The 57,671-nt window shown below is 40.6% G+C and carries 41 protein-coding genes and 1 pseudogene (2 of these 42 running past the window's edge); 25 read left to right on the top strand and 17 right to left on the bottom strand.

What is annotated here, in order from left to right; translation table 11 throughout:
* Positions 1-2,495: the 3' portion of an excinuclease ABC subunit UvrA gene (uvrA, locus tag AC27JL_RS04730; protein WP_487194952.1), read on the top strand. 88 nt of this gene lie to the left of the window's left edge; only the last 2,495 of its 2,583 coding nucleotides appear in the window; the start codon falls outside the window, past its left edge; it ends in the stop codon at positions 2,493-2,495.
* 52 nt (positions 2,496-2,547) lie between these two features.
* On the opposite strand, the gene AC27JL_RS04725 is transcribed toward uvrA, so the two are convergent.
* Complete coding sequence (locus AC27JL_RS04725; protein ID WP_006792663.1) at positions 2,548-3,165, bottom strand: LysE family translocator; 618 nt, start codon at positions 3,163-3,165, stop codon at positions 2,548-2,550.
* A 71-nt stretch (positions 3,166-3,236) separates the two neighbouring features.
* Positions 3,237-5,699 (bottom strand): alpha/beta hydrolase family protein, encoded by a 2,463-nt coding sequence (locus AC27JL_RS04720; RefSeq protein ID WP_487194951.1) that lies wholly within the window; start codon positions 5,697-5,699, stop codon positions 3,237-3,239.
* Positions 5,700-5,863: 164 nt separating this feature from the next.
* Here AC27JL_RS04720 and AC27JL_RS04715 point away from each other — a divergent pair, with 164 nt between their 5' ends.
* The 7 genes from AC27JL_RS04715 to AC27JL_RS04685 all read left to right on the top strand — a co-directional run bounded on the left by AC27JL_RS04715 (position 5,864) and on the right by AC27JL_RS04685 (position 16,290).
* Positions 5,864-6,868 (top strand): LacI family DNA-binding transcriptional regulator, encoded by a 1,005-nt coding sequence (locus AC27JL_RS04715; RefSeq protein WP_487194950.1) that lies wholly within the window; start codon positions 5,864-5,866, stop codon positions 6,866-6,868.
* A complete protein-coding gene (locus tag AC27JL_RS04710) occupies positions 6,865-8,094 on the top strand; it encodes a glycosyltransferase (protein WP_487194949.1) in 1,230 nt (409 codons plus the stop codon). Before AC27JL_RS04715 ends, AC27JL_RS04710 begins: the two co-directional genes overlap by 4 nt.
* Before the next feature lie 107 nt (positions 8,095-8,201).
* Positions 8,202-9,428 (top strand): threonine/serine exporter family protein, encoded by a 1,227-nt coding sequence (locus AC27JL_RS04705; protein WP_008129681.1) that lies wholly within the window; start codon positions 8,202-8,204, stop codon positions 9,426-9,428.
* A gap of 145 nt (positions 9,429-9,573) precedes the next feature.
* Positions 9,574-11,622 (top strand): S9 family peptidase, encoded by a 2,049-nt coding sequence (locus AC27JL_RS04700; protein WP_487194948.1) that lies wholly within the window; start codon positions 9,574-9,576, stop codon positions 11,620-11,622.
* A gap of 138 nt (positions 11,623-11,760) precedes the next feature.
* On the top strand, positions 11,761-13,413 hold the full coding sequence (locus tag AC27JL_RS04695) for an RluA family pseudouridine synthase (RefSeq protein ID WP_487194947.1): 1,653 nt from the start codon (positions 11,761-11,763) through the stop codon (positions 13,411-13,413).
* A gap of 283 nt (positions 13,414-13,696) precedes the next feature.
* Positions 13,697-15,616 carry a tetratricopeptide repeat-containing diguanylate cyclase gene (locus tag AC27JL_RS04690; RefSeq protein WP_487194946.1) on the top strand — a complete coding sequence of 640 codons (1,920 nt, stop codon included), beginning with the start codon at positions 13,697-13,699 and terminating at the stop codon, positions 15,614-15,616.
* A 248-nt stretch (positions 15,617-15,864) separates the two neighbouring features.
* Positions 15,865-16,290: a hemerythrin domain-containing protein gene (locus AC27JL_RS04685; RefSeq protein WP_006792655.1), complete on the top strand. Its 426-nt coding sequence runs from the start codon at positions 15,865-15,867 to the stop codon at positions 16,288-16,290.
* Positions 16,291-16,375: 85 nt separating this feature from the next.
* On the opposite strand, the gene AC27JL_RS04680 is transcribed toward AC27JL_RS04685, so the two are convergent.
* Entirely contained in the window at positions 16,376-16,789 is a 414-nt protein-coding gene (locus AC27JL_RS04680; RefSeq protein ID WP_010556821.1) for a hypothetical protein, read from the bottom strand.
* Positions 16,790-17,035: 246 nt separating this feature from the next.
* Between AC27JL_RS04680 and AC27JL_RS04675 the strand changes: the two genes are divergently transcribed.
* The 10 genes from AC27JL_RS04675 (at position 17,036) to AC27JL_RS04630 (ending at position 33,669) form a co-directional block, all read left to right on the top strand.
* Positions 17,036-19,390 (top strand): TonB-dependent receptor, encoded by a 2,355-nt coding sequence (locus tag AC27JL_RS04675; protein ID WP_487194945.1) that lies wholly within the window; start codon positions 17,036-17,038, stop codon positions 19,388-19,390.
* Positions 19,391-19,581: 191 nt separating this feature from the next.
* Entirely contained in the window at positions 19,582-21,735 is a 2,154-nt protein-coding gene (locus AC27JL_RS04670) for an FAD-dependent oxidoreductase (RefSeq protein ID WP_487194944.1), read from the top strand.
* Between the two features lies 1 nt (position 21,736).
* Positions 21,737-22,543, top strand: a complete 807-nt coding sequence (locus AC27JL_RS04665) for a DUF547 domain-containing protein (RefSeq protein ID WP_277054734.1) — start codon at positions 21,737-21,739, stop codon at positions 22,541-22,543.
* Positions 22,530-23,807 carry an ABC transporter substrate-binding protein gene (locus AC27JL_RS04660; protein WP_487194943.1) on the top strand — a complete coding sequence of 426 codons (1,278 nt, stop codon included), beginning with the start codon at positions 22,530-22,532 and terminating at the stop codon, positions 23,805-23,807. The genes AC27JL_RS04665 and AC27JL_RS04660 overlap by 14 nt, the downstream gene beginning before the upstream one ends.
* Positions 23,804-25,558, top strand: a complete 1,755-nt coding sequence (locus AC27JL_RS04655; RefSeq protein ID WP_487194942.1) for an ABC transporter permease — start codon at positions 23,804-23,806, stop codon at positions 25,556-25,558. Before AC27JL_RS04660 ends, AC27JL_RS04655 begins: the two co-directional genes overlap by 4 nt.
* A gap of 22 nt (positions 25,559-25,580) precedes the next feature.
* Positions 25,581-26,219, top strand: a complete 639-nt coding sequence (locus tag AC27JL_RS04650; RefSeq protein ID WP_256847984.1) for an ATP-binding cassette domain-containing protein — start codon at positions 25,581-25,583, stop codon at positions 26,217-26,219.
* Between the two features lie 27 nt (positions 26,220-26,246).
* Positions 26,247-26,891 (top strand): CDP-alcohol phosphatidyltransferase family protein, encoded by a 645-nt coding sequence (locus AC27JL_RS04645; RefSeq protein ID WP_058429890.1) that lies wholly within the window; start codon positions 26,247-26,249, stop codon positions 26,889-26,891.
* Complete coding sequence (locus tag AC27JL_RS04640) at positions 26,884-27,675, top strand: sterol desaturase family protein (protein WP_487194941.1); 792 nt, start codon at positions 26,884-26,886, stop codon at positions 27,673-27,675. The genes AC27JL_RS04645 and AC27JL_RS04640 overlap by 8 nt, the downstream gene beginning before the upstream one ends.
* A gap of 262 nt (positions 27,676-27,937) precedes the next feature.
* Positions 27,938-30,601 carry a glycoside hydrolase family 16 protein gene (locus AC27JL_RS04635; protein WP_006792645.1) on the top strand — a complete coding sequence of 888 codons (2,664 nt, stop codon included), beginning with the start codon at positions 27,938-27,940 and terminating at the stop codon, positions 30,599-30,601.
* 74 nt (positions 30,602-30,675) lie between these two features.
* Positions 30,676-33,669 carry a TonB-dependent receptor gene (locus AC27JL_RS04630; protein ID WP_487194940.1) on the top strand — a complete coding sequence of 998 codons (2,994 nt, stop codon included), beginning with the start codon at positions 30,676-30,678 and terminating at the stop codon, positions 33,667-33,669.
* 54 nt (positions 33,670-33,723) lie between these two features.
* Here the strand turns inward: AC27JL_RS04630 and AC27JL_RS04625 are convergent.
* A pseudogene (locus AC27JL_RS04625) lies at positions 33,724-34,184 on the bottom strand (S41 family peptidase); the annotation flags it as partial.
* 53 nt (positions 34,185-34,237) lie between these two features.
* Positions 34,238-34,537, bottom strand: a complete 300-nt coding sequence (locus tag AC27JL_RS04620; RefSeq protein WP_487194939.1) for a hypothetical protein — start codon at positions 34,535-34,537, stop codon at positions 34,238-34,240.
* Positions 34,538-34,740: 203 nt separating this feature from the next.
* On the opposite strand from AC27JL_RS04620, the gene AC27JL_RS04615 reads away from it, so the two are divergent.
* A complete protein-coding gene (locus tag AC27JL_RS04615) occupies positions 34,741-36,402 on the top strand; it encodes an asparagine synthase-related protein (RefSeq protein ID WP_487194938.1) in 1,662 nt (553 codons plus the stop codon).
* A 54-nt stretch (positions 36,403-36,456) separates the two neighbouring features.
* Here the strand turns inward: AC27JL_RS04615 and AC27JL_RS04610 are convergent, their stop codons facing one another.
* Both AC27JL_RS04610 and AC27JL_RS04605 read right to left on the bottom strand, forming a co-directional pair.
* On the bottom strand, positions 36,457-36,873 hold the full coding sequence (locus AC27JL_RS04610) for a nuclear transport factor 2 family protein (protein WP_487194937.1): 417 nt from the start codon (positions 36,871-36,873) through the stop codon (positions 36,457-36,459).
* Between the two features lie 192 nt (positions 36,874-37,065).
* Positions 37,066-37,971 carry a tetratricopeptide repeat protein gene (locus AC27JL_RS04605; protein ID WP_487194936.1) on the bottom strand — a complete coding sequence of 302 codons (906 nt, stop codon included), beginning with the start codon at positions 37,969-37,971 and terminating at the stop codon, positions 37,066-37,068.
* A 392-nt stretch (positions 37,972-38,363) separates the two neighbouring features.
* On the opposite strand from AC27JL_RS04605, the gene AC27JL_RS04600 reads away from it, so the two are divergent.
* A complete protein-coding gene (locus AC27JL_RS04600) occupies positions 38,364-39,395 on the top strand; it encodes a LacI family DNA-binding transcriptional regulator (RefSeq protein ID WP_008127790.1) in 1,032 nt (343 codons plus the stop codon).
* Positions 39,396-39,447: 52 nt separating this feature from the next.
* Here the strand turns inward: AC27JL_RS04600 and gtfA are convergent, their stop codons facing one another.
* Positions 39,448-40,917 (bottom strand): sucrose phosphorylase, encoded by a 1,470-nt coding sequence (gtfA, locus tag AC27JL_RS04595; protein ID WP_487194935.1) that lies wholly within the window; start codon positions 40,915-40,917, stop codon positions 39,448-39,450.
* A gap of 176 nt (positions 40,918-41,093) precedes the next feature.
* Between gtfA and AC27JL_RS04590 the strand changes: the two genes are divergently transcribed.
* The 3 genes from AC27JL_RS04590 (at position 41,094) to AC27JL_RS04580 (ending at position 45,962) form a co-directional block, all read left to right on the top strand.
* Positions 41,094-42,323: an MFS transporter gene (locus AC27JL_RS04590; RefSeq protein ID WP_305397991.1), complete on the top strand. Its 1,230-nt coding sequence runs from the start codon at positions 41,094-41,096 to the stop codon at positions 42,321-42,323.
* Between the two features lie 167 nt (positions 42,324-42,490).
* Complete coding sequence (locus AC27JL_RS04585) at positions 42,491-44,887, top strand: TonB-dependent siderophore receptor (protein WP_008127784.1); 2,397 nt, start codon at positions 42,491-42,493, stop codon at positions 44,885-44,887.
* A 127-nt stretch (positions 44,888-45,014) separates the two neighbouring features.
* Positions 45,015-45,962: a carbohydrate kinase family protein gene (locus tag AC27JL_RS04580; RefSeq protein ID WP_487194934.1), complete on the top strand. Its 948-nt coding sequence runs from the start codon at positions 45,015-45,017 to the stop codon at positions 45,960-45,962.
* Positions 45,963-46,057: 95 nt separating this feature from the next.
* On the opposite strand, the gene AC27JL_RS04575 is transcribed toward AC27JL_RS04580, so the two are convergent.
* From AC27JL_RS04575 to AC27JL_RS04560, 4 genes are all read right to left on the bottom strand, one after another.
* Complete coding sequence (locus AC27JL_RS04575; RefSeq protein WP_006792633.1) at positions 46,058-46,462, bottom strand: hypothetical protein; 405 nt, start codon at positions 46,460-46,462, stop codon at positions 46,058-46,060.
* 170 nt (positions 46,463-46,632) lie between these two features.
* On the bottom strand, positions 46,633-47,013 hold the full coding sequence (locus tag AC27JL_RS04570) for a SpoIIAA family protein (protein ID WP_487194933.1): 381 nt from the start codon (positions 47,011-47,013) through the stop codon (positions 46,633-46,635).
* Between the two features lie 103 nt (positions 47,014-47,116).
* Positions 47,117-47,809, bottom strand: a complete 693-nt coding sequence (locus tag AC27JL_RS04565; RefSeq protein ID WP_487194932.1) for a cupin domain-containing protein — start codon at positions 47,807-47,809, stop codon at positions 47,117-47,119.
* A 77-nt stretch (positions 47,810-47,886) separates the two neighbouring features.
* Positions 47,887-48,510 (bottom strand): glutathione S-transferase family protein, encoded by a 624-nt coding sequence (locus AC27JL_RS04560; RefSeq protein ID WP_487194931.1) that lies wholly within the window; start codon positions 48,508-48,510, stop codon positions 47,887-47,889.
* Positions 48,511-48,714: 204 nt separating this feature from the next.
* Here AC27JL_RS04560 and AC27JL_RS04555 point away from each other — a divergent pair, with 204 nt between their 5' ends.
* Entirely contained in the window at positions 48,715-49,242 is a 528-nt protein-coding gene (locus tag AC27JL_RS04555; protein WP_008128564.1) for a TetR/AcrR family transcriptional regulator, read from the top strand.
* A 67-nt stretch (positions 49,243-49,309) separates the two neighbouring features.
* On the opposite strand, the gene AC27JL_RS04550 is transcribed toward AC27JL_RS04555, so the two are convergent.
* The 5 genes from AC27JL_RS04550 to AC27JL_RS04530 form a co-directional block, all read right to left on the bottom strand.
* Positions 49,310-50,776, bottom strand: a complete 1,467-nt coding sequence (locus AC27JL_RS04550) for a carbon starvation CstA family protein (RefSeq protein ID WP_010556845.1) — start codon at positions 50,774-50,776, stop codon at positions 49,310-49,312.
* A gap of 301 nt (positions 50,777-51,077) precedes the next feature.
* Positions 51,078-51,995, bottom strand: coding sequence for a carbohydrate kinase family protein (locus tag AC27JL_RS04545; RefSeq protein ID WP_487194930.1), 918 nt, complete (start codon positions 51,993-51,995; stop codon positions 51,078-51,080).
* A gap of 2 nt (positions 51,996-51,997) precedes the next feature.
* A complete protein-coding gene (locus AC27JL_RS04540) occupies positions 51,998-53,518 on the bottom strand; it encodes a mannitol dehydrogenase family protein (protein ID WP_487194929.1) in 1,521 nt (506 codons plus the stop codon).
* A gap of 40 nt (positions 53,519-53,558) precedes the next feature.
* Positions 53,559-55,280: a purine-cytosine permease family protein gene (locus AC27JL_RS04535; protein WP_487194928.1), complete on the bottom strand. Its 1,722-nt coding sequence runs from the start codon at positions 55,278-55,280 to the stop codon at positions 53,559-53,561.
* A 134-nt stretch (positions 55,281-55,414) separates the two neighbouring features.
* Positions 55,415-56,083, bottom strand: a complete 669-nt coding sequence (locus AC27JL_RS04530; RefSeq protein WP_058429908.1) for an HAD family hydrolase — start codon at positions 56,081-56,083, stop codon at positions 55,415-55,417.
* A gap of 364 nt (positions 56,084-56,447) precedes the next feature.
* Here AC27JL_RS04530 and AC27JL_RS04525 point away from each other — a divergent pair, with 364 nt between their 5' ends.
* On the top strand, positions 56,448-57,671 hold the 5' portion of the coding sequence (locus AC27JL_RS04525) for a catalase (protein WP_487194927.1). Its footprint extends 309 nt past the window's final position; only the first 1,224 of its 1,533 coding nucleotides appear in the window; it begins with the start codon at positions 56,448-56,450; its stop codon lies beyond the right edge, outside the window.

Genomic DNA, 57,671 nt, shown 5'->3' with positions numbered 1-57,671 from the left:
CACGTGTTCATAACTTAAAAAATGTGGATGTAAACCTGCCCCGTAATTCGCTTGTGGTGTTTACTGGTATATCGGGCTCGGGTAAATCATCGCTCGCCTTTGGAACATTATTTGCTGAATCGCAACATCGTTACCTTGATTCGGTATCGCCTTATGCACGAAGGTTAATCGATCAGGTTGACGAACCCGATGTAGATTCAATTGAAGGGCTGCCACCAGCAGTAGCAATGCAACAACAGCGCGGCGCACCTTCTGTTCGTTCATCGGTTGGCAGCGTAACCACTATTTCTAACGCACTGCGAATGCTTTACTCACGCGCTGGCGAATACCCTAAAGGGCAGAGCATTTTGTATGCCGATGCGTTTTCTCCAAATACCCCCGAAGGTGCATGCCCACAGTGTTCGGGCATTGGCCGCACTTTTGAGGTAACCGAACAACTACTTGTGCCCGACAATACAAAAACGATACGCGAAGGCGCAATAGAAGCTTGGCCACCAGCATGGCAAGGTAAAAACTTAAGTCGCATACTGGTATCACTTGGTTACGACATCGACATACCATGGTATGAGTTACCGCAAAAAGCGCGCGATTGGATTTTATTTTCAGACGACACCCCCACTGTACCTGTTTATCCAGACTACACTATTTTAGAGGTTAAAAACGCCATTAAAAATGGCGAAAAACCTCGCTATAAAGGTACTTTTACCAGTGCTAAGCGCTTTGTTCTTAAATCTTTTGCTACAACACAAAGCCCTCGTATTAAAAAACGAGTGTCGCAGTTTATGCAAATATCCCCATGCCCAAGCTGTAAAGGTAAAAAGCTTAAAAAAGAGTCGTTATCGGTTAAAGTCGCAGGGCTTGATATAGGCGAAATTTCGCAGCTAACACTCAATGAGCTGGCAGATAAGCTAAGGTTTGCCGCTAATACCCCTGCTAAAAGTAACGCTACAAACCCAGAAAAAGCCATCGTCGCTAAGCGTATTACAAGCGATATTATTAAGCGTATAGAATCACTGACTAAACTTGGCCTAGGATATTTATCGCTTGAGCGTACCACCCCATCGTTATCACCAGGGGAGTTACAACGTTTGCGGCTAGCAACGCAACTTCGCTCAAAATTATTTGGTGTTGTGTATGTGTTAGATGAACCTTCGGCAGGTTTACACCCTGCCGATACACAAGCACTTTTAAGCGCATTAGATGAACTAATAGCCGCTGGTAACTCAGTATTTGTGGTTGAGCACGACGTAAGTGTTATTCGACATGCCAATTGGGTAGTCGATGTTGGACCAAATGCAGGCTCCCGTGGCGGTAATATTGTTTATAGCGGCCCTGTTGAAGGCTTAAAGCAAATTAGTAGCTCACACACTAGTCAATATTTATTTAAAAATAACCAAACCCAGCAGGCACCCATACAAAACAAGCAACGCCAACCTAAAGCGTGGCTAGCGCTTAAAAATGTTGAACGTAATAACTTACAAAAGCTTAATGTAGAATTTCCGCTTGGGGTTATTACAAGTGTTACGGGAGTATCTGGCTCTGGTAAATCGAGCTTAGTAAGCCAAGCACTTGTTGACTTGGTTTACGATGCACTTGGGCAAAAATCGCAGCCACAAATGCCAACCGACGAAGCAGAGTTACTCGAGCAAGAGCTCAACGTAGCAACCGACGGGCAAATAACTCAGGGCATTGAACACATAAAGCGCCTAATAACGGTTGATCAAAAAGCCATTGGCCGTACGCCTCGCTCAAACCTTGCCACTTACACGGGCTTATTCGATCAAGTACGTAAGCTATTTGCAAACACCACTGAGGCAAAAGAGCGAAAATACGATGCCGGTCGCTTTTCGTTTAATGTTAAAAAAGGCCGCTGCGAAAACTGCGAAGGCGTAGGCTTTGTAAGCGTAGAGCTGTTATTTTTACCCAGCGTGTATTCGCCTTGCCCTGTGTGTAATGGCAAACGCTATAACCAAAAAACACTCGACATTACCTATAAAGAGAAAACCATTGCCGATGTACTTAATTTAACCGTTGAGTCAGCGCATACATTTTTTACCGATGAACCCGCTATTTTGCGCGCGCTCAATGCGCTTTTACAAGTGGGCCTTGGCTATTTACGTTTAGGACAACCTGCTACTGAACTTTCGGGCGGCGAAGCACAACGTATTAAACTTGCCACTGAACTACAACGAACACAGCGAGGCGATACGCTTTATATTTTAGATGAACCAACCACAGGCCTACACCCAAAAGATGTAGCCATGCTAATGGCGCAGTTAAATGGCTTAGTTGATGCTGGCAACACCGTCATTATGGTTGAGCACGATATGCAAGTAGCCAGTAACAGTGATTGGGTTATTGATATTGGCCCAGGAGCTGGCGACGAAGGCGGGGTAATAGTTGCGCAAGGAAAACCTGAAAGGGTCGCTGAGTCACAAAAAAGTAAAACGGCACCATTTTTAAAAGCGCAGTTAAATCACGCAGGTTCTAATTAAAAATTAATAGTCGTTATGCACAAAATAATGAAGAGCCACGGGCTCTTTATTATTAATCTAAGGCTAACCAAACACCTACAAGCATCATTAAACTGCCTGCAATTCGGTTCATCCATTTAATATTATCGCCTCGGGCTAAAAACAAGCGTAGGCTTTTACCACCTGTTGCATACGCTAACATACTTACGAATTCGGTTATCATAATTACGCTAAGTAAAATAAATAACTGTGGCGCAACAGCCTGATCAACACTAATAAACGGCGGCAATAGTGAGATCATAAACGCCCATCCTTTTGGGTTAGCAACAGCGGTAATAAATCCTTGAGTAAAAAGCGACTGCCTACTTACATCACTTGGGCTATGTGTATTAACCGACATTTTACCTTTGGCGCGCCACATATTTATACCTATGTAAATTAAGTAGGCACCACCGACCCACTTTAAAATAGCGAACGCATCAGGGTAATTTAGCATGACACTTGCAACCCCAAGTACCGCCGCAATAGCTACACTTGCAACCCCTAAAAGCTCACCTATCATCATCCACAGGGTGCGGCGCACACCGATGCTCATACCTAATGTCATGGCAAGCGTCATGCACATACCCGGTGTGATAGATACAAAAAAGAAGGTAGGAATAAAAACTGCCAGTGCTGCTACATCAATCATTAATTTACTCTCGTATTCATAACAAAAACGCGGCTATAAGTAGCCGCGCTGTTGCTTACCTATGTGTATTGTTATTGCTGGGTATTAACAGCAGGCTCGCTAACGACCTCTACTGGCTGTGGTGTATCATTTAACAAATACTTATCTAACCACTGCTCTTGCTCCCACAATACATGTAATAAGCTTTTACGTGCGCGGTAGCCATGAGCTTCGTAAGGCAGCATAACTAAACGGGCATCTTTTCCTAAGCCTTTAAGCGCGGCATACATTCGCTCACTTTGCATTGGAAAAGTGCCTGAATTAGGATCCTCTTTACCGTGTATCATGAGCATTGGCTCATTGATTTTTTCGGCGTGAAAAAACGGCGACATATTAGCGTATACACTTTGCGCCTGCCAAAAATCACGTTCTTCCCCCTGAAAACCAAACGGTGTTAACGTACGGTTATATGCGCCACTGCGAGCAATACCTGTTTTAAATAAATCACTATGCGCCAATAAGTTAGCCACCATAAATGCACCGTATGAATGCCCTGCTATGGCTATTTTGTCTTTATCAGCAATCCCCTTTTCAACCAGTACATCTACTGCTGCTTTGGCGCTAGAAACCAGCTGTTTTCTGAAGTGATCATTTGGCTCACTACCATCAACACCTACAATCGGCATTTTAGGATCGTCAAATACGGCAATACCTTTGGCAAGGTACGGCATTGGACCCCAGTAACCTATATACGTAAACTCGTAAGGCGACTCGCGAACTTGCGACGCTACGGCTTTGTCTTTGTATTCAAGCGGGTAAGCCCACATAAGCACAGGCAAAGTGCCTTGTGTTTTGTCGTACCCTGGTGGTAAATATAACGTGCCAGAAAGCTCAACACCGTCGTCGCGCGTATAACGCACTTGTTCTTTTGTTACACCTTTAAAAGCAGGGTATGGGTGTTCAAATTGCGTTAGTTGGGTTAACGAATCGTCATCTAAATCACGAATAAAAAAGTTAGGCTGCTCAGTTTTAGACTCACGAACAGTAATAAAGCGCTCGCCTTCGTCATCAAGCAGCGCCCTTACACGCTCGTAATAAGGCGCTTGTGATTGCCATAAACGCTTGCTACTGTTTGTTTTTACATCGTACCTGTCTAAAAACGGGATGTTACCTTGTTCTGACGCGCCATTGCCACGCAGGTAAATATAACGCCCACCAACCACTTTAATTACATTAGCGCCTAAATCGTTACGCTCGTAAATAGCATTACCTGGGTCTTTATAAGCATCGTTATAACTGCGCTCTGAAAACAGCACACGGTTACTATCGGCATTACGTGGCTGAATAACATACGTACGCAATTGACGGTCGCTAAAGCGCCAATCGCTCAGCATAGCAATGTCGTTATTAGCCCACTCCATACCCGCATAACGACGTTCGACTTTTGCAAATAACTTTGGCTCGCGTTTAAACGGCGCACGTAGGCTATAAATGTAATCATGGTGCGGTACGTCAGTTTTCATGTCGCCGCCATCTTGCGCTTCTGCCCAAATAACTTCAGCACCCTGATCTGCTCGCCATTCAAAATTACGTCTTCCTGTACGTACACTGTCGTAACCTTGTGGAATATTATCGGCCAAAGGTTGCTTAGCAAGCTCGGCTAATGCAAAACCGCGCATACCCCATATTTGCCACGTTGTCGCAAAGCGGCTGTAAGGCACTTGATACGAAAACGGCTCGTTAATTCCCGCCACCAAAATATTAGTTGAGTCAGGCGACACCGAAAACGATTTAAAAAGTGCTGGACTGCCAATAGCTTGGGCTTTTCCATCAAGGGTAATGTAAGCCAACTGGCCTTGGCCAAAAAACTTAAATTGAGCTTCATCAAATGGGCTCGTTAATAAATTTTGATACGTGCGTGCAGGGGCTTTTTCACCAGTACTTTGCTGAATAACTGGCACAACATTTTGGCTGTTGTTTTCTAGTCGTGGTTTACCCACATTTACAGCTAGGTTTGCAATAATGGCTGTGCTGTCTGGTAACCATTGGTATGGCGATGCCGTTAAAACTGAATTTAACGCAGCACTTGAAAGCATTTTTGCTTGTTTACTTTCAACACTATAAAGCCATAAATTTGCTTCGTTTGTTTGTTCAACAATAAACGCTAAGTATTTGCTATTAGAAGACCACTTAGGCGAGCGAATAATACCATTTGGTAAGTTATTAATATTAATAACAGTGCCACTTTGCACATGTTTAAGTTCTACAGCACTAAAATTTGCGCGCACCCGTGTGCGTGAAAAATTAGCCGGGTTTAGTTTAATCCCCGCAAGCTTTAACTCTTCAATTGCAAGCTCATCAAGCGATACAACACGCCTGCGTTCAAATAGCGCAAGCCACTGGCCATCACTTGATAAGTAACTTGTGGGCGCCAATTTAGCATCTACCACTGCCGCTAAATCAGGCGAAGGAGTTTGGTAGCCCTGCTCTGCATGACTAAATGGTAGTAATACAACACAACAAATAAAGGCAACTAACAGCCTAAAAGCGTTCATGTTTTTATCCTTTTGTTATTTTTTACACAATTAAGTGTATATAAACACGTTTTGCTTTGTTCATAAAGCATTAAGGTGGCTCAACACATGGCAAAAGATGACTTAACAGCCCAGTTTAAGCTACACTAACGCGTTTTTAATTTATCACTGCGACAAACACAACTATGCATAACAAAGCTAAATCTGTCACAATTTTTGATGTTGCCGACCTTGCAGGTGTGTCTAAGTCAACGGTGTCTTTGGTGCTGACTCAAAGTAAAAAAGTCAGTGATAAAAGCAAACAAAAAGTATTAAAAGCAATTGATGAGTTAGGCTACGTTTATAATCGCGATGCCGCAGCTATGCGCTCAAAGCGCTCTAATTTAATCGCTGTGGTTATAAATGATTTAACTGACCCTGTTATGGCACAGTTGGCCACCGAGCTTGAGCTAATATTAAACAATGAAGGTTTTCAGGCCGTTATTGTTAGCAGTAACAATAACGTTGAGCAGCAAACACAGGCAATTAATAAACTAAAAGAATACAACGCCGCCGGATTTATAATTTGCCCTGTGACTAATACATGCACCCAATGGTTAGACACATTAAGTTCTCAGCATAGCGTTGTTACGTTAATGCAAGAGCTTGCATTTAGTAATGCACCTTGTGTGTTACCCGACTACAAAAAAGCAAGCCATATAGTTAGCATGCATTTACTTTCTCAAGGGGTTACAAACATTGCGTTTATAGGCAGCAATTTACAATTAAGCAGCTGCTTAACACTTCAACACGGCTTTAATACCGCATGTGCACAACACAGTATATCGCCACTAAACGCAATCGAATGTGGTGAAAATTCCGTTCTTAGTGCCAAAAATGCTTTTGCACAGGCTTATAAAAGCACCCCTGCTATTAACGCCATTGTGTGTGCGAATGACATTATCGCCCACGGCGTGCTAGCAAGCATTAACACATTAAACTTAGCAGCTAATCAACGCATTAAAGTAGTAAGCTGTCAGCAAGTTAAAAATAGCGCCTTACTTGACGATACATTAACGAGTGTTGCAATCAGCACGCATGAAATCGCGAAACGTTGCCTTTTAGTACTACAAGAACTATTACAAAATACAGCCCCACCGGTTAAAACACTGGTAAATGTTAACTTACAAATTAAAGAGTCTAGCCAATGAAAAAAGTGCTGGTAATTGGCTACGTATGGCCAGAGCCCAACTCATCCGCTGCGGGTACGCACATGATGTCATTATTGAACGCATTTACAGCACAAAACTGGCAAGTGGAGTTTGCTACTCCCGCTCAACGCACAGAGCATATGGTAAACCTTGACGACTTTGGTATAACAAGCCAAAGCATTGCCCTTAATTGCGAAAGCTTTGACGAATACGTTAAAGCCTATAACCCAGATATTGTAATGTTTGACCGGTTTATGATGGAAGAACAATTTGGTTGGCGCGTTGATAAGCATTGCCCCAATGCCATTAAGATTCTCGATACCGAAGATTTACAGTGCCTGCGAAACGCACGCCATGAAGCGCACAAAGGCGAGCGTGAATTTACAACCAGCGATTTACATTCAGACATAGCTAAACGCGAAATAGCGGCTATTTTGCGTTGCGACCTAAGCCTAATTATTTCAAGCTACGAAATGGAATTACTCAATAGCGTATTTAAGGTCGAACCAAGCTTATTACACCATTTACCGTTTATGGTCGATTTAATCTCGCTGCCCGAAACCACAAAAAGCTTTGATGAACGTCAGCACTTTATGACGATAGGTAATTTTAGGCATGCGCCAAACTGGGACGCAGTACTTTACTTGCAAAAAATATGGCCGTTAATTCGTAAACAACTACCAAAAGCTGAGCTACATATTTATGGCTCTTACCCGCCACCTAAAGCCACAGCACTTAATAACCCTAAAACGGGTTTTTTAATAAAAGGCTGGGCCGATAACGCCTATGATGTAATGCAAAGTGCGCGCGTATGTTTAGCTCCTCTGAGGTTTGGCGCTGGTATTAAAGGTAAATTACTTGAAGCCATGATAATGCAAACACCCAGCGTTACCACCAGTATTGGTGTAGAGGGCATGCACAACGATTTACCTTGGTCTGGTAAAGTGGCTAATAATACCGAAGACTTTGCAAACGCAGCCGTTGAGCTTTATACCAATAAAACCGATTATGAACATGCCCAGCAAGCTGGCAATACGCTACTTAACACCGTATACGACAAAGTAAAATTAAGCGCGGCGCTCATTAATAAAATAGATGCAATAAGCAGCGATCTAAGCGCGCATCGTGAAAAAAACTTTACCGGACAAATGCTCAAACATCATACAATGCGAAGCACACAATACATGGCGCAATGGATAGCGGAGAAAAATAAAAAATTAGATTAAAAATGACTAGACACACACCAATTAGTCTTTAAAATCGCGCCCATTACATATGGGCGTTTTAGCCTATACTTTTAGCTAATTTATTTACACACTGGCCTAAATAAGATTTGAAAACTGCAACCTTTACAGAAAAACGCAAATTTATCGTTAAGTTGGGTAAAATGCTTCATAAATACGGTACGCCTGCCTACCGCCTAGAAGCACACTTAATGGAAGTCGCCACATACTTAGGCCTCAAATCGTCGTTTGTTATGTCGCCCACCTCGGTCACCTTTGTTATTTGGACCGACGGCCATGAAGATGAGTATACGCATGTGGCACGAGTTGACCCAGGCGATCATGATTTAGGATCACTTGCCGATACCGACGACCTTGTAAATAAAATGCTTAATGAAGAATTGTCTCTTCAAGAAGTAGACCAACAGCTAGATATAATTTTTGATGCCCCTAACCCTTACAATAAATTAACGACAGGTATTGCATTTGCAACCTCGGGCGGCGCATTTGCAATGCTTATGGGCACCAGTTGGACCGATGTAATTTGGTCTGCGTTACTCACCCTTGTGGTGTATATGTTTGTATTGTGGTCTATGCGCTCTAAACGTGTAGCGCATATGCTTGAACCACTTGTTGCTATTGTTTCAGCAATTATGGCCTGTGCTGTAAGCGTTTATATAACACCCGAAGTAAACATACGCTTAGTGGTGCTTTCTGCCATTATTGTATTTATACCGGGCCTTGCGCTTGCACTTGGATTGGCAGAGCTTGCAGCTCGCCACTTGGTCTCGGGTACAGCAAGAGTAATGGACTCATTTATGTTGCTGTTTAAACTCTATTTTGGTGGCTTTATAGGTATAGGCATTGGCTTTGCACTTTTTGGCCAAGCAGACTTTGTTCAACCGGAGCCTTTACCCAGCTGGACACCTTGGCTTGCTATATTTTTACTGTGTAGCAGCCTAATAGTTATATTTAGAACCAAACTAAAACATGCGGGTTGGTCTATTGCATCAGGCTTTATAGCCTATGGCACAAGTATTGGGTCAGCAATGTATTTAGATTACACATTGGGTACTTTTGTTGGCGCGTTATCGGTGGGTATTTTTAGTAATTTATTTAACCGTGTTGCTAATGCGCCGGCTTCAATTGTGGCAATGCAGGGCTTGATTGTATTAGTCCCAGGTAGCAAAACCTACATTGGCTTAAATTCACTTATTGAAGGCCAAGACTTTATATATGCAGAGCATATAGGCCAGCAAACATTTTTAATATTTATGTCGCTTGTAGCCGGGCTTATATTTGCAAACGTTGCCCTACCGCCTAAAAAAAGTTTATAAAAAGCAGCGCGGTACATTCCGCGCTATTCATTATTTATTTTATCACCTTCATTTAACGCCCTCTTTTGAGCATTAATCGCATTTTTTAGTTTATTAACCTTAGCTTGTTATACTAATCTGGATTTTAAAAATAAAGGATATAACAATGCTTAAGACAAGCTTAGCGCTAGCAATCGGGCTTTCAAGCAGCCTTGCATTTGCGCAATCAGCAATCACAGTTGAAGACATTCCAAAAGTAAAATCGGTAATACAAACAAGTATTAGCCCAGATGGTGAAAGCGTTGCATTTACACGCTCGTTACCACGCAAACTTTACGTTGACGAAAATGGCAGCAATTACAGCGAACTTTACGTTGTAGACGATGAAGGTGTTGAACGCCCATTTATTACCGGCTCGGTTAATATTAAAAGCCTACAATGGTCAAACGACAGCAAAACAATTTACTTTTTAGCAAAGCTTAAAGACGATAAATTTACTTCGCTTTACCAAATTCCTGTTGATGGCGGACAAGCACAAGCAGTTATGTCGTTAAAAGGGACTTCTATTTCAAGTTATCAACTAAGCCCAGACAATAAACAGCTTGCGTTATTAGCGATGCCCGCTGCCGACAAATCAGATAAAGAATTAAAAAAACTTGGTTTTAAAGCAGAAGTATACGAACTAGATTTAAAAAACAAACAACTCTTTGTTGTTGATTTGGCCAAAGAAGATAAACCATTATCGCCAACAGCCATAAACATTGATAGCTATGTAAGCGATGTTAACTGGTCAGCCGACAGTGAAAAGCTACTCGTTAAAACTCAACCTACAGCACTTATTGACGATCGCTATACTAAATCAATGTGGCACCTTTACGATATTGCTAACGAAAAAGTAACTTTATCGTTTAAAACACAGGGTAAATTGGGCGATGCCGAGCTGTCGCATGATGGTAAGTACGTCGCTATTTTAGGCGCAGAAGATCAGCACGACCCAGCAACTGGCCGCTTATTTATTGCTGACACTGAAACCGCAAAAATCACTGAGTGGCTACCTAACTTTATGGGCCACGTAGTTGATTTTGAATGGTCGCATAAGCGTAACACGCTTAACTTTATTGCCAATGTAGGTACGCAAAGCTTTGTTGCCAGTATCAAAGCAGGCTCTAATAAATACAAAAAGTTAGTTGATGAAGGCCAATTTATTGCAACGCAGTTAAGTGTTTCTGACTCAGATAAAACATTGGCACTTCGTGGTAACAGTGCTAAGCATCCTAACGAAGTGTTTATTGTGCGTAGTAAAAAAGCAAAGCGTTTAACAGACTCAAACAGCTGGCTGAACGATAAACGTTTTGCTAAACAAGAAACGATTAAACTTAAAGCGCGTGATGGCGTTGAACTAGACGGCGTACTTGTATACCCGCTCGATTACAAAAAAGGAACACGCTACCCACTTATAATGTCAGTACATGGCGGCCCAGAAAGTCACGACAAAGATGGGTGGATCACCAATTACTCTCGCCCTGGCCAAATGGGTGCTGCACGTGGGTACGCGGTATTTTATCCAAACTATCGTGGTTCTACAGGTAAAGGCGTTGATTACTCAAAACTAGGGCAAAACGATTACGCTGGTAAAGAGTTTGACGACCTAGTGGACTTTAAAAACCATTTAGTCGACATGGGTCTAGTTGACAGCAAACGCGTTGGTATCACAGGTGGTTCTTACGGCGGTTATGCCTCTGCTTGGGGTGCAACAAAACTAACTGAACATTTTGCAGCAAGTGTTATGTTTGTAGGTGTCACTAACCAACTTTCTAAGTTTGGTACCACTGATATTTCAAACGAAATGCACTTAGTGCATGCCCGTTCATACCCGTGGGATAAATGGCAATGGTATTTAGAGCGCAGCCCAATTTACTGGGCTGGTCAGTCAGAAACACCGTTGCTTATTATGCACGGTAAAGACGATCCACGCGTGCACCCTGCACAGTCAATGGAGCTTTACCGCTACATGAAAGTACAAGGTAAAGATGTACGCCTTGTTTATTACCCGGGTGAAGGCCACGGCAACCGTAAAGTGGCAGCACAATACGACTACAGCTTACGTTTAATGCGTTGGATGGATAACTATTTAATAGAGGGTAAAAAAGACATGCCTGATTACGAAATAGACCACGCAGCAAAACTTAAAGCAGTAAAAGATGCCAATAAATAATTTGTGGTAAGTTAAAATATCAAGGCCGGCATTGTTGCTGGCCTTTTTTTATTATTTTAGAACCAATATCCCCTAGCAAGCTCATGCTGTGATAAAATCTAAATTAATTCTTCGCCTCAATTTCATAATTCGACCGCTATGCCTAACAGCCCTTGTTTTACCCCATTTGCTCAACCTGTTTCCACTATTCCTTTACCGGAACAGTTTACTTACCCCTTTTTTTACGAGCCACACCCGTTAACTATTGCAGCAAGCGAACAATTGCAACAGCAGCTCGAAACACTGCCACATTTAAAAGCTGAAAACGCGGGTAAAATGTTTGGTGTATTAGTGGTTAAAAATGAGCAAAACGAACTGGGCTTTTTAGCAGCCTACTCAGGGCAAGTTGACGCAAACAAAGCCAGTATTAACTTTGTGCCCCCTATTTCAAGTATGCAATTAAACGATGAAAATTACTTAGCTAAAAGCAAAATAATAAATGACTTGAACGCACAAATAGACGAACTTGAAAACAGTGAGCAACTAAAGAGCATTAGCCAATTATTAGCTACCGCCAACGAAGGCTTTGAAAAAGAGCTGCAAGCGCAGCATGCTTTAATGCAAAAAAGCAGAAAAAAACGTAAAAAACAACGCAGCGACGCTGAAAAAAAATCGAGTAAAACCAAAATTCAACAACTCAAAAAAAAGCTAGCAACACAAAGCATTGAAGAAAAAAAGCAGCTTCAGGCATTAAAGCAAAAATGGCAAACACAGCTAGTCACACTTGAACAAGCGCATAGCAAAATAAACGATGAACTTGAACATTTAAAAAAACGCCGTAAAACGCTCTCCAAAAGCTTACAAAAAATACTATTTGCTCAATATCAATTTCTTAATATTGATGGCGAAATAGAAGACCTCAATGCTATTTTTGCCAAATTACCTGAGCATACGCCGGCATCGGGGGCAGGTGACTGTGCAGCCCCTAAATTGCTTCAATATGCGTTTAAACATAACTTAACACCCATTGCCATGGGTGAATTTTGGTGGGGAGCCCCGCCTAAATCTGCGGTTAGGCAGCATAAAAACTACTACCCATCTTGCTTTAGTAAATGTCAGCCTATCTTAGGCCACATGCTAAAAGGCTTAAATGTAGAACCTAGCCCACTGTTGAATAACCCTGCACAAGGTAAAGAGCTTACTGTTGTTTACCAAGATGACGATTTGGTCATAGTGAATAAACCGGCAGAGTTTTTATCGGTCCCGGGCATTACCATAGACGACTCTGTATTCTTGCGTATGAAAACACAATTTCCAGAAGCTACAGGTCCACTTATTGTGCACCGATTGGATATGTCGACCTCAGGACTATTAATTATTGCCCTAAACAAACGGGCACATAAAGCCATTCAAAAACAATTTATTGAGCGCACAATAGAAAAACGCTACGTTGCTTTAGTCGATGGGAATATAGAACAAGAAAGCGGTACTATAGAGTTACCCCTAACACCAGATTTTGATGATAAGCCGCGTCAAAAAGTGTGTTACCAAAAAGGAAAACCTGCACTTACAACATGGCAAGTACTTGAGCGAAAAAACAATACAACTCGCTTGCAGCTCTACCCTAAAACAGGGCGCACTCATCAACTGCGTGTGCACTGCGCACATGTATTAGGTTTAAACACCCCTATTATTGGTGATACACATTATGGTAAAAAAGCAGATCGGTTACACCTGCATGCTGAGTATCTAGCATTCACGCACCCGATTAATCACGAGCGTTTAGAGTTTAAAATTGATGCCGATTTTTAACTGACAAATACTAAAACCACCATAAATAAGGCTGCTATCACGCTTATACCAGGATTATAGGCGTAGATATTTTTATAAAATAACTTTTATGGTAATGTAATTGGATAATTAATGGTTAACCAATACTTAATAGAGATTGAAAATGCTAGATATAAACGTCTCTCAAGGCTACAACCTGCTTGAGTTTTTGATTACTAAAAGTATATGGATGAGGTTTAGCCAAAATTTAACTAACCCTACGTTTTTCAAAAAAGCACACGTATCAAGTTAGTAAGGGCTTAATATGACTAATAACATGCAATTTAAAGCAAGTTACCTATCTGTGTTGGTTAAACAGCTTGTTGTTGTGTTTTTTTTACTCGCCGCCTTTCAAAGTATTGCTTATTCAAACACCTCCGCTGCCCCTGAGCTCAGTCAGCAAGACGTACGCGCGCTGATTAAAAGTGTAAGAACAGATAAACTTGATTACCTGCAAAACAAAAAACAAATCACTCAAGCTTACGAGCAAAGTAAATTAAAACAGAATGGCGCTTTGCATTTAGAAGCTGCAGCCATTTATGCAGAACTGCTTTTTAGGGAAGAAAAGTACGAAAAATTAGATAAACACCTCACTGTTTACTTATCAAATCAGCAATTATCTAAACAACCTGACGTATTACTGCTATTTTTGGAGTCACAATTAAAACTGCTTAGCCTACAAAAAGAACTCCAAAAGGCAAACGATGTTGTTAATCAACTAAAAACGCGATTTTCTCAATCTACACCGGCTGAAAAAATCATTATTTTAAGAGCCTTTGCATACTTTTATACCGAAACAGATGAACTGAAAAAAACCTTGAGCGTAGCACTTGATGGATTAGAACTGGCGATGCAAAACAACGATATTGCATCGCAAGGCTATTTTTACAGGAAGATAGCCGATGCGTATAATTATTTAGAAAACAAAGAAAAAGCAATAACATACGCTAAAAAAGCGCTGATCGCATATCAGCAAACTCAAGATGGCTTATATACAGCTAAAGCTTACTGGAGCTTGGGCAATGTATTACTTGAAATAAATAAACCAAACGAATCCCTCATTTATCTAGACAAAGCACTCTCTTACTTTGAATCTGTTAACATGCAAAAAGGACTGTCTTTTGCTCAGTATTCAATTGCTAATATTTTATACAAACAAGAAAACTACGAAGATGCGCTCGCCTTAGCCACAAAAAATATTGAGGTTGCCCACCTAGCCGGAATAGGTGATATGAAACTCGCATCGATGATATTGATGCTAGATATTTATAAAAAACAAGGTTTACTTGAAAAAGCCGATAAAATGAACGATGAAGTATTTTCGATGATCGATGATTTTAGCCGCAGCATTTATAAAGCCGATTACCTTCAAAAGCGATACCAGTTAAAACGAAGCCTCAACAAAACAGACGATGCATTTGACGCAATGGAGCAAATGCTTACATTTATGAAAAAGCATTACGAAGCCACCAGCGAAACAAACATTAAAACACTGCAAATAAAATTTGAAGTAAAAGAAAAAGAAGAAAAAATACTCCAACTAGAATACGACAAAAACATTAACGAATTACTCGCCAAAGAAGAGTATCAACAAAAAATAATTTGGCGGTTAAGCGCAACAATTGCGTTTATTTTAGTTATTGTGTCGTTATTACTTATTTATAAACAAGTACTACAACGTAAAAAATATTATAACATTGCGCTGACTGACTACTTAACTAGCAGTTTAAATCGACGCGGTATTATGCAAAAAGCGGCTCAAAAACTTAAGCAAAGCAATGCTACAATTGCCATTGTCGATTTAGATTTGTTTAAGCACATTAACGATACTTACGGCCACGATGTGGGTGACTCCGTTCTTAAAGCTTTTGCTCGTGCAGCAAAAAATACACTTGCTGGTGACGACCAATTTGGCCGCTATGGTGGTGAGGAATGGTTATTTATTTTAAACACCGTTGATAAACAAAGCGTTAAAACAACGTTCGATTCTATTGCCAATACACTGATAGATATTTGTAGCGAAATAGAAGGCTTAAATAATACTGAAACCATTACGTTTAGCGCAGGTGCAGCAATTAGCTCCTCCTCTAACCGCTCACTTGAAAAACTGATCATACATGCTGATGAGCTTCTTTATAAAGCCAAACAAAGTGGCCGCAATCAGGTTAATGTTGAGCAGCCCTAGGCGTATTAAAGCTTAACAAACACATACCCCCCAAATATGTTTTTAACAAGCTAATTGTAAATAGCTGCACGTGAAGTATTAGCTCGTATTAAAAGTAAGAAATTATTTCACCCTCTCGTCTGTAAAAAATACACAAACAATCCAAAAACATAGCCTAAAACCTATAAAATCATTACTTTCAACAACTTAAAATCTGGCACTGCGTTTGCTTAATAGTTATTAAGCAACGTAATTGATTAGGATGATTTATGAATATTTTTGAAGCACTACGTAATGATCATGACAAACAACGCAAACTAGTTGACGCGCTTATTCAAACCAAGGGCGACACAAAAAAACGTCATAGCTTAATGGATGAACTAAAAACAGAGCTAGAAGAACATGCAAAATTTGAAGAGCGCTACTTTTATAATCCATTAATTTGTGAAGATCTAACGCAAGAAAAAGCACGCCACAGTGTTGCAGAGCATCATGAAATTGATGAACTAATTGAACAACTTGAAGACACCGAAATGAGCTCATCAGCATGGTTAGTAGAAGCTAAAAAACTACACCATTTAGTGCACCATCACTTAGATGAAGAAGAGCATGAAGTATTTCAACTAGCCGGTAAAGCGCTGTCTGAAGGGCAAAAAGAGCGCTTAGGTGACAAATACAACGACGCAATGCATTAATCGTACAAGTAAGAATTCATACACCTCCCTGTGTACTTTTGGTTATAAGCTAATTGGCTTATAACCATTTTTTTGTCTGGCTGTTTTATTTAACAGTATATTTTACGTCTTGATCCCGTAATAAATAAAGTGCAAAACACGCTGCCCACATTGGCCACGCAGTAAAAAATAATAAGTTATTAAAGCCATCAATGTACTGATTGTAAGATGAAAGCGTTGATAGGCCGTGCATTATGAAAATAATACCGTAAGTAATACGTTTTTTAATACCTGCTAAAAACGCTAAAACAAGAACTAGCTGCACCGCACCAATAATGTAAGCCACCATATCTGTAGAGCCACTAATCCCATAAAAATGCTCAAAAATACGTGCGCTATGTCCAGGGTTAACAAACTTATCGAATGTCCACATAACCATTACAATAAACACACCTACACGCAAAGATAAAAGTGACCACTGCAAACGATTTTGAACATCACTACTTAAAGAACCCGTCATAAAATTTCCTTTAAAAATATATAAATAAACCAAGAACAGAACAAGACCGTATAAGGTATGATTAATTTCAAACTATTTAGATTTAATCCAAGTAGGTATTCAACAACATTTAAAGCTTAAGACTATAATAAGAATAATTTGCACGCATCCATTCTAAAAATTAAAAAAGTTATACTTTAATTGAAAGATATTTTTATTCCTTTCGGTCTTTATCGCCAATAACTAATTACACTAGAGAGACAACCCTTGAAACACGCATACTTAGCACTATCGTTAGCCACCATATTAAACACTCCCCTTGTTGCTTTTGCAGCTGAAAAAACGCAAGTAAAAGATTCGATTGAACACATAGAGGTGGCTGGTCAAGTTATAAAGTCTCAAGGTCTTTCTGTTAAAAATGAAACAATTGACGGTCCTTTTGGTGATAACTTAGCACTTCAAGACATAGCACGCTCAGTTACGCCTATTTCAAGCGAACTTATAGAACAGCTTAACATTACTACTTTACAAGATGTATTAGCAGTAAGCCCAAACACATACTCTGCAAGTGGCTTTGGCGCGCCAAGTTTACCTACTATTCGCGGTCAATTGGGTGAGCTTTTTCAAGATGGTACACGTCGTCAAGCAGGTAACAATGGGTTTGGCGTGCCGTTATCGTTCAATTCTGTCGAACAAATAGATGTAGTAAAAGGCGCACCGCCGGTTTTGTTTGGTTCAAGCCAACGCAACGGTGGGTTTGTTAACTTACAGTCAAAAGTAGCGTCAACGGACGAAAGTAAAGGCAAAGCGAGTTTATCGGCCGGTCGTTGGGACCAATACAGTGCGCAAATAGATTACACTGCGCCAATTATTAAAAACAAAGTTGGGTTTAGAGTAAGCTATGAACATCTTGACCATGGCAGCTACTACGATTATTCAGGTACTAAAAGCGACAGTTTATTTGCAGCACTACGCATTTTGCCAGACGATAAAAGCACTTGGGATATTAACTTTGAGCTATACCAAGTCGAATTTACCGACAACGCCGGTATTAACCGCCCTACCCAAGCTTTAATTGATGATGGCCTTTATATTACTGGCCAAGGCGTGCAAGCAAATGGCAGTACAGTACCGGCGGCGGGTTCGATTGTGTCGCCTACTGGGCAAGTAAACATTGATCGCAGCACTGTACTTACTGACCCTGATAACCAAAACGAAGCTACAACCTATTTAATTCACAGTATTTACAAACGTGAGCTAAGTGCAAATGCCTCACTTAAAAACATCACCTACTTTCAACATTTACAGCGTGAAGAGATTGCCCAAAATAGCTTTGTTGAAATTATTGACGGCGCCGACACGGCGCAAAATCGAACAGAACTAACGTATAGTTGGAACGACGAACAACAAACTATTTTTGCTTTTGACGTACGCTATAACAAAGTGCTTGGCTACAGCCAGTTCACCACAGAGGCCGACTTACCTATTGATTTAACTGGCCCATTATCAAATCGCCGCATTCCTTTAACAGACGCACAAAAGGCACGTTTGGTTGAGCTTCGCCCGGGTGTGTTCGTATCACCTGGTGCACAGTACGATATAGATAACGACGGTAGCGGCGACTTCAACCTATCAGACACCACTGACTCTCGTTCATGGCAAACAGGTTTTGCTATTCAGCAAGACTCAGATTGGACAGATAAACTTCATACAAGCCTAGGTTACCGGGTAGATTATTATGATGTCGAAGCACGTGATCCTATCGCACCACAAGGCCAAACTGCAGCAAGTGATAGCATTAATGACACACTTCAGTCAGGTCAGATAAGCTTTAATTACAAACTAAACGCTGATTTCACAGGCTACGGTGCTGCAAGTTATAACGAGGCCACATCAAATAGTATGGCTGGCGGTAATGTGCTGGGTGGCGGCAACGTGATTAGTGCACAAAACTTTGCAACAGAAAACACACTCGTAGAATTTGGTTTAAAATACGCCCCAATCGACAGTGATTGGTATGCCGATGGCGCTGTATTTAGTCAACGCCGCAGCTTGCGCAATCGCGATGGCAGCAATACGGGTATTCGTACCACGGGCTTTGAAAGCCAAGTATTTTACGATGCTTACCCTTATTGGCTAAGTGCGGGCTACAGCTACATAGATGCCCGCTATGACAACTCTGCAAGCAGCCAAGATTCAGCCCAAGTCGCTGATGCGTTTGATAATTCACGCCCAGACATTATTGCTGGTACGGGCGTTGGCGCGCCAAGCTTTACACCATTTGCACCGTCAAACAGTCAAGTACAAGGTATTCCAGAGCAATCGTTTAGTTTTAATGGTAATTATTCAATTACCTCGAAATGGCAAACTGGTTTTTCAGGTCTATATACAAAGAGTTACCCATTAGACTTTTTACAAACAGTTAAAATTCGTGATCAGTACACGCTAAACGTAAATACTAGCTATGCATTTACGCCTAGTACTAAGTTACGTTTAGATGTAAATAACATCACAAACCAAAAAAATTGGCGTCCTGTTTTTGAAGGCGGCTACTTTGGCGCAACCTTGGCATTCCCTGAATTGCCAATAAATGCCAAGCTGACTCTGACCCATAAGTTTTAAAATTTATGAATATTTAGCTTTAAAGGTTAAATGTACATAAATTTGCTTCTTATAAAACGAGGTAAAGCCTATGTGGTGTGGTCATCCCTCATAGGCGTTTTAAAGTAAAATTACTGCTAAACAGGCGCAGCCCAAAGGATTTACCTAGTGCAATCCAAAAAGGGTAATAGGCCCTAATTAAGAGAGAGAACATGATAAAAAAATTATTATTAATAGTGATTGCCGCCGCTGCTATTGGCGCGTTCTTTCATTTTAATTTACACCAGTTACTAACACTTGATGGCTTAAAAGGGTCAATGGATCAATTTGATCAGTACAAAGCAGAGTCGCCGCTGCTTGTTATTGGCGGCTTCTTTTTACTTTATGTAGTAGTAACGGCTCTCTCTTTACCGGGTGCGGCTATATTAACACTGGCCGCAGGTGCATTATTTGGCTTAGTTGAAGGCTTATTGGTTGCCTCGTTTGCCTCTACGGTAGGTGCTACGCTTGCCTTTTTAGTATCGCGTTATTTACTGCGCGATACAATTAAACAACGTTTTCCTGAGCGCTTAGACGCTATTGACGCAGGCGTTGAAAAAGAAGGTGGGTTTTACTTATTTACCCTTAGGTTAGTACCCGTATTCCCGTTCTTTTTAATTAACTTACTAATGGGTGTTACTGCAATTAAATCGTGGACCTTCTACTGGGTAAGTCAGGTAGGTATGCTCGCAGGTACTTTTGTATTTGTAAACGCGGGTACGCAACTTGCGCAAATCGAGAGCTTATCAGGCATTTTATCGCTCGATCTTATTTTATCGTTCGCTTTATTGGGTGTGTTCCCTTTTATTGCTAAAGGAATCCTAAACGTGTTTAAAAAACGTCGCGTATACAAAAATTACACTAAACCTAAAAAGTTCGACCGTAACATGATTGTTATTGGCGCAGGTGCTGGCGGCTTAGTGACAAGCTATATTGCAGCTGCGGTTAAAGCCAAAGTAACCCTAATTGAAGCCGGCGAAATGGGCGGCGACTGTTTAAACTACGGCTGTGTACCAAGTAAAGCCGTTATTAAAAGCGCTAAAATTGCCGAGCAAATTCGCCACGGTGAACACTACGGCCTTGAAAACGCCACACCGCAGTTTTCGTTTAAAAAAGTAATGGCACGAGTACACCAAGTAATTGCCGACGTAGCACCACACGACAGCGTTGAACGTTACACAAACCTTGGTGTAGATGTTGTAAAAGGCTACGGTAAATTATTAGACCCGTGGACTGTAGAAATTAAGCTTAACGATGGCGGCACACAAACATTAACAGCCCGTACTATTGTTATTGCCACTGGCGCACGCCCATTTGTACCGCCACTTCCTGGTATTGAAGAAACTGGCTATGTAACAAGCGATACATTATGGACTAAATTTGCTGAGCTTGAAGAAGCCCCTAAAAAGCTTGTTGTACTTGGCGGTGGTCCAATTGGGTGCGAACTTGCACAAAGCTTTGCACGCTTAGGCTCAAATGTTACGCAAATTGAGATGAGCGAACGCATCATGATCAAAGAGGACTTAGAGGTGTCTACCTTTGCACATGAAGCGCTAACCGAAAGCGGCGTAAACATTTTAACCTCGCATCAGGCACTACGCTGTGAAGAGCGCGATGGCAAAAAGTTCATTGTGGTAAAACATAATGATACCGAAATCGATATTGAATACGATGAGCTACTATGTGCTGTGGGCCGAAGCGCTCGCCTTAAAGGTTACGGCCTTGAAGAACTCGGTATTGAAACTAATCGTACTGTAGTCACTAACGAATACCTTGAAACGCTTTACCCTAACATTTTTGCCGCTGGCGATATTGTAGGTCCGTATCAGTTTACGCACGTAGCCGCTCATCAGGGTTGGTACGCCGCAGTAAATGGCTTATTTGGTAATCTTAAAAAGTTTAAAGTCGATTACCGTGTTATTCCGTGGACTACGTTTATTGACCCAGAAGTAGCACGTGTTGGCTTAAACGAGCAAGACGCTATTGATAAAGGCATTGACTATGAAATCACTCGCTTTGAATTTGAAGAGCTAGACCGCGCCATTACCGACAGCGCCACCAAAGGCTTTATTAAAGTAATTACACCCAAAGGCAAAGACAAAATACTGGGTGTTACAGTGGTATCTGAGCACGCTGGCGATTTAATAGCTGAGTTTGTACTAGCAATGAAACACGGTTTAGGCCTTAACAAAATACTAGGCACTATTCACAGCTACCCTACTTGGGCTGAAGGTAACAAGTACGCAGCAGGCGAGTGGAAACGCGCTCATGCACCTGAGAAAGTACTTAACATGCTTGAAAAATACCACACATGGCGCAGAGGCTAATATGTTTAAAACACCTTTAAAAGCGCTATTGTTAGGGTCTGCTTTGCTTGCAACATCGTTTGCAAGCAAAGCTCAAAATATGCACGAGGGCTGGAATACATTATTAAACAACCATGTTGTAGCTATTAATCATGGCCACAGCACAGAGGTTGATTACGCAGCAATAAAAGCTAAGCACAGCGAGCTTAAAACCTATTTAGATTCGCTATCGGCTGTTACGCAAAATGAGTTTGATACATGGGAAAAACCTAAGCAGCTGGCGTTTTTAATTAACGCATATAACGCCTTTACTGTTGAGCTTATATTAACAAAATACCCAGATCTTAAATCAATTAAAGATTTAGGCAGCTTTTTTAGCTCACCATGGAGCAAAGAGTTTGTGCCATTACTTGGTAAAACTCGCAGCCTTGATGATATTGAGCATGGTTTAATACGTGGCAGTGGTAAATACAACGACCCACGTATTCACTTTGCTGTAAATTGCGCAAGTATTGGCTGCCCAGCACTACGTGAAGAAGCCTACACAGCCACTGATTTAGAAAGCCAATTGCAAGCGCAAACGGTGCGTTTTTTATCAGACATGACCCGCAATATAGCGCAAGATAACACGCTAAATGTGTCTTCAATATTTAAGTGGTACGGCGATGATTTTGAACAAGGCTTTAAAGGTGCCAATACACTGCAGCAGTTTTTTATGCAATACCCTAAAGCACTAAAACTGATACCCGCTCAGCAAAAAGCGCTTAAAAATAACGACATGAAAGTTAAGTTTTTAGACTACAACTGGGATTTAAATGCTCGCCAATAAATGTTGGCAAACATTATCGCGATACAGCTTATGCTGTGTCGCGTTTTGCATTTGCCTTGTTATTAGCTTTAAAAGCCTAGCAAGTACACAATTACAAAGCCGTTGGCAGCAAGTTGAAAGCTTAGGCAAAGACCAAAGCGTATATTTTTATGCGTGGGGCGGCGATGCGCAAATAAATGCTTATATTCAATGGGCTGCGCAGCAAGTAAAAATCAAATACAACATAAACTTAGTACATGTAAAGCTAAGTGATACCAGCGAAGCCGTAAGCCGCGTACTTGCCGAAAAATCAGCAAACAATAACGATAAAGGCAGCGTAGATTTAATTTGGATAAACGGTGCTAACTTTGCCACTATGAGTGAGCACTCATTATTACTTAAACAATGGGCTAATAAGTTGCCTAATTTTAGCTACACCGACCCTAGCAATAACCCTGCTGTTAATTTTGATTTTGGAATACCCACTAATGGAATGGAAGCACCTTGGGGTCAAGCTTCACTCACCTTTTACTACGACAGTTTAGCAATTGACGGCACTGCAAATAACACACTACCAACAACCTTAAACCAGTTACTTAACTGGAGCGCACAAAACCCAGGGCGCTTTAGCTACCCAAAGCCGCCTGACTTTTTAGGCATGAGCTTTTTAAAATACGCGCTTGTTATGCTACATCAACAAAGCGATGACACACTTAAAGCACAGTTAAATCAGCCAGCTACTGCACAAAACACAACCCAAGTATTAAACCCGTTATGGTTTTTTTTAAATAAACTGCACCCAACACTTTGGCGCGGCGGTAAACACTTTATGCAAAGTGGTGCACAAATGCGCCGCTTAGTAGGCGACACAGAGCTAAGCATAGCGTTTACGTTTTCAGCACCCGAAGTGCCCGCAGCCGTTAAACGTTATGATTTACCTAAAAGTATTCGCAGTTATGCAATGCGAGATGGCAGTTTAAGTAACACTCACTTTGTAGCCATACCTTATAATGCAAGCCACCAGCAAAGTGCGCAGTTAGTGGCTAATTTTTTATTAAGTCCAGAGGCGCAAGCTCAAAAACAAAAAGCGCCTATATGGGGCGATAAAAGCGTACTTATTCAGTCAACGCTAACACCACAGCAACAAGCCTTATTTAAAACAACGCAACCGCATCCAAGTGCCCTGCCTTTAAATAGTATTAAACGCACGCTAAGTGAGCCTCACCCAAGCTGGGTAAATGCTATTTTGCAAGGTTGGCAAGCGCGTTTTGGAGTAAGCCAATGAGTGTTGTTTCAAATAAGTTAGCAGCAAGCCCAACGCTTAAACCACATAAAAGCGCCGATATGTTTAGTAAATTAGTTATATTAAGCCCACGCTTTTTACTGGCATTGCTTATTTTACCTGTAATAGGCGGCCTAATTAGCGTGCTATTGCCCGCTTTTGGTTATGCGCCGGTACTTGAACACACAACACTTGGCCTACATGGCTTTACTATGCTTATGCAAACACCCGGCCTAACACACATGGTTATGCTAAGTGTTGGCAGCGGATTAATAAGTACCTTACTAGCCTTTACCATTACATTAATGATTTTAGCGGCATTTTTTAATAGCCCGTGGCTTAATCGTATTCAGCGTTTACTCAGCCCGATACTGGTAATTCCCCACGCAGCAGCTGCTATTGCGGTTGGTTTTTTAATTGCTCCTTCGGGCATGATCTCGCGTTTAGTATCGCCTTGGTTTAGTGGATGGGAACTTGCGCCTAACGGCATGTTTCCGCATGACTCGTTTGGTATTAGTATAATTTTAGGCTTAACCCTTAAAGAGCTGCCTTTTTTACTGTTAATGGCGCTAGGTGTGCTTGCCCAACCTGAGCTTGGCAAAAAACTGCGCCAACAACATAAAGTAGCGCTTAATTTAGGCTACTGCCCTATGACTGCTTTTTTTAAAGTAGTATTACCAAGCCTTTACCCATTACTGCGCCTACCCATTTTAGCCGTATTGGCTTATGCCAGCGCAAGTGTAGAAATGCCACTTATTCTAGGACCAAATACACCACCCACCTTGGCAGTCGCTATTATGCACTGGTTTAACGATGTAGATTTAAACCTGCGTATTAAAGCCTCTGCAGGGGCATTATTGCAGCTTGTACTTACTGGTAGTTTACTAGCTCTTTGGCTTGGAGGCGAAAAAACCATAAAAGCATTATTTAGTGATTTACTCACCAATGGCGAGCGAGAATATGGCGGTGTTTATTGGCAAAAAATAACGACCGTATTAACAGTATTTGTAATTGGCTTTATTTTGCTTTCATTAATTGGCTTAATTATGTGGTCGGTTGCCGGATTTTGGCGTTTTCCGGCGGCACTGCCCGATCAGCTCACGCTACTTCACTTTAAAAGTGCGCTAATGCAAATGCAAAGCCCGCTTTATAATACCCTTGCTATAGGGCTAGTTACTACGTTATTTGCCATTATTATTACCCTTTTGTGCTTAGAGTCAGAGCAGTTAAGTGCAAAACCTATGTCGCGCTTTACCAGCTTAATTATTTATTTACCGTTGCTTGTACCAAGTATTGCGTTTTTATTTGGCCTAGTGTGGCTGCAACAACTAGTAAATAACCAAGCCGCGTTTTTTAATGTGGTATTTACCCATTTATTGTTTGTACTGCCGTATGTGTTTTTATCGCTTGCGAGCAGTTATAGGCGATTAGACCCTCGCTTTGCTCATGTAGCAGCAAGCCTTGGCGCAACACCCTGCAAAGTGTTTTTACACGTAAAGTTACCCCAGTTATTTGCCCCTATTTTAATTGCGGCCGCACTTGGTTTGGCCATTAGCTTTGGCCAATACTTACCTACACTTTTAGCCGGTGGTGGGCGCATTGCAACTATAACAACCGAAGCGGTTACCCTTGCTAATGGCGCAAGTAGGCGCACCAGTGCTGTGTATGCCATTATGCAAATGGCATTACCACTCATTGGCTTTATACTGGCGTGGGTTTTACCTAAGTACTTTTTTAAAAGCGCACATCGCTAACCTATAAATTAAAAGGTTTTTAATGCAGTCATCTTTAGAGATTAAAAATTGTGAGCTTTATCGTCAACACGAGCAATTACTAAGCTTAAACGAGCAGGTAAAAGGCGGCGAAATACTTACTATTATGGGGCCATCAGGCAGTGGTAAATCAAGTTTATTAAACTGGCTTACCGGCACATTACCCAACGGCTTTAGCGCAAATGGCGAAGTGTGGCTTAACGGTAAAAATATTAATAATTTACCCGCACATTTACGCCACATAGGTGTGCTTTATCAAGATGCGTTATTATTTTCGCATTTATCGGTAAGCGGTAACATTGCCTTTGCTATGCCTAAAGGCAATAAAAAACAGCGCCTTGAAAAAATAGAGCACGCCCTTGAACAAGTAGGATTAAAAGGCATGGCTAATCGCCACCCCGACAACCTCTCTGGTGGGCAACAAGCACGCGTAGCTTTACTGCGTATGCTATTAAGCGAGCCAAAAGCTATTTTGCTTGATGAGCCATTTAGCAAGCTCGATACCCAATTAAGAGTAGATACCCGCGAGCTGGTATTTAGCCAAATACGTGAGCATAAACTGCCCGCTATTATGGTAACCCACGATCATAGCGATGCAGAAGCCGCAAACGGCAAACTGATCACCTTAAATTTAGCCAAATAAACGCACAAAAAGCACAAGGCACTAAGCATGTTAGACAAATACATAACCCCGGTAATAAAGCCACTGTTAACCCCTGTTGTAGCGTTAATGCACAAGCGTGGTATAACGCCCGACCAACTTACTGTGGCAGGCTTTTTAATAGGCCTATTAGCTGTGCCATTAATTGCGTTTGAAATGTGGTACGCAGCGTTAACAGCTATTGCTTTAAATCGTATTTTAGATGGGCTCGATGGCGCATTGGCACGCCATGCAAATTTAAGTTCAAGCGCTGGCGGTTTTTTAGATATTACCCTCGATTTTTTATTTTACGCGGCAATTCCGCTTGGCTTTATTTTGGCAAACCCCGAGCAAAACGCCATTGCAGGTAGCATATTACTGGCTACTTTTATAGGTACAGGCTCAAGCTTTTTAGCCTTTGCCATAGCCGCCGAAAAATTTAAGCTCGAAAAACCTCAGTTTAAATACAAAAGTTTTTACTATTTAAATGGCTTAACCGAAGGCACAGAAACCATAGCGCTGTTTATTGCCTTTTGTATTTGGCCGCAGCACTTTGCAATAATGGCGAGTATTTTTGCCACTGCGTGCGCTATTACTATTTTTACACGTATACATGGTGGTTATAACACGCTAAAACTCCAAGAAGCTAATGAGGTTACACAAGCCAATGAGTAATGAAATTTGGTGGCGTTTAGGATTCTTTTTTAGCATTTTGGTAATTATGATGCTGCTAGAGTCGCGTATGCCTGCCCGTAAATCGCCGATAAAAAGTACCACCCGGTGGTTGGCCAATTTTGGACTGGTGTTTGCTTCATCACTAATTGCTCGCTTAAGTGTGCCAATAGGCTTAACTGCCGTAGCGCTTTATACCCAAGAGCACGGCATTGGTTTATTTAATCAAATAGCCACACCAAATAGTGTTGCTATTATTTTAAGTATATTACTGCTTGATATACTTATTTATTGGCAGCATCGGCTTTTTCATCAGGTGCCTATTTTGTGGCGTTTGCACCGTGTGCACCACGCCGATGCCCATGTAGATACCAGCACAGGTTTGCGTTTTCACCCTATCGAAATTGTACTCAGCATAGTTATAAAATTGATTGCCGTTACCGTTTTGGGTGTACCTGCTATTGCAGTATTAATATTTGAAATAGCACTTAATGGATTAGCGCTGTTTAACCACGCCAATATACGTTTGCCCAATGCCATAGAAAAACCACTTCGGCTCATATTAATGACCCAAATACTGCACCGTATTCATCATAGCCAGCGCGTGAGCGAAACCAATTCAAACTATGGATTTAGCGTTATTTGGTGGGATAAACTGTTTGGTAGTTACAAAAATGAAGCGCAAAAAGCCGATAACGACATAGATGTAGGCCTAAAAGAATACCCAAGCGAAAAGCAAAACGCGTCTCTTTGGGCTTTGTTAACCATGCCATTTCAAAAAAAGTAACAACTATCCTCTTAAAAAATAAAATCATTAAACAAAATTATGCAGTTTAATGATTTTAGAACTACTATTTATTCGTTAAACAGTAAATTAATTGTAAATAATTTAGACAAATATGTTGACCAAATCAAAACTGCACAATACTATTTGTAAGCGCTTACAATTACACACGCAAATGTAAGCGCTTACAGAAAGTATAAAAGCTATAAAATCAACTAAACTTAAACACATATTCTGACAATTATCAGTTGAACGGGGTTCAGTTATGAACATTGAAACAACACGCATTACACGCCTTCTGGCAGCTATTTCATTAGCGTCTTTGGCCGGCTGTGGTGGTGACGCTGCAACAACAAACACAAATACAGAAGTCGTTAATTCTTCAGAGCCAGTCTCAGATTGGCGCATGGTATGGAATGACGAATTTGACGGCACTAGCATTGATACAAACAAATGGAACTTTGAATTAAACTGTGCTGGTGGTGGTAACAACGAAAAGCAATGTTATACCGATAACGAAGAAAATGCCTTTATCAAAGACGGCATGCTGAACATCGTCGCACTCCCTGCAGAAGAAGGCGCAGCTAAACCTTACACATCAGCCCGCTTAAATACCCGTTACAACGCAGACTTTACATACGGCCGCTTTGAAATGCGCGCAAAATTACCGTCTGGTCAGGGTAGCTGGCCTGCATTTTGGATGATGCCAACTGATGAAGAGTATGGCACTTGGCCACGTTCTGGTGAAATTGATATTTTAGAAGCTGTAAATCTAAAAGTAGCCGCTGAAGATGGCACTATTGAATCTTACGTGCACGGTACTCTTCATTACGGTCGTGAGTGGCCAAATAACTCTAGCTCAGGTAAAGCTTATTTGTTACCTGAAGATATGAACCCAGCTGATGATTTTCATACTTACGCTGTAGAGTGGCAAGAAGGTGAAATCCGCTGGTATGTAGATGATTACCTTTACGCTACACAACGTCGTTCTGAAGTTCGTTTTAATTCAAAAGACGAAGCTGTTGGCCTTAAACACAAAGGCTGGTTTGCAGAATACTTTGAACAAGGAAGCGGCGAACTTACAACACATTGGGATAACGCCCCTTTCGATAAAGATTTCTACCTTATATTAAACCATGCAGTGGGTGGCGATTGGCCTGAAAACGTTAACAACCTAGGTATTGATGCAGACGCATTTGCACAAGGCCAAAGCTTTGAAATTGATTACGTTCGAGTATACGAATGTGCATCAGACCCAAGCACAGGCAAAGGTTGTGAAACAGTTCGCCCAGGTTACGACAGCCTAGACGACGCACTTGTAGAAGGTGCAGCACCTGTACCTACCCCACCTAGCGACGGTGTAGCCCGAAACCTTGATGTATTTAACGGTAGCCTAGACGCTAACTGGATTGCATGGGATTGTTGTGGCGGCACTGTACCAGAGGTTATTACTGATGCAGACAAAGGTGACGCAGTTAAATTTAATATAAACGATAACAACGGAACTGTGCTTGGCTTCTCTACTCGCGGCGGTCACTTTCCAGACGACTTTACAGGAACATCGTCTCCATTTGATGCATCTCCATTACTTGAAGTAAACGGCCGTTTAACGTTTGACATGAAAGTGGTAACGCCTCCAACGTCGGATACTACATGGATACTTAAAGCAGAAGCAGGTGACGGTGGCCCAAATACAGGCGACGTACCATTAAGTGAAAGCAATGAAGGTGTAACACCTGTAACTGGTCAATGGCAAACATATACCTTTCCATTATCACTACTTCAAGAAAAAGGCCTAGATTTAAGCGCAATTGATGTGCTTATGGTATTCCCGGCATGGCAAACAGGTGAAGGTGCTGAGTACCTTATTACTAATGTAGCAATTGAAGGTGACTTGGGTGCTTCTCCTGAGGTTGTCTTATTCGACAACGGACAAAGTTTAGATTGGCCTATGTGGGATTGCTGTGGTGGTTCAACACCAGTTGAAGCATTAGACGACGAAGAACACGGTTTAACTGCAGAGTTTAGCATAGGTGAAGCACCTACAGTAATGGGCTTTAACACACGCACTTCTGCAGGCGGAAGCGGCACACCATTCGATGCGACTAGTATTTTAGAAAATGGCGTTCTGCAGTTTGAACTAAAAGTCATGTCAAACCCTAATAACCCTGACTCAACTTGGTTAATGAAAATTGAATCTAATGAGGGTGACTCAGCGGTAGAGCTTCCGTTAACAGACGCAGGTGACGCGCCAGTTGCAGGTGAATGGAAAACTTACACTTACACCTTAGCCGACCTAGCAGGTGCAGGTTTAGATGTTAGCGCGATAGATGTTGTTATGATTTTCCCAGCATGGGGAACGGGTGAAGGCGCAGTTTACCGTGTAGATAACGCTAAAATTTATGACCCAAGTGCAGCATCTACTGCAGGAAGTGAAATTACAATATTCCAAGATACTGCTGCTGAACAATGGAGCATATGGGATTGTTGTGGTGGTTCAACACCTACTGAAGAAACAGACGATAGCGATCACGGTACCGTTGCTGAATTTGTAATTGGCTCAGCGCCAACTGTTATGGGCTTTTTAGCCGATGAAGGTGTTTCTTTTGATGCCTCGTCTATCCTTGCAAATGGGGTTGTACAATTTGAAATGAAAATGGTGACTCCACCTAACGCAACAGACGCTCAATGGTTATTTAAAATTGAATCAACTGGCGCTGCGTCTGCAGTGGAGCTTCCTCTTGCAGAAAGTGTTGAAGGTCAAGTACCGGTTATTGGTCAATGGCAAACGTACACATTTACATTGCAATCACTTTTTGACGCCGGTTTAGACATCAGTGATATCAACGTGTTAATGGTTTTCCCAGCATGGAGTACGGGTGAAGGCGCGGTTTATCGTATCGATAACGTAATTATCGCAAACCCGTAGAACAACCATTGAATGGTAGGTGCCTTTAAATAGGCACCCACTAACTGTAATAAATTTAGAAAAGCAGAGCAATTATGAACACATTCACTTTTAAAAAGAGCCAGTTAGCAGCTTCTGTGTCACTTATCATCGCTGCAAGTACATTTAATTTAGCCTATGCAGCAGAAGAAAATACTGCTGAGCCTGAACTAGAAATCATTGAAGTAAAAGGTATTCGCGGATCATTAATCCGTTCAATGGATGTAAAACGAGATGCTTCTGGTGTAGTTGACGCCATCTCAGCTGAAGAAATGGGTAAGTTCCCAGATACAAACTTAGCAGAATCATTACAACGAATTACTGGCGTATCTGTCAGCCGCTCAAACGGTGAAGGTAGCCAAATTACTGTTCGTGGTTTTGGTCCATCGTTTAACTTGGTAACACTTAATGGTCGCCAAATGGCGGGAACAGGTTTTACACGCTCATTTAACTTTGAAAACTTATCATCAGAAGGTGTAAGTTCACTTGAAGTAATGAAAACTGCACGCGCTGATTCACCAACCGGTGGATTGGGTGCAACTGTAAATATTGTTACCGCAAAACCATTACAAAAGCCAGGTGAACGCTTTTCTTTTATGGCTAAAGGTATTCACGATACATCTGTAGAAGAAGGCGATAAAGTAACACCTGAAATTGCAGGTATCTACAGTAACACCTTTGATGACGAACGTTTTGGTGTGTCGGCTAACTTTTCATATCATCGTCGTGATTTTCAACGACAAGCAGCAAATGTTCGCTCTTGGTTAGTTAATCCAAATCTCTCGGTTGATGCAGCTAATATTGTTGATAACCGCCCAATGGATGCTGAAGGTAACCCGGCTCAGCAATTTTTTGACCCAAACGCTGGGGAAAATGGTGAATTTGTTTCAGCCGCTTTCTTTCCGCAAGAAGTTAGTTTTGCAAAAGATGACATTCAACGTGAGCGCTTAAATGCGCAAGCAACATTTCAGTTTGCGCCAACAGATAACCTAACCTTTACGCTTGATCATACGATTTCACAAGCAACGACCGGGAATAACTCATTGTCTTGGGGTATTTGGAACGGATCGTTTGGTGGTAATGCCAATGCTTATGAACTTGATGAAAATGGCACAGCTGTTTATTACAACTCTGCAGGTGACGATGCATCATTTACTGCATTTCGTGAAACATCAGAAGTAGATTCAAAAGCAACAGGTATTAACGTTGAGTGGTTAGCAACCGAAAACCTGAGCTTTAACTTTGATGCTCACACATCTAAAACAACGACCGATAATGGTAAAGATCCTGGCTTAGGCGCTAACGCACGAATCATTTTAGGCTCGGCAGACATTTCAACCAAAGAGTACTCTTTCCGTGAAGGTGACGTACCTGGTTTTAATGTAAATTGGAATAACGGCACGCAAGAAGTTGACCCAAACCAAATTGGCTCTAACTTTAGTATATTTACAAGAACACCCGGTGAATCAGAAGTATCTCAAGTACAACTAGACGGTAAACTATTTACTTACACTGACATTGGTTTAGAAACAGTAAAATTTGGTGCTGCATACACTAAGCAAACACTTAGTGGCTGGGGTGGCTCTAATAATGCCAATGCACCAGGCTTTAATAACGGTACATTTGCTGAGATATTCCCAGATAGTATGTTCGAGCGAGTTGATTTAAGTGGCTTTCTTGACGAGTTTTCATTTGGTCCTAACGGTGTAGCGCCAGGCTATGCTTACACTTATGATCTTGATGAAGCATTTGCTCGCCAAAGCGCTTTTTTAACTGAAGACGTAATAGGCAGTGATGTTTACCAAATAGGTACTTTTGATGGCTTCCCAACTAACAAAGTAGAAGAAGAAACAATCAGTGTTTACCTGTCTACAAATTGGGTATTTAACGTTAGCGACTACGACGTTTTTGTAAATTTAGGTCTTCGCTACGAAGAAACTGATATTGTAAGCCCAGCTAAAAGCCGTGTTGCTCAGCAAGTATATTGGGCAGGTGGTTCTGAATGGCTAACTGAATTTGCCAGTGGCGGCGAATTAGTTGAGGTTGATTACCAAGGTAATTACGATCTTCTTCTACCTATGATAGATGTAAAAGTCGACCTTTCTGATAACTTAGTGTCACGTGTATCTTGGGGCCAAACAATCACACGCCCTACCCTTGGCGATATGCTTGGTAACTTAAGCCTAACACCATCACCTAAGTTAAATTCAAGAAGCGGTAGCCGTGGTAACCCAAATTTACAACCGTTTAAATCAACAAACTTCGATCTTAGCCTTGAATATTACTACAGTGAAGGTAGCTACGCTGCAGTGGGTATGTTCTGGAAGGATGTAGATAATTGGATTGATAACACGCAAGTAACGACCACGTTTGAAGGCCTGCATGATGTTTATTTAGGTCAACGCTGGAATAATGCAGTAACCGCAATTGAAGGACGTGGCGAGCAGGCAACTGACTCTGCTATCTATAATGAGATTGTGGCAAATGGCGTAGGAATTGGCGAAAACAACCGTGTACTTCCTGACTCAGCAACTGATCCATTAATAGAGTGGACAATCAACTCACCAGAAAACGTAGGATCTCGTAAAGTAAATGGTGTTGAGTTTGCGATACAGCACTTATTCGGCGAGTCAGGTTTTGGCGCTGGTTTTAATGCCACTATTGTTGACGGTGATGTAGAGTACGACAACTATTACCTTGCATCTCAAGCTGTATTAGCTGGTCTGAGTGATTCTGCCAATCTACAAGGTTTTTACGAAAAAGATGGCTTATCAGTTAAAATTACTGGTGCATGGCGTGATGAATACCTAATTGCGCAAGGCCTACCGGATTCGGGTGCTACGGCTCCTCCACAATATGCTGAAGAATATTTACAGTGGGACATTAGCGTTAACTACGAAGTGAATGAAAGCACTACCGTATTCTTTGAAGGCGTTAATTTAACAAACGAGACAGAGCGTTCGTTCAGTCGTTTTGAAAGCCAGTTCTTAAGTGCTGCACAATACGGACCGCGTTATGCATTTGGTTTTAGATACTCAATGGGTAACTAAACTTAAATAAATACCAAATAAAAACCGCTCTAAGAGCGGTTTTTTATTTTTGAGCTATGGGATGCGCTTAATCTGGTCTAATAATATATTCGTTGTCCAATCAACGCCGTTATACGCAATATCTGGCTTGTAAAAATCACCTGCCCCTCGCGCTCTATTTACATATACTTTATTTGGCACTACAACTTTACCTAAGCCTGAAGGTAAATCGGCTAAACGTACCTCCATATATATCGAGTCAGCGCTACTGGGTGCACCAAACAACGTGGTATTTTCAAAAGCTTAAACTTATCAAGCGCATCTAAACAAGCACTAGCGTATTGCGGCGGCACTATAACAAACACCTTAGTTTTAAAGTCACTCACTAACGGCTCTTCTGGTACGTTATTTAGCGTATTAGTCTCTCGTTCTAAATAAAATGAATCACCACTTTTAAGTGATAAAGCCATGCCCGCAGCTACAGCTTTAAATATTTCGGGTTGCTCTTTTATTATGTCCAATAGAGACATTGCATGATACCAAACAGACTGCTGCAAATTTAACCTAAAGGTCAACAGACCCTAATCATTTAATGCTTGAGTAAATGAATCCATTCATCGGGGTTTGCTAAAATAAAATCATAAGTATCTTCATTTTCTAAAGTGATTGTTATTGCATCGCTTGTAAGTGGTAAAATGCCAGCACCTGTACCTACCGATTTTTCAATTTTTACGATTGCGCTGCGTGTTAAAGTATAAGGCCCTAAACCAGCACGTTCATTGTATGGCTCAAAACGTACCTCACCTTGCGTTATATAAAATTTACCATCGGCTTTTGCCACACCGCTTTGGTACGTAGCAGTAGATGATTTGAGTATTTTATTGTTCATTCGGCTTTCCTGCTGATTGATTAATTTACTTTTATAGGATGTATGCACCTTAATAAGTTATATAGTTTTGTGTTTTGAGGCAATTAATTTGTACCTAAAAAGTCAAATTCAATTAGTACTGCGAATCTCTAGCAAAGTATTAATGAATCTTGGTACAAACCTTGATACCTAAATAATAACAAAACGACTTACAGGTACGGGTTATGGCGAAATTTTTTGGAATTTATTGTGCATCTGGGCTAACTCAACATCATGATTTTATTATTAATAAATTTAAAGCTGAAGATGCTAAAGTAAACAGTGGCACAATAAACGAAGTACATGAACAGGCTCTTTACTTAGCTAGTTTAGATTATGAAACCTTTGGCCCACATGCTTTTTTGCAAACAGATTCGCATATTGCAACACTGGTTGGTCACCCACTTTTAAGCGCGAACCGAAATAATGATTTAAACACCCTAAACTCACATTATACCAATGCAATGCTTACAGAATGTGAAGGTGTTTTTTGTATGGCACGGTATAACAAGGTTACGAATGTATTAAACTTAGTTACCGATTCCCTTGGGGTTCGCCCTTTTTACTATATGTATTATGAAGGTGCTTTTATTTTTAGTACCCAATATAGCTTACTCAAAAACTTGGGCTTACCACTTACCTGTAATTACGAAGGAATGATGGAATATGCAACACTTGGGTATTACCTATTTGAGCATACCCATTACAACGAAATTTCGTGTATTCGCCCAGGAACTCGCCTAGAAGCATCATCTAACGGGGTTACTAAAACACAGTATTTTGACTGGAGCAGCCTTACTAAAAATAATGATAATTACGAAAAAACACTGCATAGCTTAAAGCAAGACCTATCTAACAATGTAAACAAATATATTGATAACGATAATCACGTGCTCACTACGCTATCGGGTGGATTAGACTCAAGGTTGATTGCGTGTTTACTTAAAAGACAAAATGTAAACATCACCGCCCTTAATTTTTCACAGCACCAAACACAAGACTTATACTGCGCAACAGCGTTCGCAAAAAGCCAGAAAATTGAGCTTGATGTTATTCGTGTTAACGATACGCAGGCAAAAACAATTGAAGACAGACTAGGCGAGCATTGGTTAAACGGCAAACATCCAGACCACCCTAAAGTAACACGTCCTCGTTTAGCATGGTCTGGCAATGGTGGAAGTGTTGGGCTGGGTGTTATTTACTACTCAGATGAAGTTTACGAAGCGGCTTTAACACAAGAACCTGAGCACCTTGCTGACGCTTACTTATCGCAACAATTTGCTTATATCCCCAAATCAATAATCCATAACGCTGATAAAATGCAAGCCAGACTAAAAGCTAATATCGTAACGTCATTAAAAGAGTTTGGAGATATTCCTCTTGAAAAAGCTTACTACCTGTTTTTATTACTTAACGATCAGCATCACCATTTAGCCATTCCATTCGATAAAGTGGACGAGTATCAAATGGATTTTTGCCTGCCCTTTTATTCCTGGAAAGTACTTCGACATGTTTTGTCGCAGCCAACGTCACAAGTAAGAAAGCATCGCTTTTATCATGATTTTTTACGCTATGCATTCCCCGAAGCACTAGATTCGCCTTGGCAAGCATACCCTGGCCATGTTCCATGTTTATTACCAAAAGAAGGTATTGATCAATGGCAAATTAAACGCCCCAAGCAGTTTAAACCCACTAAGGTGTACCATATTTTCACTCAGTTAATGACAAGCCAACATAAGCAGTTAGTTAACCTAGCCTCGTTTAGTGCGGTTGCGTTACTACATGCTTGTGGCATTAAAAGCTATAACGATAAGCTAAAGGTTATTGAAAATATGCTTAAGTGGTAACATTAAAACACCTTGCTGTAGGCCTCTACTCAAGGTGTTTTAAGCAAGCTGTTTTTATTTAGTTGGTGGGAACCATACGCTAACAATTTTTCCATTACGTACTTCATACACCGCAACAGCGAACATATCATCTCGGCCCTCACCAAGCCCAGTTAAGCGCTCATAATCAACAACCACAGGCCCATTCACAATTCGATTTTCAAGAATCACTTTAAATGATTTTGGCGCTGTTTTTAAAAACTGATACGCTTTGACTAAGCTTGCTTGCCCAATAATGTCAGGAGCGCCTTCTTGGCTATTTTTAATTTTTATATCTGCCGAGTGACAGCTTGCAAATAGCGCTATATTTCGTGCGTTATAAGCCTCTAGTTGCGCTTGCACTACTTGTTCAGGATCGGTACTTGCCGAGCACGCTGACGCATCACTCGCATAAAAGAGGCTAAATAACATTAGCATTGAGACAACTTTCATAACAATAAACATCCTTGAAAATAAACTAGGTAGTAAAAAAGCTAGTTGTGAAAATGACTACGAAAACTTAAAAAATACAACACTAGCAAGCAGCAAATATAACCTAAAGCAGATTGCAAAATAAAATTAAGTAAAATTACTTAAATACAAAAAAAGGAGAGCATACGCTCTCCTTTTTCAAACGGTCAAGGCCTATTGACCTCTAAAGCGACCTTTAATTGTCCCTGTAACAACATTAGGTATCATACCTGGAGAGTTTCTATTATATTGTATATAACAACCATTGCCCGCATCTGAACATGCCTGACCTTGTATTCTAGAAACAGTGCTTCTACCGTCATAATCCGTAGTCTTTAGTTTGGCAATCAAATCTTTAATTTCTGAATGGACGTCCAATAAAACAGGATCTAAACGCTCAATGTCTTGACTTACCTTTAAACCGTCAATGTTTATATTTTGCTGTTCAATTATTGCAACTAATTTATCTAATTTTTCTTGCGCACCTTCATGACCGCGAATAGCCAGCGTTTTATGCATTTTAGCTGACTGATACAAACTAGCTTCAGTACCTATACCATGTTCATAAAAAACAGCTAACAGCTCATAAGCTGGCAAATAAGTTGACTCTTTTGCCTTAATTAGCAGATCGAATGCTAATTTGTCTGAATTTTTATTATTTTCAGCAAACAACTGTTTCGCCTTGTCTACCAAAGCTGGCGGAAAACCTCTATCAACAACTCGGTTTAATAACTCATCAGCTCTTGCTACATCTTTATCAAAAATGTGCCCTGTTCTATACCAACGCGAAGCCTGATGGATAGCAAAAGGGTCTTTCCACTTAATAGCTCTTAACATAAACTTTCTGGCATATGCGTCGTCTTGGCTTACGCCTTCACCGTTTGCATAAGCAATGGCAAGTAAGCTAGCAGCTTCGCTACTACCGTTAATGGCAAAATTTCTGAGCTTTTTGAAATCCGATGTACATTCAGCAGTTTCACACAAAGGAAGTGCGTCTGTATCCTGGTCTGTATTTGCATAAGCCAAATTAGCTGATAAGGCCGACGCTATAATTAAAGGTAAAATTTTAGCTATTCTCATTGTTCTCTCCATGGTAATGATTTTGGTGTACCTGATTTAGATTACAACAGTTTGTTTAAAAATCAAGCTTATTATTACAAGAGCATACTGAAGTTATTTATAACCTAAAACCATAATATATAACCAAATTTCATCACATAGTTATAAATTAGTAACTTTTTTAACATTATTATCGGGTAAAAATAATTTAACCCGTTCATGTACTGGCGCCGCAAATATTATAAAAATACTTTTTTGCATAGGTATAAATTAATTGCGTTACTAATCGTTTTTAATTTAAATACAGCAATCTCATAACTAAAAAAATTAACGATAAAACCCAAATTTTTTATTATGTTAAACAGCTCAATATGTTAATTTGTGTAATGTAGTTTTACGGCAAAGAGTAGTTAATGAGTAAACAAATTCGATGGACCCTAAAAAGTATTGCCAAAGAGTTAGGTGTGTCTAATGCTACGGTATCTAATGCATTTAATCGACCAGATCAGCTCTCAGAAAAACGCCGAGAAGCGATACTCAAAGCCTGTAAAGAGCTTGGTTACTTTGGCCCAAATAAAGCAGCACAATCATTAAGAAGCGGTACATTTAACATTGTCGCTTTGGTGCTACCCGACAGCGTTGAATACATGGTATCAGACCCAGTTGCCAGCAGTTTTATGCGAGGCGTAACTTCTGTACTCGAAAAAAACAATATTAACGTTTTATTGTTCTCTGGTAGTAACAATAACCTCAATAGTGTTGTTGATTTTGTAGATGGTTTTATTTGCTACGGTCGCCCTCGTAACCACGCATTAGTAGAACAACTTAAAACTACGCCAAAACACGTCGTCACAGTAGATTTTGACATTAACCGCAATGCGTCGGTTAACATTAATAACGAACAAGCTAGCTACGAAATTGCCAAGCATGTTTTGCACAATATAAACGATAAAGTCGCCATTCTAGGGCTAAGACTTCTCGATGAAAACGTATTATGCCGCGTTTATGAACATCACGAGTTTCAAACCGGAGAGTCAATTTCTCATCAGCGTTTACGTGGCTATCAACGTGCATTAGTTGAGGCAAATATTAGTGTTGCTGACGACCGCATTTGGAACATACCTGAAAGCAGTGAGCGCTTTGCTAATATAGCTGCAAAAGAAGTATTATCAGCTTCACCTCGCCCTAACGTTATTATCTGTATGAGTGATTTAATTGCACTCGCCACAATGCGAGAGGCAATCAAGCAAGGTATAAAAATTGGAAAAGACCTACGTATTGTTGGATTTGATGGGATTGATGAAGCAGCACGGTTCGTGCCTAGGTTAAGTACTATTCATCAAAACAGTGAAGAAAAAGGCGTAATTGCTGCAAACTTATTTATTTCTAAAGAAAACAAAATACAAGAAGTCAGCTACGAACTCGACATTGGTGCCAGCAGTTAATAAAAAAGCCAAGCTAACTAGCTTGGCTTTTTGTTAAGCAAAACTCTATTCGTTACAATAAAGAATCTAAACTTATCGATGTTTCTTCATCACCATTTACTTGCGTTATAAGGGCGGTTCTTGCTTCAAAATCTACACTTAATGAAATAGATTGCTCACCAAGTTGCCACGTTAAACAACACATACCGCCTTCACCTTGCGCTGAAAACTCACCAGAAAACGCTGGGTGTTCATTTCGGATTTTAATCAGTTCAATTAAACCTTTTACAACGGGCCTATCAAGTGATTCGCTTATTTTATCTGCATTTAAATATGGGCGGTTAATATCACGGCCAACATTTGTTTTGGCTAAAAGTTCCATGTCGTTTTCGCATGCAAATAAACCGCCGTAGTAAACTTGTGGGACACCTGGTGCAAAAAACTGAATGGCGCGAGACAATAAATAATCAAAATCTTTAGCCCCCAATGCGTTGTAATAAGTACAGTTAACTTGGTACAAATCAACATTACTGGCTGCAGCCCCAGTTGCTTGTCGGCTTTCGTTATTACTGTTTGCATGCATTGTTTCAACAAGGTTATCAATTTGCTCAGCGTTTAATAAACCTGGTTTGTCGCCCATTGGCCCAGCGTCAATAATACCTATGCCGTCGTGCGTATCGAGTACAGTTAAACAGTTACGTGGTGATATTTTTAGCCACTTCAAAAGTGCATCAACATCGTTATTAAACAAGCTATGTAAAATAAGCGGCGGCAGTGCAAAGTCATAAACCATGTTAACGCGTTTAGCCACTTCAACCTGAGTTTGATAATGGCTGTGTATTTCAGCAATTGTTTCCATACCTAATTCATTTGCTTGCTTAGATAAGTTATCTAAGTAACCAAACGTTTCATCTAGCATAAAACAGTTAGTACCCGCTTGCTTAATAGCGTAACCCGCTGCATCTAACCGAATAATATTTACATTGTTTGCAGAGAACTTGGTGAGTACATTATTTAAATACGCAACGCCAGCCTCTACCTTTACATTAATGTCAATTTGATTATCGGTAAATGTAGTCCAAAAATCATACGTTTCACCATCACCACATTTCATTGGTGTAAAACAACTACCAGGGCGAGGACGATAAATTGCTTTTTGCTCTGCGTCGCTCATGCCATTTGGAAATACGTCTTCTTTGGTTAAAAACAAATCCCAAAATTCAGAGGCTTTACCTTTAGCAAGCACATCCTGAAACTGAAAAGATTGCGCCGAAACATGGTTAACAATTAAGTCGGCCATTAAATCATGGTTGTTACCAAGCGCTTTAATGTCTTCCCAAGAACCTATTCTTGAATCTACTTCACTATGGTCTATTGGGTCAAAGCCAGCATCACTGCCGTCAATTGGGTTATAAAATGGCAACAAATGCACACCGCCAAATACGCCTTTTAAAGATCCATTTAAAAGTGTAGTGAGTGCATTAATGTCTTGGCCAGTGATTCGATCAGCATATGTGATCAATTGAACTTTGTTTTGCATCATTGTGTGATTACCATGTTGAAACTTAATCGATTAAGATATATCTTTAACTAGAGAGTAAGAATTTACAAGTAATTTTTAAAAATTTTACATACAAATATCGTTGCACGAATAATACTTCACTAAGTAACTAACTGACTTAACGCGTATTAGCCTGCATTTAACGAGGATTAAATAAAATGACAAAATCACACACACAAGCAAGCAGCGATCCGTTGCGACAAATACGCTGGCTCACATACATGATGTTTTTTATGTTTGCCATGACCTCTGATGCGGTCGGCATGATCATCCCTGAGCTTATAAAAGACTTTGGCTTAAGTATGACCCAAGCCAGTGCCTTTCATTATGCGCCAATGGCTTTAATTGCTTTTAGTGGACTATTTTTAGGCTTTTTAGCCGACAGCCTTGGACGAAAGCAAACCATTATGCTGGGGTTACTCATTTTTTCTGCAAGTTGTTTTTTATTTGCAGTAAGTTCTAGTTTTAATTTTTTCTTGGTACTTCTTTGCTGTATTGGTTTGGCAATCGGTTTATTTAAAACAGGTGCATTAGCTTTATTGGGTGATATTTCACACAGTAACGAAGAACACACCAAAACAATGAACAAGGTAGAAGGCTTTTTTGGAATAGGTGCTATTGTTGGTCCTGCACTGGTAGGTGTTTTACTCGTTCAAAATGTTAGCTGGACATACCTTTACATTATTGCTGGTGTTATGTGTTTGATCCTTGCGCTTCTGGCGTGGCGCGCAGATTATCCGCCAGTTGTAAAAACAACCGAAAAACCCGCTTCACTTGCCACCACCATGAAAATGATTAAAAACCCTTATGCACTGGGCTTTTCAATGGCTATCGCACTATACGTTGCAACCGAAGTGGCTATTTATGTATGGATGCCAACACTATTACAAGATTACACTGGTTCATGGCCATTACTTGCAACCTACGCATTAACCATATTCTTTATACTTCGCGCAGCGGGTCGTTTTATAGCGGTATGGTTACTAAATCGCTTTAGCTGGCAAGGCGTAATGACCTACCTAAGCCTTGGCATAGCACTATGTTATGTAGGCACATTAATTGGCGGTGTAGATTGGGCCGTTGGATTGCTTCCGCTTTCAGGTTTATTTATGTCAATGGTTTACCCTACTTTAAACTCTAAGGGCATTTCCTGTTTCCCTGTTCAACAACATGGTGCTGTAGCCGGCGTTATATTATTTTTTACCGCATTGTCAGCAGCATTAGCCCCACTTTTAATGGGCATGATCAGTGATTACTTTGGTCATGTGCGTTACGGTTTTTACTTAGCAACTGGTTTTGCAGTTATTTTATTTTTGGCTATGCTATTTAATTATTTTCGTGACCCATCAGCATCAGCTTTAGAGCAAAATAACGTAGTTACTAATTAATTTGATAATTATTTAACAAAAAAATTACCCTACAAATCAATGGGTGAGTAAAAAAAGAGCAAATTAATAATAAAATAATTTGCATCTTGTAAAAATTTTGTTATTTTTACTTAATCGATTAAGTAAAAATAAATAACCATTTAGGTTCAACATAACGAGGCGTTCACATGACAACACACAACACTCCTTTATATTTAATCAGTGCATTAGCACTTGCAGTAAGCCAAGGCATTAATGCTCAAGAAGCAGAAACAACTCAGCCAGAAGCATCACAAAACAAAGGACTTGAAACAATCGTTGTAACCGGTGTTCCACGCCGTACAACAATTATGGCTTCAAGCGTATCAGTAAGCAGTGTTTCGCTTGAACAAGTTCAAGTTTCAACACCTCGCTCTACCGCTGAAGCATTTAGAATCATTCCGGGTATCCGTTCAGAATCTACTGGCGGTGAAGGTAATGCAAACATTGCAGTTCGTGGTCTACCGGTTGCATCAGGTGGCGCTAAATTTTTACAGTTACAAGAAGACGGTTTACCTGTACTGCAATACGGTGACATCGCTTTTGGTAATGCTGACATTTTTATGCGCCTTGACAACACGGTACAAACGGTTGAGTCAATTCGTGGTGGTTCAGCGTCTACAGCAGCAAGTAATGCACCGGGCGGTATCATCAACTTTATCTCTAAAAACGGCGAAAACGAATCGGGCAGCGTTGCAACCACTGTTGGCCTAGATTTCGATAGTGTCCGTACTGATTTTGAATACGGTACTTATTTAACTGACAGCGTTCGCTTTCATGTGGGTGGCTTTGTACGCCAAGGTGAAGGCCCACGTGAAACAGGTTACACGTCAAATAAAGGTGGTCAAATAAAAGCTAATTTGACTAAAGATTTCGAAAACGGCTATGTGCGTCTTTACTACAAACACTTAGACGACAAAAGCGTTGGTTACCTTCCAATGCCAATGTACTCAAATGGTGATTCAGTTCCTGGGTTTGATTCTCAGTCAGATACACCTCATTCAGCACTGTTCACTAAAACAGTTCGCTTAAATGGTCAAAACCAAATTAGCAATGGTGACATTCGCGATGGTATGAACCCAAATGTTGATTCTATTGGCTTTGAAGCTGTATTTGACTTAGACAACGATTGGCGTATTGAAAACCGTTTTCGTAAATCGTCAGTTGGCGGAAACTTTAATTCTATTATTCCAGCTGAAGTAGGCGATGCATCGGCAATGGCTGCAAGCATTGGCGGAGCAGGCGCAACACTGAGCAATGCAAACACAGGTGACGCATTCAATGGCGATTTAGCTATGCGTATCCATACGTTTGACGTAACAATGAATGACTTTGACTCTATTGTTAACGACTTTAAACTAACAAAATCGTTTGACGATGACACAAGCCTTACGTTTGGTTACTACGCATCAACGCAAAACATAGCGATGTCGTGGTTGTGGAACTCTTACGTTATGGAGCTTAAAGGTGACAACGCAGCACTGTTAAATGTAACGGCTGCCGACGGCACTGAGTTTTCAGAAAATGGTTTATACGCATACGGCACGCCATTTTGGGGTAACTGTTGTCAGCGCGACTACGACACTGAATACGACACACGTGCACCTTATGTTGCGTTCTCAACTAAACTTGGTGACTTGAGTATCGATGCAAGTGCGCGTTATGACAGCGGTGAAGCACGCGGTAACTACGCAGGAGCAGTAACATCTACTGTTGATATGAACCGTGATGGTGTTATTTCAGTACCCGAGCAGAATGTTGTAGGTATTGATCATGCTAACTCAAGCCCAGTAAATTACGACTGGAGCTACTCTTCTTACTCAATTGGTGCTAACTACCAAATAGACCCTAGCCTTGCAACATTTGCACGTATCAGTAAAGGCGGACGTGCAAACGCTGATCGTCTTTTATTTGGTAAAGTACGCTCAGATGGCTCAGTAGCTGATGAAGATGCAGTTGATGAAGTAAATCAATTTGAGTTTGGTGTTAAAAAACGTTTTGACTCACTATCGGTATTTGCAACAGCGTTCTACGCAGAAACTGAAGAACAAAACTTTGAAGCAACATCACAAAAGTTCTTCGACCGTGAATACGAAGCCAAAGGTATTGAGATTGAATCAACGTACTTCATGGATGCGTGGGATTTTCGTGGTAACTTGACGTGGACTGATGCTGAAATTGCTAAAGATGCACTATCTCCTGACGTTGTAGGTAACACACCACGCCGTCAAGCGGATTTAATTTACTCACTAATGGCTCGCTACAGCTATGAAAAAGGGGCAGCAGGTCTAAGCTTTATTGGTACAACTGACGCTTACGCTCAAGATAATAACGACCTTAAATTCGATGGTTACACACAGGTAAATGGCTTTGTGAGCTACGACCTATCTGAAAACCTTAGCCTGGCACTGAATGTAAATAACCTATTTGATACTGTAGGCATTACAGAAGCAGAGGAAGGCTCTGTACCAGCAAACGATATTATACGCGCACGTACAATTAATGGCCGTACAACATCACTAACGCTTAAATACGCGTTTAACTAACCGAGTCTGAGTGTGTTGAGCGCTGAAATGCAGTTTTATTTCAGCGCTTTATTCCCTACTCAACTTAAATTTTATTACTCTCCCTTACATTTAACCTAGCCTTGCTAGGTTTTTTAGGATTTATAACATGACCAAATTACTAAGCCTTGGCGAGCTGCTTATTGATATGTTGCCACAAGACTCACACAACACAGCGTATTTACCTATTCCTGGTGGCGCACCTGCAAACGTAGCAGTAGGCTATGCAAAGTTAGGTGGTAGCGCTGCATTTTGTGGTGGTATGGGTGATGATTACTTTGCCAAACAACTTACCGACGCGTTAAAGCAATATAATGTCGGCACCGAGTATTTATTTACTATAAAAAATGCGCAAACAGCGATGGTTATTGTCAGCTTAGATGAAACTGGCGAACGCAGCTTTAATTTTTACCGCCATAACACCGCCGACCTACTCCTTGCTCCTGAACATTTACAGCAAATTCAGTGGGATGAAATAAGTACCCTACACTTTTGCTCAAATACGCTAACCAGTATTGCCATTGCAAACACAACATTGAGCGCTTTAAAACAAGCAAAAATTCATAATAAACTTGTTAGCTTTGACGTAAATTTACGATACAGCCTTTGGCATAATATTCGTGATATTGAGCCTAATGTGCGTGCCTGCTACGCCCATTGCGACATTATAAAACTATCACGTGATGAGTTAAATTTTTTAGCAGAACACACCAGTCAATCAGGTGATGAATATTTACAATCGCTATTAGAGTTAGGCGTTAGTTTAATTTTCTTAACCGATGGACCCGAGCCTGCCACTGTTTACCATAAAATGTTTAACGTAAGTGAAGCTGCACCGATTATTAATGCAATAGATACAACCAGTGCCGGAGACGCGTTTATTGCAGGTGTGTTATATCATTTAAATCATTTCAACGAGACGCTATTACCAAGCGACAAACTCAATAATAAACAAGTAATTAAAGACGCATTAAGTTTTGGCCTTCGTTGTGGCTCAAAAGCCTGTTTATCAAAGGGTGCTTTTCCTGCATTGCCCGTTTTAAACGACGTACTTTGAGCTAACACACCCTGCAACATTTTAAAAATTAATCTAAAAAAGCCCCTGTAGATAAATACCTACAGGGGCTTTTTCAACTATTGTTTATCTGGATGTTATAAAGCAAGTTCTTCTTTAGCGCGCGTTAAGTTATGCGATACCATATCGTTGTTAGATAGTTGTTTTGCCTCGTATAGGTCAGCAAGGCCGGCCGTTTCATTTTTAGCTTTTAGGCGCGCTACACCGCGATTGCTTAATGCAAATGATGTAAGCTGACGAACTTTAAATTTAGGGGCATCGGCATCTTGTAAAAGTGCAATTGCTTTAGTACAAATTTGTTCTGCTTCAGCGTAGTTTTTTGACTTAACATTAAGTGCACAGCTATTAAAAGATTGCTCAAGTGGCTGCGGCGCGGTTTGCGCTTCAATAACCATTAATTTGTAATCACTTTGATCAGCCATTGCAGCAGCTGAACATGTTAATAGTGAGCCAAGAGCGATAGTTTTGATAAGTGTTTTCATGGTCATAATCCTGTTAAGTTAAGTCGTGCTTGTTGCCGACAACTGAACTTTAGAGGATCCCTATAAAACCGACAAACGATAAAAACAAAACTAATAAGTGAATAAATCTAACCTATAGACTTTAGTCTAATAACACTAGCCTAAACCCAAAATAATAGGCCCATTTAAAACTAGTGTTCAAGCCAATCAATTGCCGCAGTGGCATTTTCAAAGTAAGCCATTTCACCACAAATAATACGATTCCCCATGTTTGCAGCGGTTGCTTGCCATGTTTTATTACCGTAAATAGCTACTTTACTTAGCGCTTTATTATGCTTTATCCCTAAATTCAAATCGTCTAATATCGATTTAAAACCCACGCCCTTTAACTCAATGCCGTCTATAAATAAATTAATAATCGGGTTGTTTACCTTTAAAAGCGCGGCTTCAATTTTAGGGGTAATTGCATTGTAATCAGCGTGCTTTAAATTACCCACTGCTTTTAACGTTATAAAAATTTCGCGTCCAGCGCCTTCTATATCAAGTGTTAAACTAGGAATTAAATTTGCCATTACATTTGCTCATTCTTATAGTAAGTTTTGAGCATAAAGCACTTTATATTAATCAATGATGAAGCAAATCAACAAAACCGTATTTAAGCTGAGCTTAAGTTAGTTAAGCTCCCTGCACTCGTGCAATTTGGTTATCTACATCGTTTAAATGCCCTTCTTTAACCCATAACTTAGCACCCAGCTTGCCTGCTTTTGCTAAAACATTAGAATTTACAGGCGTACGCAACCAGCTACTTTTTTCAAGCAAATCTTGCCCTTCTGTTACGGCGCCTTCAATTACTAACAACTCAGCTCCGCACTCAGCATCTAAAACAAACTGCGCATTAGGCGCTAAATGAATTAAGCTAACTTCCTCAAACTCATCTTTGTATAAAGGTGTTACCGCAACCCCTTGTTGTGTTGAGTGTTCAACGATTCCCATAAAGTGAGTTTGCAACCGAACGTGTGTTCTATCCTGTGGCTGAAACTGCCACAGCTTAACAAAAATAGTGCATCCCTCTTTTGAACCCGGCTTATGTTGTGATTGCGGCGGGTTTCTAATGTACGAGCCAGCAGGAAAATCGCCATGTTCATCCTGAAAAACACCTTCTAACACAACAAACTCTTCCCCGCCGGTATGAACATGTGGCGAAAACTCACTACCTGGTGCATAACGAACAATACTCGTTGCACGCGCAACCTCATCGCCGATGCGATCAAGAGGTCGCCTATCAACGCCTGCCATAGGCGATTTTACCCACGGTAATGTATTACTGTTCACCACTATACGCTGACTAAAATCGGCTGCTATTTTCATGCTTGCCCCTTAAATTTTTGTTTTGCCAATTAAACTCAATATACCGAGTTTAATTGGCCTATTGAACCCACTTTTACTTATAAGCCCGCGACGCTTGGTCGAGCTGCAACTGCTTTTTGCCACGCAAGCAAATGAGTTAAATGACTCGGTAGCGCAATGTTGGCAAACCCAGCAAACACTAATCCAGCATAAAGAGTTATATCGGCAATACTAAAATTATCGCCCGCAACAAACCTTGATTTAGCGAGTATATCGTTAAAATAATTTAAGTTAGTACGCGCCTTTTCACCTTGCTTTTCGCCCCATGCAATATTTTGATATGTTTCAAGCTCTGGGCCTAATCCATCAGTAGCATGATGAAAATACGTTGCAACAGCATCAAGTACCATAGACTCAGCACGTTTTTGCATCATATTTATTACTGCGCGCTCTTTTGCCGAAATGCCCATCAATGATGGCCCTGTAAAAGCAGCATCAATATATTCAGTAATTGCAGTGCATTCTGATATAAATGTTCCGTCGTCAAGCTCTAATACTGGCACACCAGCTAATGGGTTTTTAGCTATAAAAGCCTCTGTCCGGTGTTCACCATTAAGCAAGTCTACTGGAATAAATTCAACTTCAGTTGTCGCATTTTTCTCCGCTAGCGCAATACGAATGCGAAGCGGGTTTGGAAAGTTTTCTACATCATAAATTTTCATTGAGTTTGACCTTTTTCAATTCACCTACCTACTGATAGGTATTTATATTCTTTATACCAAACTAAGTCAAACTTTAAAATAACTACATAAGCAGAGTATTTGCTAACCGCATGAAACTTAATATTTTATTTATAAAAATATTAAGGCTTGAAAATAACTACCTACTGGTCGATAATTTTATGGTCAACAATAGGATGAAGATGTATGAGCAAAAAAGAGGCCCTACTCAAAGCGGCAGAGAATAAAGTACGCCTAGGCGGATACAGCAATTTTAGCTTTAGAGAACTTGCTAACGAAGTAGGTATAAAAAGCGCCAGTGTACATTATCACTTTCCTACTAAAGCCGACTTAGGCGCAGAGCTTGCACATCAATACACTGATGCGTTTTTGCTTTCATTAGGGGAGCCCGCTGAGTTAAAAGCGCAAGGTAAAAACCCTATCGACTTTTATACGTCGCTATTTAGAGGCGCATTGGTGACCGATAAAAAAATGTGCTTATGCGGTTTACTTGGCGCCGAGAGTGACAGCTTACCTGAAAAAGTACGTGAAGAAGTAAAGCGCTTTTTCACTCAAAATTTAACCTGGCTAAGCGCAGCGCATTCGGTCAACGGTGAAATAAACCCACAAAAAGCAGCTATTCAAACGGTAAGTATGCTTGAGGGTGCGATGATGATCAGTAAAACACTCGACGATCACAGCTACTTTGATTTAGCAACGCGAGACAGTATTTAACCAGACGATTTGACGAATAAAAAAGCGAGCTTAATTAGCTCGCTTTTTAGTTTTACACGGAAATTATTTAAACTGCTGGGCTCGCTTTATGCTTAGCATGCACAATGGCAAGTATGATCAGACCAATCACCGCGACCCCTGCACCTATGGGTTTACCTAAATCGCTCGATAAGTTAAAACCAATTGCAGCTGTTGTGATATACGACAAGGTCACAGCCGTTGCAATAACCGCAGGTATACTCGCAATCCAATGAAAGGTGCCACGGTCAAACAAATACTTAGTAGCAAGCCATAGTACACTGGTAGAAAGCAACATATTTGAAAACGCAAAGTAACGCCAAATTAATGAAAAATCCAACTTGGTCATAAAGTAAGCAATAGTTAGAATAGGTAAAGCCAACAACAGACGATTACGTATACTTTGCGGAATATTAAAGGCATCAACTACCGTTAAGCGCAGTGAACGAAATGCGGTGTCGCCTGAGGTAATAGGGAAAACAGCAACCGCAATAATTGCCATAATACCGCCAAATACACCTAAGTAACTATTTGCAATATGGTTTACAACTAAGCCTGGACCACCTTGATCAAGCATTGCTTTTAAACCAGCATAACCTTCAGGGAAAGCCGCAATACCAGCCAATGCCCAAACACAACCAACAATGCCTTCACACATCATGGCACCGTAGTACACCGGGCGTACATATTTTTCGTTTGTTAAGCAACGAGCAATAATAGGTGCTTGCGTTGAATGAAAACCACTAATAGCACCACAGGTAATGGTTATGAATAATAGGGGCCAAGTTGGTAACCCGTCGGGGTTTGGTGCTAAAAAGTCATGCGCGTGATCGGCTTCAAAATACGCCAAAAAGTCGCCAGCAACCGGTAAATGTGGCGCGTTAATAAGTAACGACACGGCAACAGCGACTGTCATAACAATCATTAACAAACCAAAAATAGGGTAAAAACGTGTAATGATCTTATCAATTGGTAACAGCGTCGCTAAAAAGTAATAAGCCAAAATAGCCAATACCCAAAAAGTATTATTGGCTAAAAATGTACCTTCAAATAAATTTAAGTTACTAAGTAAACCCGCTGGGCTCATTATGAATACTACACCAACAAAAAATAACAGCATTGCGGTGAAAATAAGCATAAAGCCTTTAAATACAACATTGTAATAGTGACCAGCTATTTCAGGTAAGCTTTTACCGTCTTCTTTTATACTCATTACACCTGAGAAAAAGTCGTGAACAGCGCCACCTAATACATTTCCTAACACAATCCATACAAGCGCAACCGGACCATATAAAGCGCCCAATATAGGGCCAAAAATTGGACCCACACCTGCAATATTTAAAAATTGAATTAAAAAAGCACGAACAGGGTGAATAGCCACGTAATCAACACCTTCACTAAAGCGTTTTTGTGGTGTATCAACCGTTGAATCCATGCCTGCTTGTTTTTCTACAAATGGGCTATAAAACTTATATCCCAAAATTAATATAGTGAGGCAAATAAAAAAGATAATCATAAAGCACGTTTCTCTTTTGTATGTGTATTTAGAAGCGCAGTGTGTATCGCTTCGCATAAAGGTGACTTAATAACTTTGGAACAATATCAAAGCTATTTTTTACAGACAATTAGACGTTTAGCTAATACCTTAGTCGCAATCGTTCATGACTTGTTCACTTTATGAAGTAATTTGATAACTCGTTTAGAAACCTGACGAATACCGCTGTTTAAACGTTCAAAATGTATGTTTACCACACTATTTTTAGGCAAAAAAAAGCGGCTAAGCATATTGCTTAAGCCGCTTTCAACACACAATTTTTTTAAAGAGGACGCATAAATTCGTTAATTTTTTCATGAGTCAATGTAGGTGTAGCACCTGCACTTTCTGCAACCATAGCCCCTACCGCACAGGCAAAATCAACCGCATGCTGAGCACAATCGCTGCTACATAATTGATATATCAATGAACCTAAGAATGAATCCCCAGCGCCCACTGTGTCTACAACACTAATTAAATAGCCTGAATTATAATAATTTTGGCCCTTAACAGTTAACAGTGCGCCGTGACTGCCTTTGGTTACACATAAATATTCAGTGTTAGTTTGCTCTGCAATAAATGCTAGGTTTTGCTCAAGCGAATGGAACTTACACCCCATTGCTTTGGCAATTTCGTAAAGCTCTTCATCGTTTAACTTGATAAAATCTGCTTTATTCATTAAATCTACTAGCGTGTCTAATGTGTAATGCGGGGCGCGTAAATTTACGTCAAACACTTTAAAGTTAGCTACATCAACTAGCTGGTTTAGCGTAGCAAGTGAGGCTTCACTGCGGCCAATTAGGCTGCCAAATACAAATACATCACTGGCTTTTACTTTTTCAATAAGTGAATCAGTAAGAGTAATGTTGTCCCATGCCGTATCAGCGACTATTTCGTAGCTGGCTGAACCGCTTTTGTCTAAAGTAACTTGTACGGTGCTGGTCTTTTTGTCGTTATTAACGGTAATATAATCGCAACTAACGCCTTTTGCTTTAATTTCGCCAAGAAGCTCAGTACCTAATTCATCGTTACCTACTGCGCTTATCATGTCGGCTTTAATACCTAATGAGTTAATGCGCACACACATGTTTAATGGTGCACCACCTAAGCGTTTACCTGTTGCAAAACAATCCCATAGCACTTCGCCAAAACAACTTACGCTTACGTCTTTACCTTGTTTAGAATCAATTAAAATGCTCATTATTAGTTACCTTTAGGCTCAAGCACGTTTTTCATAATTGCTTTTATTTTGCTTGCTGGTGCGTATAACGCGTCTACATTGTTTTTGTAGTGAGACGTAAAGGCGCTTTGCGTGTTTAAATCGCCAAATAAGCTTGTTAGCGATAAAAATGCAAGGTTATCAGTCGTCGTTTTAGCAGCAGCTTCATGAAGCTCGCTTTGCATTGCATCAATTACTTCAAGCGTATTGCCTTGCTCATCTTCCCCTTTGTCGCTATAAAAACACCATGCAGCAATAACGAGTGTAGCTAGTGATACATCTCGCCCTTGCGCTAGGTTTTCGTTAATAGTGGCAATTAAAAACTTAGGTAGTTTAGCTGCACTCTCCGAACAAATACGCGATAAGCTGTCTTTAATATTAGGGTTTGCAAAACGCTCAATAAGTGTGTCTTTGTAGATTTCAAGATCAATGCCTTCTAATTGCTCTAGGTTAGGCGTTACTTCTTTATCCATAAACGCACGTAAGTACTTTGCAAATAAGGGATCTGATACTGTTTCGTCAATTGTGCCATAGCCATGTACAGACCCCAGTAAACCCAGTACTGAGTGGCCTGCATTTAATAAGCGAATTTTCATGGTTTCAAAAGGGGTTACATCTTTTACAAATTGAGCACCAGCGTTATCCCAATTTGGCCGCCCGTCACAAAAAGAATCTTCAATTACCCATTGTGTAAACGATTCACACGTTATTGGCCATTCATCGCTAACACCGTAAGCATCAACAACATAGTCAATATCACTTTGTTTAGATACTGGCGTAATTCGGTCTACCATAGCATTGGGAAACTTTACATTAGCAGCAATCCATTCACTTAATGCTGCATCTTGCTCTGCGGCAAAAGCGAGTAACATTTTGCGCGTTACATTGCCATTATGTTGAATGTTATCGCACGACTGTACTGTAAACGCATTAAGGCCTTGTTCTTTACGTAGCTTCAACGCAGCTGCTATATATCCAAATGCAGTAATAGGATCGTTTGGATTATTAATGTCGTTAATTATGTCTGGGTTTGCATAATCAAACTCACCCGTTACTGGGTTAAAGTTGTATCCGCCTTCAGTAATAGTTAAAGACACAATTTTAGTATCAGGGTGTGCGAGCTTATTAATAACAGCTTGTTTGTTCTCAGGCGCAAACAAAAAATCAATCATAGAACCTATAACGGTATTGTCTATTGTCCCATTTGGGTGTCTTACCGTTAATGTGTAAAGGTAGTCTTGCTGCTTTAATACATCGCGCAGTCCACGATTTGCTTCAAGCAAGCCTACACCACAAATACCCCATTGCTCAGAACCTGGCGTTTTTAATAACTCATTAATATACATGGCTTGGTGAGCACGGTGAAAACCGCCAACGCCAATGTGAACTATACCTGCTTTTACTTTACTGCGGTCGTAGCTAGGGGTGTCTACATGGCTTGGCATATATGCCAAACTTTGTTGATTTAGCCCTTTAACAAGGGCATTAGTGTGATGTTGTGTCATGGTGCGGCCTTACTAAAACAAAAATTAAAAAACGTGTAAATTACAATGCAGCATTGAGCGCTTTATGGCGTTTTAATGACCAATAAGCGGTAACAAAATAGATAACCGTACAAATAAAACACGCTATCTCAAACTGCAATTTGTTTGCGCTATATATGCTCATTGTGTCGCTAAAAAACATGACTTGGCTTGCAAATATACAAATAATGACAAGTGAAATAGTCGAAACCGCATTAAGCACTTTAGTAAACATAGAACCATCAACTACAGGTTTTGGAATGTCTTTCGCCTGCGCTGCTTGATACGCTTTAATATCACGTTGCTCTTGTTCCTCAGCAACTATATGTTGTTTGTAGTCTTCACCAGCGCCATACTTTTTCGCTAACAGCGTGTAAACAACAATGGTAAAAAACCAGGTAGGTATAAATAAGTAATAAAACGACATAACATCTAGCGCATTTAGACCAAAGCCAAACACTAACGCTAACGCCCAAGACGCAATGGCCGGCACACTTCGAGTTATGTTTTTGTATTTAGCCCAGTAGCGCGTTAAGCCAATTTTAGGAAATAATACATGCTCGGCAAATACAATCGCCCCAACAGGCACAACCAATAAGCCAGCATAAGTAAGTAAAGGTAGCATTTGAGAAAATACGAACGGGAAACATGCAATAACTACGGTCACAATCCCTACAATAGCGGTTGTGCGCTCACGAGAGTGGTTTACAAAAATAGATTGCGCCGCAAGCCCCGCACGATATAGGTTTGCGTTAGCTGTAGTCCAACCTGCAATAATTACAATAACAAACCCAGTCCAACCTAATGCGTGGTAAGCCACATCGCCCGGATCGAGTGATGAAATAGTTGTTTTAAGTAATACCGCAACACCTGCACCCATAATACCGGCAGAGATCCACGCTAAGTAATGACCAAAAAACATGCCTACGCCCGAGAACAAACCATAGCTTTTGCGCTTGGCGAATCTAAAAATCGCCATATCAATTAAACCAAAGTGAGTAATAGAGTTAGCAGCCCACGCAAAACCAATTACCTCAAGTAGGCCAATCCCCTGCTCCCCTTCTGCATTCGTACCGGTCCATATGGATGAGTCGCCAATGGTCATAAAGTCACTAAAGCTGGTTAACGTGGTTGACCCAATTACATGATTTGAAAGTTCAGGGAAAAGTGCAAACGAGCCCGCTATAAAAATAACAAATAGCCAGGGTGCACAAATTTTAGAAAAGTCAGCTACAGTAGAAAAACCATACATAGCCACAAACACAACAATAGAGCCAACGGCTAAAACAATACCCACAAACGCTAAACTATTTGGGTACCAATCTAACTGTGCGGGAATATCAAATAAAAATCGAACCGCAGTGGACGATACCGTAATCATCGCCGCCGATATAACACTAAAAATAATGACGTTAGCCCAGTTATAGAGCTTAGTCATTGAGTTACCAGCAATTTTGTTCAAATAATTATATAAACTTAAACGCGTTTCTACTGCAATTGGCGCTGTAATTAGCCACCAAGAACACATTGCTAATAAATTACCAATTAATAAACCTAGTAAAATGTCGATGGTTGATGCACCCAGTGCAACAAATGTTGCACCAATAACAAACTCAGTGGCTGCAACATGCTCACCCGCGTATAAACCGGCAAAATGCTTCCAACCATGAAGCTTATTATTAGCAACGGGAAGTTGCTCTTCGTTTATATCTTTAAATGTGTGTGTGTGTGGACTCGTTGCCATGGTACTTCCTATTGTTTTAACACGATAATAATCACAAAAACGTGCATTTAGTTGTGTGTGCGGCTAAGCACACAACCTCGAAAATTCTTAAACAACGTCATTCATGTCAGTGTGGGACTAAATCAACGCTATTTTTATATTTTTAGGGTTGGATACATTTCATAAAACGCTTTCCAATCTGTTAAATGAGCAACCTCGGGGTATGCCTTGTGAACAAAATTAACAGCTCCTTGCATATGCCCTCCACCGCTGTAATGAAGTACTTGCATGTTTGCGGCAAGCGCCGCACTCACGCCCGCTATAGAGTCTTCTATTACCAAGCAATGGGCTGGGTTAACCCCCATTTTTTTAGCGGCGTGTAAAAATAAATCCGGCGCAGGTTTGCCATTTTTTACTTCACTTGAAGTAAACACCTCATCAAAATAATGACTCAATTTAACGACGCTTAATGCCTTTTCTGTTCGTGCAGGGCTACTACTAGTTGCTATACAGCTAGGTGTAGCTAAATTAGCCAATACCTCTTTAATGCCATTTGTGGGCATTAGGGCTGTTTCAAACTCATGTAAAAGTGCATTTCTATAATCAGCTTCAAATCGCTCTGGCAATTCAACATTAAAAGCATCGGCTATCTTTTGAGTAACCGCTTTAAAATTGCACCCTAAAAAATGTTCTTGTACATAAGCACGGTCAATAAACACCGCTTTATCAACAAGCATATCGATGAGCACTTGCGCACTTAAAACTTCGCTGTCAATTACAACGCCATCACAGTCAAAAATAACCAGTTCAATTTTAGGGTTCATTTTTTTACCTTATTGCATTTAGTTTTATGCAAACACAAACCTGAGCATAAGCCCAGAGAGTGAGCATATTCTCTTTATTATTATAATATGTCAACACGTTGTGAACTTAAAAACCCGCCACATAGTTCAAATAATCAACACCTCAATAAAAAAGCTGTTGATTTTCATTAGTTTTGATTTTAGCTGTTACGACTAAAATCGCATGCCGTATTCACAACAAGTGTATTTACTGCAGATGCCAATCTACTTTTGTGATTATTACAATCTAAACAATCAATTTTACCGAAATAAATTTAACCCATACACTCGTTAACAGTTAAACAGCCAGCAACACTGCCGGCACTTTTAAATAATGAGGTCGACAATGAAAACTCAAATAAACACAACAAAAACTAAATTAACTTTAAGCGCATTAGCCCTTGCAGTGGCATTACCTGCAAGTGCGGTTACCACTCTTACAAAAGACAACGGCGCAGCTGTTGGCGATAATCAAAACTCAATGACCGCCGGTGAGCGCGGCAGTGTATTACTTGAAGACGTACACCTAATTCAAAAGCTGCAACGTTTTGCACGCGAGCGTATCCCTGAACGTGTAGTGCATGCGCGAGGAACTGGCGCACACGGCGTGTTTGTAGCCTCAAAAGAACTAGACGATTTAACAATTGCGGCGCCATTTGCAGAAGCAGGTAAAGAAACAGACGTATTTGTTCGTTTTTCATCAGTAATTCACTCAAAAGGTAGCCCTGAAACGCTGCGTGATCCTCGTGGTTTTGCTACAAAATTTTACACAGACCAAGGTAACTGGGATTTAGTAGGTAACAACTTACCTGTGTTCTTTATCCGTGACGCGATTAAATTCCCAGATATGGTTCACTCGTTAAAGCCATCTCCGGTAGATAACATTCAAGATCCTAACCGTTTATTTGAGTTTTTCTCGTACGAGCCGGGCTCTACTCACATGTTAACGTGGGTATACAGCGACTACGGTACACCAGCAAGCTTACGCAAAATGGATGGTTGGGGCGTACATGCATATAAAATGATTAATAAATCAGGCGATGTTAAATACGTTAAGTTTCATTGGGTAAGCCAACAAGGTATCGACAACCTAGATGCAAAAGAAGTAGCCGAAGTACAAGGAAAAGATTTTCAACACTTAACTCGTGACCTGTACACCGAAATTGGTAAAGGCAACTTCCCTAAGTGGGATCTATATATTAAAACCCTTGACCCATCGCAGTTAGATGACTTTGATTACAACCCATTAGATGCAACAAAAATGTGGTTAGACGTTAAAGAAACAAAAGTGGGTACAATGACCTTAAACCGTATGCCAACTAACTTCTTCCAATCTACAGAACAAGTTGCAATGGCACCGGCAAATGTAATCCCGGGTATTGAGCCTTCTGAAGACAGACTATTACAAGGGCGTGTGTTTTCATACTCAGATACACAAATGTACCGCTTAGGTGCTAACCACCAACAATTGCCAATTAACCGCGCAAAAGTTGATGTGGTTAACTACAACCAAGACGGCGCAATGAACTACGGTAATACAACAAGTAATGTGAACTACCAACCAAGTCAC

The sequence above is a fragment of the Pseudoalteromonas sp. 4NS20-0020 genome (assembly GCF_057554385.1).
Note: the sequence above shows the minus strand (reverse complement) of the source record. Positions and strands in the feature narration are given on the sequence as shown.

Bases quoted from the DNA above. Each gene is read 5' to 3' on its own strand.
- AC27JL_RS04570 (WP_487194933.1), bottom strand. From the start codon at position 47,013: ATGGCAAATTTAATTCCTAGTTTAACACTTGATATAGAAGGCGCTGGA.
- AC27JL_RS04620 (WP_487194939.1), bottom strand. From the start codon at position 34,537: ATGAACAATAAAATACTCAAATCATCTACTGCTACGTACCAAAGCGGT.
- AC27JL_RS04680 (WP_010556821.1), bottom strand. From the start codon at position 16,789: ATGACGGGTTCTTTAAGTAGTGATGTTCAAAATCGTTTGCAGTGGTCA.
- AC27JL_RS04720 (WP_487194951.1), bottom strand. From the start codon at position 5,699: ATGAACGCTTTTAGGCTGTTAGTTGCCTTTATTTGTTGTGTTGTATTA.
- AC27JL_RS04605 (WP_487194936.1), bottom strand. From the start codon at position 37,971: ATGAGAATAGCTAAAATTTTACCTTTAATTATAGCGTCGGCCTTATCA.
- AC27JL_RS04550 (WP_010556845.1), bottom strand. From the start codon at position 50,776: ATGATTATCTTTTTTATTTGCCTCACTATATTAATTTTGGGATATAAG.
- AC27JL_RS04530 (WP_058429908.1), bottom strand. From the start codon at position 56,083: ATGAACCCTAAAATTGAACTGGTTATTTTTGACTGTGATGGCGTTGTA.
- AC27JL_RS04710 (WP_487194949.1), top strand. From the start codon at position 6,865: ATGAAAAAAGTGCTGGTAATTGGCTACGTATGGCCAGAGCCCAACTCA.
- AC27JL_RS04695 (WP_487194947.1), top strand. From the start codon at position 11,761: ATGCCTAACAGCCCTTGTTTTACCCCATTTGCTCAACCTGTTTCCACT.
- AC27JL_RS04640 (WP_487194941.1), top strand. From the start codon at position 26,884: ATGAGTAATGAAATTTGGTGGCGTTTAGGATTCTTTTTTAGCATTTTG.
- AC27JL_RS04630 (WP_487194940.1), top strand. From the start codon at position 30,676: ATGAACACATTCACTTTTAAAAAGAGCCAGTTAGCAGCTTCTGTGTCA.
- AC27JL_RS04585 (WP_008127784.1), top strand. From the start codon at position 42,491: ATGACAACACACAACACTCCTTTATATTTAATCAGTGCATTAGCACTT.
- AC27JL_RS04575 (WP_006792633.1), bottom strand. From the start codon at position 46,462: ATGAAAACACTTATCAAAACTATCGCTCTTGGCTCACTATTAACATGT.
- AC27JL_RS04650 (WP_256847984.1), top strand. From the start codon at position 25,581: ATGCAGTCATCTTTAGAGATTAAAAATTGTGAGCTTTATCGTCAACAC.
- AC27JL_RS04615 (WP_487194938.1), top strand. From the start codon at position 34,741: ATGGCGAAATTTTTTGGAATTTATTGTGCATCTGGGCTAACTCAACAT.
- AC27JL_RS04555 (WP_008128564.1), top strand. From the start codon at position 48,715: ATGAGCAAAAAAGAGGCCCTACTCAAAGCGGCAGAGAATAAAGTACGC.
- AC27JL_RS04655 (WP_487194942.1), top strand. From the start codon at position 23,804: ATGAGTGTTGTTTCAAATAAGTTAGCAGCAAGCCCAACGCTTAAACCA.
- AC27JL_RS04670 (WP_487194944.1), top strand. From the start codon at position 19,582: ATGATAAAAAAATTATTATTAATAGTGATTGCCGCCGCTGCTATTGGC.
- AC27JL_RS04685 (WP_006792655.1), top strand. From the start codon at position 15,865: ATGAATATTTTTGAAGCACTACGTAATGATCATGACAAACAACGCAAA.
- AC27JL_RS04600 (WP_008127790.1), top strand. From the start codon at position 38,364: ATGAGTAAACAAATTCGATGGACCCTAAAAAGTATTGCCAAAGAGTTA.
- gtfA (WP_487194935.1), bottom strand. From the start codon at position 40,917: ATGATGCAAAACAAAGTTCAATTGATCACATATGCTGATCGAATCACT.
- AC27JL_RS04660 (WP_487194943.1), top strand. From the start codon at position 22,530: ATGCTCGCCAATAAATGTTGGCAAACATTATCGCGATACAGCTTATGC.
- AC27JL_RS04545 (WP_487194930.1), bottom strand. From the start codon at position 51,995: ATGAGCATTTTAATTGATTCTAAACAAGGTAAAGACGTAAGCGTAAGT.
- AC27JL_RS04610 (WP_487194937.1), bottom strand. From the start codon at position 36,873: ATGAAAGTTGTCTCAATGCTAATGTTATTTAGCCTCTTTTATGCGAGT.
- AC27JL_RS04645 (WP_058429890.1), top strand. From the start codon at position 26,247: ATGTTAGACAAATACATAACCCCGGTAATAAAGCCACTGTTAACCCCT.
- AC27JL_RS04635 (WP_006792645.1), top strand. From the start codon at position 27,938: ATGAACATTGAAACAACACGCATTACACGCCTTCTGGCAGCTATTTCA.
- AC27JL_RS04715 (WP_487194950.1), top strand. From the start codon at position 5,864: ATGCATAACAAAGCTAAATCTGTCACAATTTTTGATGTTGCCGACCTT.
- AC27JL_RS04565 (WP_487194932.1), bottom strand. From the start codon at position 47,809: ATGAAAATAGCAGCCGATTTTAGTCAGCGTATAGTGGTGAACAGTAAT.
- AC27JL_RS04700 (WP_487194948.1), top strand. From the start codon at position 9,574: ATGCTTAAGACAAGCTTAGCGCTAGCAATCGGGCTTTCAAGCAGCCTT.
- AC27JL_RS04590 (WP_305397991.1), top strand. From the start codon at position 41,094: ATGACAAAATCACACACACAAGCAAGCAGCGATCCGTTGCGACAAATA.
- AC27JL_RS04690 (WP_487194946.1), top strand. From the start codon at position 13,697: ATGACTAATAACATGCAATTTAAAGCAAGTTACCTATCTGTGTTGGTT.
- AC27JL_RS04665 (WP_277054734.1), top strand. From the start codon at position 21,737: ATGTTTAAAACACCTTTAAAAGCGCTATTGTTAGGGTCTGCTTTGCTT.
- AC27JL_RS04560 (WP_487194931.1), bottom strand. From the start codon at position 48,510: ATGAAAATTTATGATGTAGAAAACTTTCCAAACCCGCTTCGCATTCGT.
- AC27JL_RS04540 (WP_487194929.1), bottom strand. From the start codon at position 53,518: ATGACACAACATCACACTAATGCCCTTGTTAAAGGGCTAAATCAACAA.
- AC27JL_RS04535 (WP_487194928.1), bottom strand. From the start codon at position 55,280: ATGGCAACGAGTCCACACACACACACATTTAAAGATATAAACGAAGAG.
- AC27JL_RS04580 (WP_487194934.1), top strand. From the start codon at position 45,015: ATGACCAAATTACTAAGCCTTGGCGAGCTGCTTATTGATATGTTGCCA.
- AC27JL_RS04725 (WP_006792663.1), bottom strand. From the start codon at position 3,165: ATGATTGATGTAGCAGCACTGGCAGTTTTTATTCCTACCTTCTTTTTT.